Here is a 51,645-nt window from a genome sequence, read left to right on the forward strand (position 1 = left end):
CCGGCTTGCTGGCGATCACGGTGCATCAGTCGACATCAATGCCAGCTGACAAACCGCGATCGCCAGCAAGCCGGCTCCTACAAGGGATCGCATACGAAAAGCCCGGCGCTCATCACTGAGCGCCGGGCTTTTTTATTGCAGGATCAATCAGGCATCCAGCTCGGCCCAACGCTCGACCATCACGTCGAGCTCAGCCTGCAACTGCTCCAACTGAGCGATCACTGCGGCCGTCTCGGCAGCAGGACGCTGATAGAAGCCAGCATCGGCCATCTGGGCCTCAACGACGGCGATCTGCTGCTCCATGGCTTCGATCTGGCTCGGCAACATTTCCAGCTCACGCTGCAACTTGTAGCTGAGTTTCTTCTTCGCCACCGGCGCTTCGACCGCTGCCACAACCGGTGCAGGCTCAGCCGTCACAACCGCCGACGTCAGGTCAGCCTTGCCGGACTTGCTCTCGGTCACGCCCAGCAGGCGCGGCGAACCACCCTGACGCAGCCAGTCCTGATAACCACCGACGTATTCGCGAACCTTGCCTTCACCTTCGAAGACCAGCGTGCTGGTGACCACGTTGTCGAGGAATGCCCGGTCGTGGCTGACCATCAGCACGGTGCCGTTGAAGGTCAGCAGGACCTCTTCCAGCAGTTCGAGTGTTTCCACGTCGAGGTCGTTGGTCGGTTCGTCGAGGACCAGCAGGTTGGCCGGCTTGCTGAACAGTTTCGCCAGCAACAGGCGCGCACGCTCACCACCTGACAGCGCCTTGACCGGCGTGCGGGCACGCTGCGGGCTGAACAGGAAGTCGCCGAGGTAACTCAGCACGTGACGGCTCTGACCATCGATGTCGATGAAGTCGCGACCTTCGGCCACGTTGTCGATCACGGTCTTTTCCAGGTCCAGTTGGTGGCGCAACTGGTCGAAGTACGCCACGTCGATGCGCGTACCCTCTTCCACTTTGCCGCTGGTCGGTTGCAGACCGCTGAGCATCAGCTTCAGCAGCGTGGTCTTGCCGGTACCGTTGGCGCCGAGCAGGCCGATACGGTCGCCGCGCGTCAGGACCATCGAGAAATCCTTGATCAGGAACGGACCGCCCGGGTGAGCGAAACTCACGTTCTCGAGGACCATCACCTGCTTACCGGACTTGTCAGCGGTGTCCAGCTGAATGTTGGCCTTGCCGGTGCGTTCACGACGCTCGCTACGTTCAACGCGCAATGCTTTCAGGGCGCGGACGCGGCCTTCATTACGGGTGCGACGGGCCTTGATGCCCTGGCGGATCCAGACTTCTTCCTGGGCCAGTTTCTTGTCGAACAACGCGTTGGCGGTGGCCTCGGCGGCCAGCTCGGCTTCTTTGTGCACGAGGAAACTGGCGTAGTCGCCATTCCAGTCGATCAGGCCACCGCGATCCAGTTCAAGAATGCGGGTCGCGAGGTTTTGCAGGAAGGAACGGTCGTGCGTGATAAACAGCACGGCGCCCTGGAAATCCTTCAGCGCTTCTTCGAGCCAGGCAATCGCACCGATGTCCAGGTGGTTGGTTGGTTCGTCGAGCAGCAGCAGATCCGGCTCGGACACCAGTGCCTGCGCCAGCAGGACGCGACGACGCCAGCCGCCGGACAATTCGGCGAGGGTCTTGTCGGCCGGCAGTTGCAGGCGGCTGAGGGTGCTGTCGACCAGGGTTTGCAAACGCCAGCCGTCGCGGGCTTCGAGGTCGTGCTGGACGTGCATCAGCTTGTCCAGGTCGGCGTCGGTGACGATGTTCTGGCTCAGGTGGTGATACTCGGCAAGCAGCGCACCGACACCGTCCAGGCCTTCAGCCACTACGTCGAACACGGTCCGCTCGTCGGCTACCGGCAATTCTTGCGGCAATTCGCCAATCTTGAGGCCGGGTGCGCGCCACACGGAGCCGTCGTCAGGCTTCTGGTCGCCCTTGACGAGCTTCATCATGCTGGACTTGCCAGTGCCGTTGCGGCCGATGATGCACACCCGCTCACCACGGGCGATCTGCCAGGACACCTTGTCCAACAACGGCATAGCGCCGAAAGCAAGGGACACATCGCTGAATTTGAGCAGGGTCATGAGCTTCTCCAAAAACCGGGCGCGCATTCTACCTGACTTGAGGCTTCAGAAGGCCGGCAATTTCACCTTCGGGGCACTCTGCATGACAAATGTTGCGAACTGATGCTGACAGGCCCGCAAAGCTTTCGCCGGTTGCTGGCAAAAGGCTAAGCTACAGATTATTCAGTGCGGGCATGCCTCGCACTTGTCATGATTTCTCTGCCCGGACGTCTCATGCGCAGTCGCCTTTTCAGTCTTTTATCCTGCTTTCTTCTCTCTGCCGCTGCCGTTCAAACTGCCCAGGCGGTGGACCTGTCCACTCAACGCCAGTATTACGATGAAGCCAAGCGCGCCCTGGCCAAGGGTGATACCGGCCCGTACTTCCGTTATAGCAAGGCGCTCAGCGACTACCCGCTGGAGCCGTACCTGGCCTATGACGAACTGACCGCACGCCTGAAAACGGCGAGCAACGCCGAGATCGAAAAATTCCTCGCCGAACACGGTGACTTGCCGCAAGCCAACTGGATGAAATTGCGCTGGTTGCGCTGGCTGGCCGATCGCGGCGAATGGGCGACTTTCGTCAAGTACTACGATCCCAAGCTGAATTTCACCGAGCTGGACTGCCTGAACGCGCAGTACCAGATCGGGCACAACCTGAAATCCGAAGGCTACGCCAACGCGAACAAGCTCTGGCTGACTGGCAAATCCCTGCCTGCGGCGTGCGACGGTTTGTTCGGAGTCTGGGCTGCCGAAGGCCAACTGACCGAACAGAAACGTTGGGAACGCACCAAGCTTGCCGCCCAGGCGCGCAACTATCCGCTGGCCAACAGCCTGGTCAACGGCCTGACCACCCTCGCCCCTCGCGGCCGTTTGCTGGTTGACGTGGCGCAGAAACCCGAATTGCTCAACCAGCCGTCGCGTTTCACACCGGCCGACGAACCGATGTCCGACATTGTCAGCCTCGGCCTGCGCCGCCTGGCCAAGCAAGACCCGGACAAGGCCATGGCGTTGCTCGACGGTTACGCCAGCAGCATGCATTTCTCCCGTGACGAAAAAGTCGCGATCGCCCGGGAAATCGGCCTGACCCTCGCTCGCCGTTTCGACAGTCGCGCGTTGGACGTGATGACCAAGTACGACCCGGAATTGCGTGACAACACCGTGTCCGAGTGGCGCTTGCGCCTGCTGCTGCGCCTGGCCCGCTGGGACGATGCCTATCAGTTGACCCGCCGTTTGCCCCAGGACCTGGCGACCACCAACCGCTGGCGTTACTGGCAGGCCCGCAGCCTGGAACTGGCGCAACCGCAAAATCCGGAGGCGCAGACGCTGTACAAAGGCCTCGCTCGTGAACGTGACTTCTACGGTTTCCTCGCTGCCGACCGTTCGCAGTTGCCTTACTCGCTGAACAACAAGCCGCTGGTATTGAGCCAGGCGCTGATCAACAAGGTTCGCAACACGCCGGGCGTGCGTCGCGCCCTGGAATTCCATGCGCGCGGGCAGATCGTCGATGGGCGTCGCGAGTGGTATCACGTCAGCCGCCACTTCAACCGTGACGAAATGGTCGCCCAGGCCAAACTGGCCTACGACCTGAAATGGTATTTCCCGGCGATCCGCACCATCAGCCAGGCGCAGTATTGGGACGATCTGGACATCCGCTTCCCGATGGCCCACCGCGAAACCCTCGTGCGCGAAGCCAAGGTTCGCGGCCTGCATTCGAGCTGGGTATTCGCCATTACTCGCCAGGAAAGCGCGTTCATGGCCGACGCCCGCTCAGGCGTAGGCGCCAGCGGCCTGATGCAACTGATGCCGGGCACCGCCAAGGAAACCGCACGCAAGTTCAGCATCCCATTGGCCTCGCCACAGCAGGTGTTCGATCCGGACAAGAACATCCAGCTCGGCGCCGCGTACCTCAGCCAGGTGCACAGCCAGTTCAACGGCAACCGCGTCCTCGCCTCCGCCGCCTACAACGCCGGCCCGGGGCGCGTGCGTCAGTGGCTGCGCGGTGCGGATCACCTGAGCTTCGACGTCTGGGTGGAGAGCATCCCGTTCGACGAAACCCGCCAGTACGTGCAAAACGTGCTGTCGTACTCGGTGATCTACGGCCAGAAGCTCAACTCGCCACAGCCGTTGGTGGATTGGCATGAGCGCTATTTTGATGATCAATAAGCCTGTCTGAGGCGAAAACGAAAATGCCCGCATTGAGAAATGCGGGCATTTTTTTTGGGTCACTTCATTTCCAGTCGTCACGCTACCCACTGTAGGAGCCAGCTTGCTGGCGATGGACTCCAGTGCGCTGCGGTGAACCAGTCTGTACAGGTAATCGTTAACGACCATCGCCAGCAAGCTGGCTCCTACAGGTTAGGTGTTACCTCTCCGAACGGGGACGAGACATCATGCCCGTCGTTGAACTGCAACGCCGCCAACCGCGCATACAGCGCATTGCTCGCAATCAGCTCTTGGTGCGTGCCCACCGCCACCAGTTTCCCCTGGTCCATCACTGCAATCCGGTCGGCGTTTTTAACCGTGGCCAGACGATGAGCGATGACCAGGGTGGTGCGGTTTTTCATCAGGCTGGGCAGGGCTTGCTGGATCAGGTGTTCGCTCTGGGCGTCGAGGGCGCTGGTGGCTTCGTCGAGCAGCAGGATGGGCGCGTCCACCAGCAGCGCTCGGGCGATGGCCAGGCGTTGGCGCTGGCCGCCGGACAAACCGAGGCCTGCGTCCCCCAAATGAGTCTGATAACCGTGGGGCATCGCCTCGATAAAGTCATGGGCGTAGGCGATTTTCGCCGCTTCCTGAACCTGTTCCAGCGTCGCTGTCGGGTTTCCGTAGCGGATGTTCTCTTCGATGCTGCCGAAGAACAGCGCCGGGGATTGGGAAACCAGCGCGAAACAACGGCGCAAGTCCAATGGATCGAGTTGAGTCAGCGGCACGCCGTCGAGCAGGATGCGCCCTTCGGCAGGATCGTAAAAACGCAACAGCAGGTCGTACACCGTCGATTTTCCAGCACCGGACGGCCCGACCAGCGCGAGGGTTTCGCCCGCCTTGATGGTCAGATTCAAGCCATCGACGGCGTAGCTTTCCGGGCGCGACGGGTAGGAAAAACGCACGTCCTGCAGAACGAGATTGCCCGTCACCCGCTCGGGCAACGTCACCAGGCCAGTCGCCGGTGGCTGGATGATGTTTTCCGAGCGCAGCAGTTCGGCAATCCGCTCGGCAGCGCCGGCGGCGCGCTGCAACTCACCAATGACTTCACTCAACGTGCCGAATGCGCTGCCGACAATCAGGCTGTAAAAGACGAACGCCGCCAGCTCCCCCGCCGAAATTCGCCCAGCCATCACGTCCATGCCGCCCACCCAGAGCATCACGCCGACTGCCCCCAGCACCAGCACGATCACCAGGGTGATCAGCCAGGCCCGCTGGAAAATCCGTTTGCATGCCGTGTTGAACGCCTCTTCCACGGTCACGGCAAAACGCTGTTCGTCCTGGGTCTGGTGGTTGTAGGCCTGCACGGTTTTGATCTGGCCCAGGGTTTCGGAAACATAACTGCCGATATCGGCAATCCGGTCCTGACTCAGGCGCGACAGGCTGCGCACCCGGCGACCGAAAATCAGGATCGGAGCAATCACCAGCGGCAAAGCCACAACGACGATGCTGGTGAGTTTCGGATTGGTGATAAACAGCAACACAATCCCGCCGATCACCATCAACAGATTGCGCAGGAACAGGGACAGCGATGAACCGATCACTGATTGCAGCAGCGTGGTATCGGCAGTCAGCCGCGACTGGATTTCGGAGCTGCGGTTGTCTTCGTAAAACCCGGGATGCAGATAAACCAGATGATTGAACACCTGACGGCGGATGTCGGCGACCACACGCTCACCGATCCACGACACCAGGTAGAAACGCGCGAAGGTGCCAATCGCCAGGCCTATCACCAGCAACATGAACAAACCAATCGTCTGGTTGAGCAGGTGCGGGGACTGGGTCATGAACCCCTGATCCACCAGCAAGCGAATCCCCTGCCCCATGGACAAGGTAATGCCGGCCGTGACGACCAGCGCGAGCAAGGCGCCGAAGGCCTGCCAACGATAGGGCGCGAGAAAAAGGCTGGTCAGGCGAATCGCGCGGCGGTGACGGGCAGAGAGCATCGGGTTCATCCAGTTACACAATTGATAGGGCCAGCCTGACGGTTCAATGGGGTTGAACGCTGTAAATCACAATGAGTCAGGTTAATTATGACCGCGATGACTAGCTCCTAGACGCTATTGGTCTAAAGTCCGGGTGGCAACGTCTGGGTATTTCTGGTGGACTGGTGTTGCCGCTCTGGAAAGATCGCAGGGAGTTGTCATAGCCCGGTCACCTGACGGTTCTACAGTAAGCACACACCTGAAGAGGAGACAGGCCATGTCCTTGCAAAATAGCAGCGATGACAAGATTCAAGTGATCCGCACACAGCCAGATCAGTCTCTGGGTTGCTCAATCATTGACGAAAAAGGCCGCGAAGTACCGATCACTGAGGGCATGATCCAGGACGCTTGCCGCGAACTGGAAAAGCGATTGGTCAAGCCTGCCAAACAAGATTGATATAGCCCCGTCTTCTTGACCCGGCCCTGATGGCCGGGTTTTTTGTGGGTGTTGATCCAGAATTGTGGTGTGACCATTCGCGGGCAAGTCGGGATGCCGCACCACTCGCTCCTACAGCGATCGGCGCCATTTTCAACATTACGCCTAACCTGTAGGAGCGAGGCTTGCCCGCGAATGGGCCAACTCGGTTTTCAGACCGCCGATGCCCCCAACGCCGCCACAATCTTCAGCAACTCAGGCGAATCCCCCTCAATCCGCACCTGCAACCCGTCAATCTCGCGCCGCGATGGATAATTCTTGCGCAGCGCATCAAACGCCGCGCGCTGCTCGCTCACACTGCCCACAAGACTACGGCGGAAATCCGCGTCGTCGCGGCGCGGGTCGTACACGCCACGGCACAACATCGCCAGCGCCCAGGCAGGATCGCTCTCAGCGTTCAAGGTCACCTGCGACAACCACGGTGCCGGCAGCAAATCGCTCAAGCGGACCTGCGCCGGTTGCCCGAGAAAATCGCAGTACGCCTGGTAGATCTGCGCCGTCCCGCGTTGCTTGCCGTCGAGGCTGTAACCGGCAATGTGCGGCGTGGCCAGCACGCAGAGCTCGGCCAGTGCCACATCGACCTCAGGCTCGCCCTCCCAGACATCCAGCACCGCTTGCAGGTCTTCGCGTTGCAGCAGCACCTCGCACAGGGCGGCGTTGTCCACCACCGGGCCACGGCTGGCATTGATCAGCCAGGCACCGGGCTTGAGCTGGTTCAAACGGTTTTGGTCGAACAAATGCCAGGTCGATCCGGCACCGTGTTTTTTCAGCGGTGTGTGCAGGCTGATGACATCGCACTGCTCGATGATCTGCTCAAGGCTGACGAAATCGCCTCCTTCAGCGGCTTGCCGTGGCGGATCGCAGACCAGCACGTTCCAGCCCAGCCCTTGCAGAACCTTGACCAACCGCCCGCCCACTTCGCCGGCACCGACCACGCCGTACGTGCGCCGGGTGAGATCGGCGCCTTCGATTTCGGCGAGGGTCAGCAAACTGCCCAGCACGTAGTCGACCACGCCACGGGCATTGCAGCCGGGAGCGCTGGACCAGGTGATGCCGGCCTGCTGAAAGTAATCGAGGTCGAGGTGATCGGTGCCGATGGTGCAGGTGCCGACGAAGCGCACCTTGCTGCCTTCGAGCAACCCGCGATTGACGTTGGTCACCGAGCGCACCAGTAGCACATCGGCCTGCTCGACGGTGGCGCGGTCGATTGAACGTCCCGGCACCCGGCGGATTTCGCCGAAACCTTCGAAGAAGGCATCGAGCAGCGGAATATTTTCGTCGGCAACAATCAGCATGGCAGGCTCCTTTGGCGGATCGGCAGTGTAGGCGCAGATGACACTTCACGCCTAGCACACACAATTTGTAGGAGCGAGCCTGCTCGCGAAAAACGCACGAGCACTGCGGTGATTCAGACAGCCCTCCTCACCGTTGACGTCCATCGCGAGCAGGCTCGCTCCTACAGGTTTTTGTGTGATTACAAATGGGTAACACAGGACTTTTCCTGACCGTTACGTCAACGCGTAGAATGCGCCGCCTCGCGCATCAAAACCTTTTGGACGTTTTGCCTTTGAATTCCGTGACTGACCGCCCCGCCGCCATTTCCCTCAACCGCCCCGCCCGGGTTCGCCTCGAGCTGAAGAACCTGCTCGGCCTGGCATTGCCGATCATGATCGCGCAACTGGCCACCACGGCGATGGGCTTCGTCGATGCGGTGATGGCCGGTCGCGTCGGGCCACGGGATCTGGCGGCGGTGGCGTTGGGCAACTCGATCTGGGTCCCGGTGTTTCTGTTGATGACCGGCACGCTGCTGGCCACCACGCCGAAAGTCGCCCAGCGCTTTGGTGCTGGCACCCACAGCGAGATCGGCCCGATCGTGCGCCAGGCGTTGTGGCTGGCGCTGGTGGTGGGCGTGATGGCAACCGGCATGCTGTTCAGCGCCGAACCGATTTTGCACCTGATGAAGGTCGATCCCGAGCTGATCGGCCCGTGCATGCAATACCTGCACGGCATCGCCAGCGGGCTGCCCGCCGTCGCGCTCTACCATGTGTTGCGCTGTTTCAGTGACGGCCTGGGACGCACGCGCCCGGCGATGGTCCTGGGTTTGTGCGGGCTCGCGCTGAACATTCCGCTGAACTATGTCTTCATTTATGGCCACTTCGGTGTGCCGGCCATGGGCGGCGTCGGTTGTGGCTGGGCCACGGCGATTGTGATGTGGGTGATGGCGCTGGGCATGGCCGGCTGGGAACGCTGGGCGCCGGCGTATCAGTCGAGCCAGTTGTTCAGCCGTTTCGACTGGCCACAATGGGCGGTGATCAAACGCCTGCTGAGTATCGGCTTGCCGATCGGCATCGCGGTGTTTGCCGAATCGAGCATCTTCGCGGTGATTGCCCTGCTGATCGGCAGCCTCGGCGCCACGGTGGTGGCCGGGCATCAGATTGCCCTGAATGTCAGCTCGCTGGTGTTCATGATCCCTTACTCCCTGGGCATGGCTGTGACCGTACGCGTCGGTCAGGCACTGGGACGTGAAGAGCCGCGCGAGGCGCGTTTTGCCGCGGGTGTCGGCATGGGCACCGCGCTGGCCTACGCCTGCCTGTCGGCGAGCATGATGTTGCTGATGCGCGAGCACATCGCAGCGATCTACACCGCAGACCCGACGGTGATCCATATCGCGGCGATGCTGATTGTGTACTCGGCGCTGTTCCAGTTTTCCGACGCCATCCAGGTGACTGCGGCCGGCGCCCTGCGCGGTTTTCAGGACACTCGGGTGACGATGATCCTCACCCTGTTCGCCTATTGGGGCATCGGCTTGCCGGTGGGTTACGCCCTCGGCCTGACCGACTGGTTCGGCGAACCCCGTGGCCCGAGCGGGCTGTGGCAGGGTTTGATCGTCGGCCTGAGCTGCGCGGCGCTGATGCTGTCGATTCGCCTGACGCGCAGTGCACGCAAGCGGATCCGCATGAGCCATTCGATGGGTTGACCGCACAAAAAAGGCCTGCAAATGCAGGCCTTTTTTTCGAATCGATTAATCCGATTTCTTGCGAATCCAGTACAGGTAAGTGCCGGCCTCTTCGTGCTGCGCGATCAGCTCATGGTCGAGGAACACGCAGAACTTGGGAATGTCGCGACGGGTCGACGGGTCGGTGGCGATCACCTTGAGCAGGCCGCCGGGCGCCAGGTCACGGATGTGCTGGTGCAGCATCATCACCGGTTCCGGGCAGTTGAGGCCGGTGGCGTCGAGGGTGCCGTCTACCGGCGTATCAAGCATTTCACTCATGATTCACTCCTGAAACTGGCCGGCATTGTCGCGCATTACCGGGTGTTCGGTCATCTGTGGCATGACGCCATCCCTGTAGGAGCCGGCTTGCTGGCGATCCAGACACCGCGGTGATTCAGATACACCGCGTAACGCGCTATCGCCAGCAAGCCGGCTCCTACACGGGTTGTGTACATCAGCGGGACTTGGGTTTCTTCACGTCCAGGCGGCGCAGGTGGCACGTCACTTCTTCGCGGTCGTGATACAGCTGCTTGCAGCCGATCTCGACGCGAATCCCGCGCTCCTTGAAACCGTCGGCAATGCGCTCCAGCAAGCGTTTCACCTCGGCGTAACGCTGCTTCATCGGCAGCTTGAGGTTGACCACCGCTTCGCGGCAATGCCCTTCGCCAATCCACTCTTCCAGCATCGCCGCGTTGCGTGCCGGTTTCTCGACGATGTCGCAGACCATCCAGTCCACCGGCTGCCGTGGCTTGAAGGTGAAGCCGTCGGCCATCAAATGCTGCACCAGACCAGTATCCATCAGGCTTTCAGCCATCGGGCCATTGTCGATGGCGGTCACCAGCATGCCACGATTGACCAGTTGCCAGGTCCAGCCGCCCGGCGCCGCGCCGAGGTCGACGCCGGTCATGTCGCTGTGCAGACGCTCGTCCCACTGATCGCGCGGGATGAAATGGTGCCACGCCTCTTCCAGCTTCAACGTCGAACGGCTCGGCGCCTCGCGCGGAAACTTCAGGCGTGGAATGCCCATCGGCCACATGGCCGAGTTGTTCGACTCGGCCAGGCCCATGAACACTTCGCGACCACTCTTGAACGTCAGCAGCAAACGCGGCTTGTTCGCGTCTTCCACCAGTTTGCCGGCCGCCATCAGCGCCTTGCGCAGGTGCACTTCGAATTTCTTGCAGAAGTTCGACAGCTCTTTGCCGTCGTTGGTGTCGACCATTTCCAGCCACAGGCTGCCGCACAGCGGGAAATCCGCCATGTGCGCGAGGATCACGCTGATACGGTCGGTTTCCGGCAGGTCGATGAAAATCCCCCGCGCCCATTGGCGCGGGAAGATCAGCTCGGCGAAACGCTGACCGCGCATCAGGCGCTCGGCGCCGTCTTCTTCGGTGCAGATGAATTCGGCGCAGGCGCTGGCGGTTTTTGCCTTGGCATAACCGGCCACGTTCAGCCGTGCGGCGTGTTCGGAAATCTCGGAACAGACTTCGCCTTCGAAGCCCGGCCGGCAATGCATAAAGAGGGTGTTCATTCTTACTCCTGGGCAGTTGGCGAAGAATTCAGCCACTGCGCGATGCCCAGACTTGCGTTGAAGCAAAGCCTGTCACGAAAACCGGCGCATGATAGCCGAGTTCGGAACCTCGGACTTGCCCATAGAGTCCGGTTATTAGCTTTAACGTTCAAACGGGGCTAGGTTGAAAGCTCTGTCCGTCCCCTCAGTCCGTAGCCGTGCGGACTTTAAGGAGTGATCGTAATGCCGTCCCTCGATAGCCTGAAAACCCTTAAAACCCTGCAAGTCGACGACAAGACCTACCATTATTTCAGTCTGCCCGATGCCGCCAAAAGCCTCGGTGATCTCGACAAGCTACCGATGTCGTTGAAAGTGCTGCTGGAAAACCTGCTGCGCTGGGAAGACGAAAAAACCGTGACCGGCGCCGACCTGCGAGCGATTGCCGCGTGGCTCAAGGAACGCCGCTCCGACCGCGAGATCCAGTACCGCCCCGCCCGCGTCTTGATGCAAGACTTTACCGGCGTTCCCGCCGTGGTCGACCTGGCCGCCATGCGCGCCGCCATGGCCAAGGCCGGAGGCGACCCGCAGCGGATCAATCCACTGTCGCCGGTGGACCTGGTGATCGACCACTCGGTGATGGTCGACAAGTTCGGCAGCGCCAGCGCCTTCGAACAGAACGTCGACATTGAGATGCAGCGCAACGGCGAGCGTTACGCCTTTCTGCGCTGGGGCCAGAGCGCTTTCGACAACTTCAGCGTGGTGCCGCCGGGCACCGGGATTTGCCATCAGGTGAACCTCGAATACCTCGGCCGCACGGTCTGGACCAAGGATGAAGACGGCCGCACCTATGCGTTCCCCGACACGCTGGTCGGCACCGATTCCCACACCACCATGATCAATGGCCTCGGCGTGCTCGGCTGGGGTGTCGGCGGGATCGAAGCGGAAGCGGCGATGCTCGGCCAACCGGTGTCGATGCTCATTCCAGAAGTGATCGGCTTCAAACTCACCGGCAAATTGAAGGAAGGCATCACCGCCACCGACCTGGTGCTGACCGTGACCCAGATGCTGCGCAAGAAAGGTGTGGTCGGCAAATTCGTCGAGTTCTACGGCGACGGTCTCGCCGACCTGCCGCTGGCCGACCGCGCGACCATCGCCAACATGGCCCCGGAATATGGCGCCACCTGCGGCTTTTTCCCGGTGGATGACATCACTCTGGATTATCTGCGCCTGTCCGGTCGTCCACTTGAAACCGTGAAACTGGTCGAGGCCTACAGCAAGGCGCAAGGCCTGTGGCGCCAGCCGGGCAAGGAGCCGGTGTTCACCGACAGCCTGGCGCTGGACATGCGCAGCGTCGAAGCCAGCCTCGCCGGGCCGAAACGCCCACAGGACAGGGTGTCGTTGCCGAATGTCGCGCAAGCATTCAGCGACTTCACCGACCTGCAATTCAAACCTGCCAGCAAGGAAGAAGGTCGCCTCGAAAGTGAAGGCGGCGGTGGCGTTGCGGTGGGCAATGCCGACTTGGCCGGTGAAGCCGACTACGATTTTGAAGGTCAAACCTATCGCTTGAAAAACGGCGCAGTGGTCATCGCCGCAATCACCTCCTGCACCAACACCTCCAACCCGAGCGTAATGATGGCCGCCGGCCTGGTGGCGAAGAAAGCCGTGGAAAAAGGCCTCAAACGCAAACCGTGGGTGAAAAGCTCGCTCGCTCCCGGTTCCAAAGTGGTGACCGACTACTACAAGGCTGCCGGGCTGACGCAATACCTGGATCAACTCGGTTTCGACCTGGTCGGTTATGGCTGCACCACCTGCATCGGCAACTCCGGACCGCTGCCGGAGCCAATCGAAAAAGCCATCCAGAAAGCCGACCTGACCGTCGCCTCGGTGCTGTCGGGCAACCGCAACTTCGAAGGCCGCGTGCATCCGCTGGTGAAAACCAACTGGCTGGCCTCACCGCCGCTGGTCGTCGCGTTTGCGCTGGCCGGCACGGTGCGCATTGATATCAGCAGCGAGCCATTGGGTGACGACAAGGACGGCAACCCGGTTTACTTGCGGGACATCTGGCCAAGCACCCAAGAAATCGCCGACGCGGTGAATCAGGTCAACACCGCGATGTTCCACAAGGAATACGCCGAAGTGTTTGCCGGCGACGAGCAATGGCAGGCAATTGAAGTGCCTCAAGCGGCGACTTATGTCTGGCAGGACGATTCGACTTACATCCAGCACCCACCGTTTTTCGACGACATCGGCGGACCGCCGCCCGTGGTCAAGGACGTCGCGGGCGCACGGGTCCTTGCGCTGCTCGGCGACTCGGTGACCACCGACCACATCTCCCCCGCCGGCAACATCAAGACCGAGAGCCCCGCCGGCCATTACCTGCGCGGTAAAGGTGTGGAGCCGCGGGACTTCAACTCTTACGGCTCCCGTCGCGGCAACCATGAAGTGATGATGCGCGGCACCTTTGCCAACATCCGCATTCGCAACGAGATGCTCGGCGGCGAGGAAGGCGGCAATACGATTTACATTCCTACCGGGGAAAAACTGGCGATCTACGACGCGGCCATGCGTTACCAAGCCTCGGGCACGCCGCTGGTGGTGATTGCCGGGCAAGAATACGGCACAGGTTCCAGCCGCGACTGGGCGGCCAAGGGCACCAATCTGTTGGGCGTGAAAGCGGTCATCGCTGAAAGCTTCGAGCGGATTCACCGCTCCAATCTGGTCGGCATGGGCGTGTTGCCCTTGCAGTTCAAGCTGGATCAGAACCGCAAGAGCCTCAATCTGACCGGCAAGGAGACCCTGGACATTCAGGGCCTGAGCGGCGTCGAGCTGACGCCGCGAATGAACCTGACGCTGATCATCACCCGTGAAAACGGCAGCCGCGAGAAGATCGAGGTATTGTGCCGGATCGATACGCTGAATGAAGTCGAGTACTTCAAGTCTGGGGGGATTTTGCATTACGTGTTGCGGCAGTTGATTGCGTCGTAAGTGTTTGCAGAAAAAGACACCGCCTTCGGGCGGTGTTTTTGTTTGCGGACACACCTCTATAATCGCCGCGCTTTTATAGCCCCACACAAGACCACTGTGGGAGCGAGCCTGCTCGCGATGGGGCCGTAACATCCAATATCAGTGCCGCCTGATACTCCGCCATCGCGAGCAAGCTTGCTCCTACAGTGGACCGAGGCGACCCGCAGAATTTCGAACACAAGGACTTCAGATGTTTGCTTTGCCATGGACCTTCCTGGCCCTGCTCTCCCTCGGTTATGCCATGGCGCTGTCCTACGGCCATCTCGGCTGGCTGGCGCTTATCTCGGTCGCATTGCTACTGATCGCCGGTTTCGCCGTGCGTCAGCAACAGGTCCGGATCGGCCACTACCTCGGTCACGGCCTGTTCATTTTCATGGCGCTGGCACTGGCGATGCACTGGCTCCCCGGCTTCTACAACGGTCGCGGTATCAATCCGCATCGTATTACCGACGATGCCGTACCGTTTGCGCTGTACCTTAATCTGGACAAACCGCTGATTGGTTTCTGGCTGTTGCTGGTCTGCCCGTGGATTGTCGGCCGGCATTCGCTACGGCTTTCCATTCCCGCCGCGCTGCTGGGGCTGACACTGAGCAGCGTGCTGGCATTGGGTGGCGCGCTGTTGTTGGGTGTGATCAGTTGGGCCCCCAAATGGCCTGATCAGGCCTGGCTGTGGCTGTTCAATAACCTGTTGCTGGTGACGCTGGTGGAAGAAGCGCTGTTTCGCGGCTACCTTCAGGGCGGCCTCAGCCGGTACTTTAAACACCTGCCTTATGGTGAAAACCTGGCGCTGCTGCTCGCCTCGCTGTTGTTTGGCCTGGTGCATGCGGGCGCTGGCTGGCAATGGGTGTTGCTGGCGAGTCTGGCAGGTGTCGGCTATGGTCTGGCCTACCGTTTCGGCGGGTTAGGTGCGGCCATTGCCACGCATTTCGGTTTGAACCTGCTGCATTTCAGCCTGTTCACCTATCCGATGCTGGCGGGCTGACGCAACGGTCGTTTTGCGACGCGCCGCTGATTATTGAAAAATATTCTTCAATAAATCCCTGACGGTGCCGACAACCTCTCAAAGCCTTGCGGATTGAAAAAAGCCATGCGTAACAACCAGCCCATTACACAACGCGAACGGACCTTCCCGGCTCAGCAACGGTTGATCTCCACCACCGATGCCAAGGGCGTGATCACCTACTGCAACGACGCTTTCGTCGAAATCAGTGGGTATTCCCGCGAGGAACTGATCCGTGCACCGCATAACCTGGTTCGTCACCCCGACGTACCGGCCGCGGTGTTCGCGCACATGTGGGGCACATTGAAACAAGGCTTGCCATGGATGGGCATTGTCAAGAATCGCTGCAAGACCGGTGACCACTACTGGGTTAACGCCTACGTCACACCGGTGTTCGATGGCAACCAGGTGATCGGTTACGAGTCGGTGCGGGTCAAACCCACCGCCGAGCAGATCCAGCGTGCCGAAGCGCTCTACCAACGCATCAACCAGGGCAAGTCAGCGATTCCTTCCACCGATAAATGGCTGCCGGTCCTGCAGGACTGGTTGCCGTTCATTCTGGTCAGCCAGCTGAGCTTCATGATCGGTGCCACGCTCAACTCCCAATGGGGTTTTGCCTTGGCCGCCGGTCTTTCGGTGCCATTGGGCCTGCTGGGGTTGAGCTGGCAACAGCGCGGCCTCAAGCGCTTGCTGCGCCTGGCCGAGCAGACCACCTCCGACCCGCTGATCGCACAGATGTACACCGACAGCCGTGGTGCCCAGGCGCGTCTGGAGATGTCGATCCTCAGCCAGGAAGCCCGCCTGAAAACCTGCCTGACCCGTCTGCAGGACACCGCCGAGCACCTGAGCGACCAGGCGAAACAGTCCGACACACTGGCTCACAGCAGCTCCACCGGCCTGGAACGTCAGCGCGTCGAAACCGAGCAGGTGGCCACCGCCGTCAATCAGATGGCCGCCACCACACAGGAAGTCGCCAGCCACGTGCAACGCACGGCGGACGCGACTCAAGAAGCCAATCGCCTGACCGGGCGCGGCCGTGACATCGCCGGGGAAACCCGCGAAGCCATTCAGCGCCTGTCCGAGGTGGTCGGCGAAACCGGTCTGACCGTGACGCAACTGGCCAAGGACAGCGATGAAATCGGCGGCGTGGTCGACGTGATCAAAGGCATCGCCGACCAGACCAACCTGCTGGCGCTGAACGCCGCCATCGAAGCGGCGCGTGCCGGCGAGATGGGTCGCGGCTTTGCGGTGGTTGCCGACGAAGTTCGCCAATTGGCGCAACGCACCAGCGAATCCACCGGGCAGATTCACGCCCTGATCGCCAAGCTCCAGCAAACCGCCAGCACCGCCGTGCAAACCATGGAATCCGGGCATCGCCAGGCGGAAGAAGGTGTGGCACGGGTGCTCGAAGCGGATCAGGCACTGGTCGGGATCAGCGAAGCGGTGGCACACATCACCGACATGACCACCCAGATTGCGGCCGCGACCGAAGAGCAAAGCTCGGTGGCCGAAGAAATCAGCCGCAACATCAGCAACATCTCGCAACTGGCCGACCAGACGTCGGAACAGGCGCAACACTCGGCGTTGTTGAGTGAAGAGCTGACGAAAACGGCGAATACCCAGTATTCGTTGGTGGAGCGGTTTAACCGCTGATTGATGCTGGAAAAAAAAACCCGGACGGTGAAAGCCTCCGGGTTTTTTATTGCCTGATGAAAGTCAAAAATCGACAGCGCGCATTTGGCCGCCACTGCGCGAAACTCAGCTGAAAGTACGCACCCAACTGTCAGTTATGACAGTAGACACGCCAGTACGGTGGGGTAGCATTTAAATGCCGTTACACCCGGCATTTACTTCCTTCGACTTTAAACAGAAAAGGATTTTTTCGATGAGTGCTTTTCCTATTATTTTCCCGGACGACCATAAAAGTCAGGCAGCTGGTAACGATTTTCACTGGAGATTCACAGGGGAACCGATCTACGCTGAATCTACTTTATTTACGGCGTTTCGTGGCGGACCTGGTATCGACAATTGGGTTTTCCAAGGTTCTACCGGCAAGACTGAAGACGGTACGTTCTTCGCGCTTCAATTCTCAGTGCCTTATGAGGGTGAAGACCTGCTAGAGAAAACCTACAAGATTGGGGATGGGCAGTGGTTTTACGTATTCCATATCCATTCAGTTCCCCCCGCACCTAACTTCACATCCACCCTGGCAGACAAGGCGGAACTTACTATCAGGCTCGATCCAGCCAAGGGGACAGTGCATGGCGATTTCAATGCAATTTTTTATAGCGGGGGCTATCGAATGAATCCGATAGGCACATTCGATTTGAAAAGAGCCGACCAATAACACATGAAGCAGGAAGGCAAAAGTGCCGATCCAAGAACGATGGCTCTCATGACCTCTTCGTGATCAGGCTCCTCGCACGTTTTTGTTGAGCGCACATGTGTGTGCGTGGCAAAACTTCGGAGCACCTGCTAGCGATGAGGTCATTTCTGTAAGGAATGACCTCGCTGAAGAAACTCATCCACCCTCCCCACCGCAGCCGCCAAATGCTGCTCATGCGTAAACCCCGAAGCCTTCAACGGCTTCAAATCATGATCCCCCGCCGGCAGCCACATCACCTCGATAGCCGGCGATAACACATATCCCTCGACCGCTTCCCGATTACCCAGCGTATCTCGCTCGCCCTGCACGATCAGCGACGACGATAGTTGCGGCGGCACCCGACTCCAGCTTGATGGCTGGCGCTGCGATACTGCCTACATTAAGCCGATTGTCTGTGGATACTCAAAGCCGCAGCATCCTGCGCCTGTAACGAACCGCCGGCGAGTGCCAGGCTCCGACCACTAAGTTGCGCACCCACCGCACTGGCGCCGCAGGTTTGAACATGAGAGTTATTGAATTCGACCTGACCACCGCGCTCGACCAAGACACTATGCGAACCTTCGCGGAAGGTTTCAACCAAGCACTAATGTCGGTTTATTTGAAGAATAGTCGAACTCAAAATGCACTGGACGCGGAGTACAGCGCGGAGGTAGACGTTGGTGTGGAAGCAATGGCTTAACAAGCTTATGAATACGGAATACCTGTCCTGATCGAATGTGCCAAACGGCTAAAAACCACTAGCACAAACAAAAGTCACCGTATAGCTGACAACTATGACAGTAGCTAAAAAAATACTATTCACTAAACTCTGGATCGCGTTATCACGATTGGCACCATGAACAAAAATCTTAATCACTGAAGAGGCTACTCATGAACAATCCTGACATACTCATGCCGAGTAACGATCATACTTCCATGCCAGATGACGAATTCAAATGGAAAGATCGGAATATAGAAACAAAAGCCCAAGCAACAAAATTTTATCAAACCGAGCTCAATAGTGGCCTTGTCTGGGTTTTCAAGGGGGCTACAGGAAGTCCCGACAACGAGGACTACTTTGATTACGACATGTGGATTCCTCATTTCGACAAGGAACCACTGAAGCGCACTTATAATTTGAACGATGGGTTAATTATCAGACACACACATTCATTACCTGGGACCCCAGACCACATTAAATACAAATCTGTACACGCAAACGAAGGCACTTTGGAAATCGAAATCGATGTGGAAAAAGGACACGTCGTAGGATGTTTTAGCGCTAAATTCAAGACCAACTATGACCTGGAACCAAAAGGTAGTTTCGAAATGACTGAATGGCGTCCTGTGAAAGAATGATCTGTTTCACGAGTAACGGATTTAGCCCTCTATCAAGATCAGTACGGCACAGAGCCCAGTTGAATACATCATGGGCTTTGTGCAATACGTCCTGACCTACTGAAACCAAAACTTCAACGGATAAGCTCGGATGCCTTTTGCGCCGCAGCCGCCAAATGCTGCTCATGCGTAAACCCCGAGGCCCTCAACGGCTTCAAATCATGATCCCCCGCCACCAGCCAGAACACCTCGATACTCGGCGCCAACGCATAAGCCTCTACCGCCTCACGATTCCCCAGCGCATCGCGCTCACCCTGGACAATCAGCGTCCGGGTCTTCAGCGCAGCCAGATGCTCGACCCGGGGTTTCTCCGGCTTACCTACGGCATAGAACGGATAGCCGAGGCACACCAACGCATCGGCTTCGAGCTCATCGGCCAAAAGACTCGCCATCCGCCCGCCCATGGACTTGCCGCCAATGGCCAGGCGGCCAGTGACATGGCGTCGCACCACGGCGTACACCTCACGCCAGCACTCCAGCAGTTTCGGTGCCGGGTTCGGGGGACGCTTGCCGCCATCGACACGTCGTTGCGCCATGTAGGGGAACTCGAAGCGCAGCACGTTGACGCCCTGCGCAGCAAGGCGCGCGGCCATGTCGTTCATCCAGGCGCTGTCCATCGGTGCCCCGGCGCCATGCGCAAGAATCAGCGTCACAGGCTCACCCGAAACCGTTGAAGCGGCTTCATTCCACAGCCATCCATGCTCCCGCACACACTGCGCCCATTGATCCCCGTCAATACTGGCCTTGTGCTCTTTGTCCATGCTTGCCTCGCTTTTAGTCTGCCTATAACTCCAGGCGAAGGGAGCGTCTGCCTTGCGCGAACGCCCTTTCGGCTGAACCGTGGATGGGGAACCATGAACACTTCTATCAGTACCGCCTACAACTACAAGGTGGTCCGCCAATTCGCCATTATGACGGTGGTGTGGGGCATCGTCGGCATGGGGCTCGGGGTTTTTCTCGCGGCTCAATTGGTCTGGCCCGAACTCAACTTCAATTTGCCGTGGACCAGTTTCGGCCGCTTGCGCCCGCTGCACACCAACGCGGTGATCTTCGCGTTCGGCGGTTGCGCCCTGTTCGCCAGTTCGTTCTATTCGGTGCAACGCACCTGCCAGACGCAACTGTTTGCGCCGAAAATCGCCGCGTTCTGCTTCTGGGGCTGGCAACTGGTGATTCTGCTGGCGGCGATCAGCCTGCCGCTGGGTTACACCAGTTCCAAGGAATACGCCGAGCTGGAATGGCCGATCGACATCCTGATCACCATCGTCTGGGTCGCCTACGCCATCGTGTTTTTCGGCACGCTGGCCAAGCGCAAGACCAAGCACATCTATGTGGGCAACTGGTTCTTCGGTGGTTTCATCATCACCGTGGCGATTTTGCACATCGTCAACAACCTTGAGCTGCCGGTGAGTTTCACCAAGTCCTACTCGCTGTACGCCGGTGCGACCGATGCCATGGTGCAGTGGTGGTACGGCCACAACGCCGTAGGCTTTTTCCTAACCGCCGGCTTCCTCGGGATGATGTACTACTTCGTGCCGAAACAGGCCGAGCGTCCGGTGTATTCCTATCGCCTGTCGATCGTGCACTTCTGGGCGCTGATCACCCTGTATATCTGGGCCGGTCCGCACCACCTGCACTACACCGCGCTGCCGGACTGGGCGCAGTCGCTGGGCATGGTGATGTCGCTGATTCTGCTGGCGCCAAGCTGGGGCGGCATGATCAACGGGATGATGACGCTCTCCGGTGCCTGGCATAAGTTGCGCAGTGACCCGATCCTGCGCTTCCTCGTGGTCTCGCTCGCGTTCTACGGCATGTCGACCTTCGAAGGGCCGATGATGGCGATCAAGACCGTGAACGCCCTCTCCCACTACACCGACTGGACCATCGGCCACGTGCACGCCGGCGCACTCGGCTGGGTGGCGATGATTTCCATCGGCGCGCTGTACCACATGATCCCGAAAATCTTCGGTCGCCCGCAGATGCATAGCATCGGCCTGATCAACGCGCACTTCTGGCTCGCCACCATCGGCACCGTGCTGTACATCGCCTCGATGTGGGTCAACGGCATCGCCCAGGGCCTGATGTGGCGCGCAGTCAACGAAGACGGCACGCTGACCTACTCCTTCGTCGAAACCCTGGTGGCCAGCCACCCAGGCTTCATCGTGCGACTGGTGGGCGGTGCGATCTTCCTCAGCGGCATGTTCCTGATGGCTTACAACACCTGGCGCACCGTGCGGGCCTCGCAGCCTGCCGAAGTCGCCGCTGCCGCGCAGATGGCCTGAGGAGTCCGAGATGAAACACGAAACAATCGAAAAAAACGTCGGCCTGCTGATGCTGCTGATGGTCCTGGCCGTGAGCATCGGCGGCCTGACGCAGATCGTCCCGCTGTTCTTCCAGGACGTGACCAATAAACCGGTGGAAGGCATGAAGCCCTACACCGCGCTGCAACTGGAAGGTCGCGACATTTACATCCGCGAAGGCTGCGTCGGTTGCCACTCGCAGATGATCCGGCCGTTCCGCGCCGAGACCGAGCGCTACGGTCACTACTCGGTGGCCGGGGAAAGCGTCTGGGATCACCCGTTCCTGTGGGGTTCCAAGCGTACCGGTCCGGACCTGGCCCGTGTCGGCGGTCGCTACTCCGAAGACTGGCACCGCGCGCACTTGTACAACCCGCGCAACGTGGTGCCGGAATCGAAGATGCCTGCCTATCCATGGCTGGTGGCCAATCAGCTCGACAGCAGCCACACCGAAACCAAGATCAAGGCGATGCGCACCCTCGGCGTGCCATACACCGATGCCGACATCGCAGGCTCGGTCGAATCGCTCAAGGGCAAGACCGAAATGGACGCACTGGTCGCCTACCTGCAAGTGCTCGGCACTGCCATCAAGAGCAAGAGGTGAGCCATGCCCTTTGAAATAATGAGCGTAATGAGCAGTGGATTGATTCGCGGCCTGGGCACGGTCGTGGTGTTCGTGGCCTTTGTTGGCCTGACGTTGTGGGTGTTCAACAGCAAGCGCAATCCGGAGTTCGCCGAAGCACGTTTGCTGCCGTTCGCCGATGAGCCACAAGCCGATAGCACCCAAGAACCTGAAGCAAGGAGTACCCGGTCATGACCACTTTCTGGAGTACGTGGATCTGCGTACTGACCATCGGCAGCCTGATCGGCCTGACCTGGCTGCTGATCGGCACCCGCAAGGGCGAAACCAAGGGCAGCGTCGACCAGACCATGGGCCACAGCTTCGACGGCATCGAGGAGTACGACAATCCGCTGCCGCAGTGGTGGTTCATGCTGTTCGCCGGCACGCTGGTGTTCGCCGTGGGCTACCTGATTCTTTACCCGGGCCTGGGCAACTGGAAAGGCATCCTGCCGGGTTACGAGAACGGCTGGACCGGCGTTCACGAATGGGAAAAGGAGATGAACAAGGCCGACGCGAAGTTCGGACCGATCTTCGCCAAATTCGCCGCCATGCCGGTGGAAGAAGTGGCCAAGGACCCGCAAGCGTTGAAAATGGGCGGTCGCCTGTTCGCCTCGAACTGCTCGGTGTGCCACGGCTCGGATGCCAAGGGCGCTTTCGGCTTCCCGAACCTGGCCGACAGCAACTGGCGCTGGGGCGGTGACGCCGAGATGATCAAGACCACGATCATGGGTGGACGCATGGCGGCGATGCCGGCCTGGGGTGAAATCCTCGGTGAAGCCGGCGTGAAAAACGTTGCCGCGTATGTGCGTCATGAACTGGCCGGCCTGCCATTGCCGGCTGGCGACACCGCCGACCTGCAAGCCGGACAGCAAGCATTCAGCACCACCTGCGTAGCCTGTCATGGGGCAAACGGCCAGGGCACTGAAGCCATGGGTGCGCCGAACCTGACGCAACCGGCCGGTTTTATCTACGGTACAAGCCTGGCGCAACTGCAACAAACGATCCGCCATGGCCGCCAGGGCCATATGCCGGCGCAGAACGAACTGCTCGGCAACGACAAAGTGCAACTGCTGGCCGCTTATGTGTACAGCCTGTCCCACGGTCTGAATACAGAGCGTTTGCAGGCGGAAGGCAAAAGCGAATAATTCTTGACCGCTCTGCTGCCGCATTCTTCTCGGATGCGGCAGTTCCCTGCCCCTTTGCGACCCATTGTCGCACCCCTCCGTTAGTCCGCCTTTCGGTTCACCAGATTCGGGTCTAAGCTTGCCCCGATGCGGACTGGCTTGAGCCGGTTCCAGGTCGACCCGACCCGATGTGTTCGACGAATCAGCTCGATGACAAGCCGCAAAGGCTGGTAGATACCGGCTGTCGTGCCAATTGCCATCGGTCACCCGATCGTTGCGTTTGAACACACCCCGTTACAACTGACCTGACCCTCTCATCATTTTCGTTCGCTGCGACATTTTGTCCGAGGGCGATTTTGTCCTTACGCGGCGCATGGAAAGGCCGCAGAATCAGCTTTTGAAAGCATTGACCCAGGTCATGGCGCGTTGCAATGACCCCCTGCTTTCTCCATACTTGCGGCCGATTTTTACTCCTAATAAAACACCCAAACCGTGGAACCTTAGAATGAGCACAGCAATCAGTCCGACTGCTTATAACTATAAGGTAGTCCGCCAGTTCGCCATCATGACGGTGGTCTGGGGGATCCTTGGCATGGGGCTCGGTGTCTTCATCGCCTCGCAACTGGTCTGGCCGGAGTTGAACTTCGGTCTGCCGTGGACGAGCTTTGGACGCCTGCGCCCGTTGCACACTAACCTGGTGATTTTCGCCTTTGGTGGTTGTGCACTGTTTGCCACTTCTTATTACGTCGTGCAGCGAACCTGCCAAACGCGACTGATTTCCGACAGCCTCGCGGCCTTCACCTTCTGGGGTTGGCAAGCGGTGATCGTCGGCGCCATCGTTACCTTGCCGTTGGGTTACACCACCACCAAGGAATACGCTGAGCTGGAATGGCCCCTGGCTATTCTGCTGGCCATCGTCTGGGTCACCTACGGTCTGGTGTTCTTCGGCACCATCACCAAGCGCAAGACCAAGCACATCTATGTGGGCAACTGGTTCTACGGTGCCTTCATCGTCGTGACGGCGATGCTGCACATCGTCAACCACGCCTCGCTGCCGGTCAGCTTCTTCAAGTCCTACTCGGCCTACGCCGGTGCGACGGATGCGATGATCCAGTGGTGGTACGGCCACAACGCCGTAGGTTTCTTCCTGACCACCGGCTTCCTCGGGATGATGTACTACTTCGTTCCGAAGCAGGCCGAGCGTCCGATCTACTCCTATCGCCTGTCCATCGTGCACTTCTGGGCGCTGATCACCCTGTACATCTGGGCCGGTCCGCACCACCTGCACTACACCGCGCTGCCGGACTGGGCGCAGTCGCTGGGCATGGCCATGTCGATCATTCTGCTGGCACCAAGCTGGGGCGGCATGATCAACGGCATGATGACCCTGTCGGGCGCCTGGCATAAGCTGCGCACCGACCCGATCCTGCGTTTCCTCGTGGTATCGCTGGCGTTCTACGGCATGTCGACCTTCGAAGGTCCGATGATGGCGATCAAGACCGTCAACTCGCTGTCGCACTACACCGACTGGACCATCGGCCACGTACACGCCGGCGCTCTTGGCTGGGTAGCGATGATCTCGATCGGCGCGATCTACCACATGATCCCGAAACTGTTCGGTCGCGCGCAGATGCACAGCATCGGCCTGATCAACGCACACTTCTGGCTCGCGACCATCGGTACCGTGCTGTACATCGCTTCGATGTGGGTCAACGGCATCACCCAGGGTCTGATGTGGCGTGCAATCAACGACGACGGCACCCTCACCTACTCGTTCGTCGAAGCGCTGCAAGCCAGCCACCCGGGCTTCATCGTTCGCGCATTGGGCGGCGCATTCTTCGCCACCGGCATGCTGCTCATGGCCTACAACGTATGGCGTACCGTACGTGCCTCGAACCCGGCCGAAGCTGAAGCCGCCGAACAGATTGCTGTAGTTGGAGCTCACTGATGAAGCATGAAGCAGTCGAGAAGAATATTGGCCTGCTGGCCTTCTTCATGGTCATCGCCGTCAGCATCGGCGGCCTGACCCAGATCGTTCCGCTGTTTTTCCAGGACGTCACCAACAAGCCGGTCGAAGGCATGAAGCCTCGTACCGCCCTTGAACTGGAAGGCCGCGACATCTACATCGCCAACGGTTGTGTCAGCTGCCACTCGCAGATGATCCGCCCGTTCCGTGCTGAAACCGAACGCTACGGCCACTACTCGGTTGCCGGTGAAAGCGTCTGGGACCACCCGTTCCTGTGGGGTTCCAAGCGTACCGGTCCGGACCTGGCCCGTGTCGGCGGTCGTTACTCCGATGACTGGCAGCGTGCGCATTTGTACAACCCGCGCAACGTAGTGCCCGAGTCGAAAATGCCGGCCTACCCGTTCCTCGTGGAAAACAAGCTCGACGGCAAAGACACCGCCAAGAAAATGGAAGTCTTGCGCACGCTCGGCGTCCCTTACACCGACGAAGACATCGCCGGTGCCAAGGATGCTGTGAAGGGCAAAACCGAAATGGACGCGCTGGTGGCCTATCTGCAAGGCCTGGGCACCATCATCAAAAGCAAACGGTGATTTAGATGGATATCGGGATGATTCGTGGCCTGGGCACCGTTGTTGTGATGGTGGCCTTCATCGGTCTGGCGTTGTGGGTGTTCAGCCCCAAGCGCAAGTCGGAGTTTGAAGACGCGACCTTGCTGCCTTTCGCGGATGATCCCGAAGCCATCAAGCACGTCGAGCAAGCTTCTAGGAGTAACAAAGAATGACTACGTTCTGGAGTCTGTACGTCACAGTCCTCAGTCTCGGCACCATCTTCGCCCTGACCTGGCTGTTGCTGTCCACCCGCAAGGGCCAGCGCAGCGAAGCCACCGAAGAAACGGTTGGCCACTCCTTCGACGGGATCGAGGAGTACGACAACCCGCTGCCGAAATGGTGGTTCATGCTGTTCGTGGGCACCATCATTTTCGCCCTGGGTTACCTGGTGCTGTACCCGGGCCTGGGCAACTGGAAAGGCCTGCTGCCGGGTTACAACTACCTGGATAACGAGAAGCAGACCGCGTTCGCCAACGGCCAGAGCGGCTGGACCGGCGTTCACGAGTGGGAAAAGGAAATGGCCAAGTCGGACGCCAAGTTCGGCCCGATCTTCGCCAAATTCGCTTCCATGCCGATCGAAGAAGTCGCCAAGGACCCGCAAGCCCTGAAGATGGGTGGCCGTTTGTTCGCCTCCAACTGCTCGGTTTGCCACGGCTCCGACGCCAAAGGCGCTTATGGCTTCCCGAACCTGACCGACGCCGACTGGCGCTGGGGCGGTGAAGCGCAAACCATCAAGGCCACCATCATGGGCGGCCGCCACGCGGTCATGCCGGCGTGGGCTGAAGTGATCGGCGAGCAAGGCGTTGCGGACGTTGCTGCGTTCGTCCTGACCAGCCTCGATGGCCGCAAGCTGCCGGAAGGCACCAAGGCTGACCCGGCTGCCGGGCAGAAACTGTTCGCCGCCAACTGCGTGGCGTGCCACGGTCCGGCCGGCAAAGGGACGCCAGCGATGGGCGCACCTGACCTGACCCACCCGGGTGCGTTCATCTACGGTTCGAGCTTCGCTCAACTGCAGCAGACCATCCGTTACGGCCGTCAGGGCCAGATGCCTGCGCAAGAACAGCTGCAAGGTAACGACAAGGTTCACCTGCTGGCCGCTTACGTCTACAGCTTGTCTCACGGTGAGAAAGCTCCGGCGGCGGATGCCCAGTAAGGCAAACGCTTGATGCAAAAAACGGCCCCGCCAGTGATCTGGCGGGGCCTTTTTTATGGGCGACGGGCCTGAATTCATGTCACCGGCACTGTCGCTATCAGCTCACGTTTTTGCCACTGGTTGTTGTCGACCGCATAGACGTGCAGGTTTTTGCGATCCTCGGAAAAACTGGCGATCAGATAGGTCTGCTGGGATGCACTGCCGCTGATGAAACCGGGCACACCGTTCGTGTACCAGATGGTGCCGCCATGCCCATGAAGATGACCGGCGAATATTGCAGTCACTTCATACTTTTCGATCATATCCCTGAACCGTTTTTCCTGACTCCAGTCACCCATAAAATCATTGGGTTTATGCATGTTCAGCAGAATGATTTTCCCCTGCGCGCGTGCCTGCTGAAGGTCACGTTCAAGCCAATCGAGAGCCGGGGTAATTTCAAAAACCGTCGGGCTGAAAAAAGTCCCCGAAGAGAAGGTCACCGAGTAAGTTGGCTCGTTATGTAACTGCACCAAGTGCACATCGCCATAATCCCTGGAGTACGCGAGACTGCCGTAATAAGTGGTGCTCGGCCATGAAGCCCGCGCCGCCAGATCCATACTGCCGACTTTCCCCCAATAGCGCTCCTTCAAATTTTCAATGCTTCCAGCGGCGCAATTATTCAGAAAACAATCATCCACGTTATTTTGATAGTCATGATTACCCAACCCGTAGTCATAATCCCCTTGAAGTTTCGCATCCAGCGTCTGCTGGACATAGGAACGCTCATCCGCATGACCGAAGGCGGTCATATCGCCATTGATCATCACGGGAACCGCCGCGCTCCCACCCTGTTGCCGCCTGAAGTCGGCAATACTGTCGTACTGCGTTTCGATCAGCCACCGGGAGCGCTCCCGCTTCTGCGAATCGGACTCCGGCAACCGGGCGTCAGTGTTATCGGTCCAGGGAAACTGCGGGTCCGAAGCGAACACAATATGCCGTGGCGTTTGCGCCGACGACACAACAGGAACTACCCACACACCTACCAGCAACACCAACAACACCAACAACTGCCATCCTTTGCTTAATTCCATCTTGTCCCTTTCCCTAATATTTAATAGTGAGCGCACTCACACAAAATCCATTTAAAACACATCTGCGAAGAGCAAACTACAACAACACTCACCAGAACAACAATAAACAACATATATATAATTGTGAACACCAACTATAAAACCAACTCGACCAACTTACCCACATACTCCGCCAAACTTTCAATGCAATCGCCACATCAATAAAAACTGATATCTATCAATATCTACGCATTACCAGCCACATTGAGAACAAAGTGAGTGACCTCGGCACTGGCAGCCAACCTTCGTCACTGAAACGACGAACGGTACGACCTTCTCCATGGATTCAGGTTGCCGAAGCAGAGGATCAAGTAGTAACGTTTCTACATTACCGCTTTCAGGAGGCCAACCATGATGGCCATCACCACTATCTCGAGCCGCGAATTCAATCAGGACACAAGTAGTGCCAAAAAAGCCACGCGCCAGGGACCGGTTATCATCACCGACCGTGGCAAGCCGGCCCATGTACTGCTAAGCATTGAGGACTACCAAAATCTCACCGGCAGCAACGCCAGCATTGTCGATCTATTGGTGATGCCGGAAGCGGCAGACATCGAGTTCGAAACCGAGCGCGCCGTGATCATTCATCGACCCGTGGACCTGTCCTGATGTTTCTGCTCGACACCAATGTAATTTCTGAATTGCGCAAACCCCGGGCGGATGCAAACGTCGTCGCCTGGGCCAAAAGCGTCATCGCCCCACGAATGTTTATTTCGGCCATTACCCTAAAGGAGCTGGAGACCGGGGTTCTGCGAATGGAGCGTCGTGACCCCGCGCAGGGGAAGGTATTGCGTACCTGGCTTAAGCGACATGTCATGCCAGCCTTTGATGCCAGAATCTTGCCCGTCGACGCCGCCGTGGCCCTACGCTGTGCCGGCTTGCATGTTCCAGACAGCACTAACGAAAGCGACGCGCTGATTGCAGCGACTGCCCTGGTGCATGGTCTGACGGTGGTCACTCGCAATATCGGCGACTTTCAATCCAGCGGCGTTGCACTGATCAATCCATGGGCCGATTGAACGTCGGCACCCGCAAAACCGTCCATAATTTCACCAGTCAATTGATTCAAGTCATTACACCGTCAGTTGGTTTCCACCAACGTGACCAAAGGTCGCACCCTTGATCTAGAGCTACAGGCGTATCATTGCGCCACTGCAACACCCCTTTTTGACCGCGGTCGGCATGTACTGACCGAGGCATTTTTCCACTGCCGTGGGATGCAACTGATGAGCAACCAGATTCCGGTACACGACGTTACCCCGCCTGCCAAGAACGCGAACAACAGCGTCGACCTCTACGCCTCTCGAGAAAAGATCTACACCCGCGCCTTCACTGGCCTGTTCCGTAACCTGCGGATGATGGGCGGCGCGTTTTTGTTTCTGTTGTATTTCGGCACGGTCTGGCTGAACTGGGGCGGTCATCAAGCCGTCTGGTGGAACCTGCCGGAGCGTAAGTTCTTTATTTTTGGCGCAACGTTCTGGCCGCAGGATTTCATCCTGCTCTCGGGCATTCTGATTGTCAGCGCGTTCGGCCTGTTCTTCATTACCGTGTACGCCGGTCGTGTCTGGTGCGGTTATACCTGCCCGCAGAGCGTCTGGACGTGGATTTTCATGTGGTGCGAGAAGGTCACCGAAGGCGATCGCAATCAGCGCATCAAGCTCGACAAGGCGCCGATGAGCGCCAACAAGTTCCTGCGTAAATTCAGCAAGCACTCGATGTGGCTGCTGATCGGCTTCGCAACCGGCATGACCTTCGTCGGTTACTTCTCGCCGATCCGCGAACTGACCATCGAATTCTTCACTGGCGAAGCGGATGGCTGGTCGTATTTCTGGGTCGGGTTCTTCACCCTCGCCACTTACGGCAACGCCGGCTGGTTGCGCGAGCAGGTGTGCATTTACATGTGTCCGTATGCGCGCTTCCAGAGCGTGATGTTCGACAAGGACACGCTGATCGTTTCCTACGATCCGCGTCGCGGTGAAAGCCGCGGGCCGCGCAAGAAAGGCATCGACTACAAGGCTCAGGGCCTGGGCGATTGCATCGACTGCACCATGTGCGTCCAGGTCTGCCCGACCGGCATCGACATCCGCGACGGCCTGCAAATCGAATGCATCGGTTGTGCTGCGTGCATCGATGCCTGCGACAGCATCATGGACAAGATGGATTACCCGCGCGGCCTGATCAGCTACACCACCGAGCACAACCTGTCCGGGCAAAAAACCCATAAACTGCGCCCGCGCCTGATCGGCTACGCCGCTGTATTGCTGGCGATGATGGCGTTGCTGGCGACGGCGTTCTTCATGCGTTCGCTGGTCGGTTTCGACGTCAGCAAAGACCGCGTGCTGTACCGCGAGAACGCCGAAGGCCGGATTGAAAACGTCTACAGCCTGAAGATCATGAACAAGGATCAGCGCGACCACACCTACGTGCTGGAAGCCGCCGGCCTGCCGGATCTCAAGCTGCAAGGCAAACGCGAGATCAAGGTCGCCGCCGGCGAAATTTTCAGCCAGCCGGTGGAACTGTCCATCGCGCCGGAAAAACTGCCATCGAGCACTAACGAGGTGAAATTCATCCTCAAGGATGCCGATGACGAGAGCATCCACGTTGAAGCCAAGAGCCGGTTCATCGGCCCACAAATTCGTTAAGAGAAGTGATCATGCCCGCAGCAAACGCCGCAAGTCCCTGGTACAAGCATCTTTGGCCGTGGATCATCATTGCCATCCTCGCCTGTTCGGTGACCTTGACCTTGTCCATGGTGACCATCGCGGTGAACAACCCGGATAACCTGGTCAACGACAACTACTACGAGGCCGGCAAAGGCATCAACCGCTCCCTCGACCGTGAGTTGCTGGCGCAAACCCTGCTCCTGCGCGCCAGCGTGCACCTGGATGACGTGACCGGCGAAGTCGACCTGCGCCTGAGCGGCAACAGCCAACCGAAAACCCTCGAACTGAACCTGATCTCGCCGACCCAGCCGGAGAAGGATCGCAAGATCACCCTCGCCCAAAGCGAAACCGAACAGGGCCGCTACATCGGCCAGTTGAGCGACAAGGTTGAAGGTCGTCGTTTTGTCGAATTGCTGGGTACTCAGGACGACCACATCTGGCGTATGTTCGAAGAAGAGCTGGTCAGCCATGACAAGGATCTGCTGCTGGGTGACGAACCGCTGCAGGGCGCCGAAGACCTGAAAAAGTAACAACCAGCGCTTCGCGCATCGCGAGCAGGCTCGCTCCCACATTAGATTTGTGGCGTTCACAAAACCCTGTGGGAGCGAGCCTGCTCGCGATGAGGCCCTTCCAGACGACATAGATCCAACATCATGACCACCCCAACCCCCTGCTACCACTGCGCCCTGCCCGTCCCGGCCGGCAGCCGCTTCACCGCGGCCGTCCTCGGTGAAACCCGCGAGTTCTGCTGCCCGGGTTGTCAGGCGGTGGCCGAAGCGATTGTCGCCGGTGGGCTGGAAAGCTATTACCAGCACCGCAGCGAAGCCTCGGCCAACCCCGAAGCGTTGCCGGTGCAGTTGGTGGATGAACTGGCGCTGTACGATCGCGCCGACGTGCAAAAACCCTTCGTGCGCCACGATGGCGAACTCGCCGAAACCACGCTGCTGATGGAAGGCATCAGTTGCGCGGCATGTGGCTGGCTGATCGAGAAACACCTGCGCGGTTTGCCGGCGGTGGCCGAAGCGCGCCTCAACCTGTCCAACCATCGCCTGCACGTACGCTGGGCCGATGCGCAATTGCCGCTGAGCCAGGTGCTCAGCGAGTTACGCCACATCGGTTACGCCGCCCATCCCTATCAGGCCGACCGCGCCAGCGAACAACTGGCCAGCGAAAACCGCCTGGCCCTGCGCCAACTCGGGGTTGCCGGGCTGCTGTGGTTCCAGGCGATGATGGCGACCATGGCCACCTGGCCGGAATTCAACATCGACCTCAGCCCGGAGCTGCACACCATCTTGCGCTGGGTCGCGCTGTTCCTCACCACGCCGATCGTGTTCTACAGCTGTGCGCCATTCTTCAAAGGGGCGATGCGTGATTTGCGTACCCGCCACCTGACCATGGACGTTTCGGTGTCGCTGGCGATTGGCAGTGCCTACATCGCCGGGATCTGGACTTCGATCACCGGGGTCGGCGAATTGTATTTCGATGCCGTCGGCATGTTTGCGCTGTTCCTGCTGGCCGGGCGTTATCTGGAGCGTCGCGCCCGCGAACGCACCGCCGCCGCCACCGCACAGCTGGTCAATCTGCTGCCCGCCTCGTGTTTGCGCCTGAGCGCCGACGGCCAGAGCGAGCGGATCCTGCTCAGCGAACTGCGCGTCGGCGATCAGGTTCTGGTGCATCCCGGTGCGATCCTGCCGGCCGACGGCAAGATCCTCGACGGCCAGTCGAGCATCGACGAATCCCTGCTGACTGGCGAATACCTGCCACAGCCGCGCACGCTTGGTGACGCCGTCACCGCCGGCACCCTGAACGTCGAAGGCGCGCTGACCGTGGAAGTCCTCGCCCTCGGCCAGGACACCCGGCTGTCTGCCATCGTCCGCCTGCTGGACCGCGCCCAGGCCGAGAAGCCACGACTGGCGGAGATCGCCGACCACGCCGCGCAATGGTTCCTGCTGCTGACGCTGATCGCATCCGCTTGCATTGGTCTGCTGTGGTGGGAGCTGGACTCATCGCGCGCCTTCTGGATTGTCCTGGCGATGCTCGTCGCGACCTGCCCCTGCGCCTTGTCCCTCGCCACACCGACCGCGCTCACTGCCGCCACCGGTACGCTGCACAAGTTGGGTTTGTTGTTGACCCGCGGCCATGTGCTGGAAGGCCTGAACCAGATCGACACGGTTATTTTCGACAAGACCGGCACCCTCACCGAAGGGCGCCTGGCGCTGCGCTCGATCCGCCCGCTCGGCGCGCTCGACAGCGATCAATGCCTGGGCCTCGCCGCCGCCCTCGAAAACCGTTCCGAACACCCGATCGCCCGTGCGTTTGGTCGCGCGCCACTGGCCGCCGAAGAAGTCCACAGCACGCCGGGGCTGGGCCTGGAAGGCGTGGTCGGTAAGCAACGCCTGCGCATCGGCCAACCGGGTTTTGTCTGCGAACTCAGTGGCGCTGCCATCCCGTTGATGCCGGATGAAGCCGGCCAATGGCTGCTGCTCGGCGACAATGCCGGACCGCTGGCATGGTTCGTCCTCGACGACCGTTTGCGCGCCGATGCACCCGCGTTGCTGGAAGCCTGCCGGGCGCGCGGCTGGCGCACGTTGCTGCTGTCGGGTGACAGCTCGCCGATGGTCGCAAGCGTCGCCGCCGAACTGGGCATCGACGAGGCCCGTGGCGGTTTGCGTCCGGACGACAAATTGCAGGTCCTGCAACAGTTGCACAAAGAAGGACGCAAGGTGTTGATGCTCGGTGACGGCGTGAATGACGTGCCGGTGCTGGCCGCCGCCGACATCAGCGTCGCCATGGGTTCGGCCACCGATCTGGCGAAAACCAGTGCGGATGCGGTGCTGTTGTCCAACCGCCTGGACGCGCTGGTGCAAGCCTTCAGCCTCGCTCGGCGCACCCGTCGGGTCATCATCGAGAACCTGTTGTGGGCCGGGCTGTACAATGGCCTCATGTTGCCGTTCGCCGCCCTCGGCTGGATCACGCCGGTGTGGGCGGCGGTCGGCATGTCCATCAGTTCGTTGACCGTGGTGCTGAACGCCCTGCGCCTGACTCGCCTGCCGAGCACGCCGGCCGCCAGCGCCACGCCAGAAACCCGCCCGCTGCCGGCCTGAGCCGCGCGGGCATGGAGCCTCACCATGCCAGCTCTCTACGTGATGATCCCGGCCGCACTGCTGATCGTCGCCATCGCGGTCTACATCTTCTTCTGGGCGGTCGACAGCGGTCAGTACGACGACCTCGACGGCCCGGCCCACAGCATCCTGTTCGACGACCAGGACCCGAACCACACCGCAGCGGTCGACGAGGCCAGCGGCCATCCGGCCAAACCGGACGACAAGGCGCCCCCGCATGTTTGAGCTGGCGCCCCTGCTGGTGTCGGCGGTCATTCTGGGCCTGCTCGGCGGCGGGCATTGCCTGGGCATGTGCGGCGGCTTGATGGGCGCGTTGACCCTGGCGATTCCCAAGGAACAGCGCAGCCGCCGGTTTCGATTGCTGCTGGCCTACAACCTCGGGCGAATTCTCAGTTACGCAGCGGCCGGCTTGCTGATCGGCCTGGCGGGTTGGGCGGTGGCGAACAGTCCGGCGGCGATGTTCATGCGTATCCTCGCCGGATTGCTGCTGATCGCCATGGGGCTTTATCTCGCCGGCTGGTGGAGCGGCCTGACCCGCATCGAAAGCCTCGGTCGCGGTCTGTGGCGGCATATTCAGCCCGTCGCGAACAAGCTGTTGCCAGTGTCGAGCCTGCCGCGAGCCTTGTTGCTCGGCGCGCTCTGGGGCTGGCTGCCGTGCGGGCTGGTTTACAGCACGTTGCTGTGGTCGGCGAGCCAGGGCAATGCGCTGGACAGTGCATTGCTGATGCTCGCATTCGGGCTGGGCACCTGGCCGGTGCTGCTCGCCACGGGGCTGGCGGCCGAGCGGGTCACGGCGCTGTTGCGCAAACGGTACGTACGGATGACGGGCGGCTTGCTGGTGATGCTGTTTGGCATCTGGACCTTGCCGGGGCCGCATCAGCATTGGCTTATGGGGCACTGAATCGGCGGCGCGGCCTTCGCGGGCAAGTCGAATCGTCGCACCGCTCGCTCCTACAGGGGAATGTAATTCAACGTAGGAGCGAGGCTTGCCCGCGAAGAGGCCTGCACCAACAACACAAATCCTGACCGTTGATGCAAATCAAGATGCCCCAACGCCGCACCCCATAGACTTGCCGACACTGCCAGCCTATCCGGGGGAATGCCCGCATGATGCTCGACGCCATTCGTTGGGATACCGATCTGATCCGCCGTTATGACCTGGCGGGACCGCGTTACACCTCCTACCCGACCGCCGTGCAGTTCGATGGTCATGTCGGCACCTTCGACCTGTTCCATGCGCTGCGCGAAAGTCGCAAGGCCCTGCGTCCTTTGTCGCTGTATGTGCACGTGCCGTTCTGCGCGAACATCTGCTACTACTGCGCCTGCAACAAAGTCATCACCAAGGATCGCGGCCGCGCCCTGCCCTACTTGCAGCGCCTGGAGCAGGAAATCCAGCTGATCGCCTGCCATCTCGACCCGGCGCAGAAGGTCGAGCAATTGCATTTCGGTGGCGGCACACCGACCTTTCTCAGCCATGACGAACTGCGTCAACTGATGGCCCAGTTGCGTAAAAGCTTCAATTTGCTGGAGGACGATTCCGGCGACTACGGCATCGAGATCGACCCGCGCGAAGCCGATTGGTCGACCATGGGCCTGCTGCGCGAACTGGGTTTCAACCGGGTCAGCATCGGCCTGCAAGACCTCGACCCGGCCGTGCAACGCGCGGTGAATCGCCTGCAAAGCCTGGAAGAAACCCGGGCGGTGATCGACGCCGCACGGACGCTGCAATTTCGCTCGATCAACATCGACCTGATCTACGGTTTGCCAAGGCAGACACCGGAGAACTTCGCCCGCACGGTCGACGAAGTGATCAACCTGCAACCGGACCGCCTGTCGGTGTTCAACTACGCGCACTTGCCGGAGCGCTTCCTGCCACAACGGCGAATCAACAGCGACGAATTGCCGACGCCGGCACAGAAGCTGGAAATGCTCCAGCGCACCATCGAACAACTGACCGCCGCCGGCTACCGTTACATCGGCATGGATCACTTCGCCCTGCCCGACGATGAGCTGGCAATTGCTCAGGAAGAATCAACCCTGCAACGCAACTTCCAGGGCTACACCACTCACGGCCATTGCGACCTGATCGGCCTCGGCGTCTCGGCCATCAGCCAGATTGGCGACTTGTACTGCCAGAACAGCAGCGACCTGAATCAGTACCAGAACGCCTTGGCCTCAGCACAACTGGCCACCAATCGCGGCCTGCTGTGCAATGCCGATGACCGTCTGCGGCGAGCGGTGATTCAACAATTGATTTGCAGTTTCAACCTGGAGTTCGCTGATATCGAGAAGGCTTTCAACATCGATTTTCGCGGTTACTTCGGCGAATTGTGGCCGCAACTGCAACGCATGGCCGAAGACGGACTGATCGAACTGAACAATGAACGGATCACCGTATTGCCGGCCGGACGGTTGCTGGTGCGTTCGGTGTGCATGGTGTTCGACGCGTACCTGGAGCAACAGAATCGCCAGCGGTTTTCGCGGGTCATCTAACGTTCCAACAGCAGGGAAGTCGTCTTCAGCACTTGCTCAGGGCTCAGGCTCGCCTGCGAGATGGCTTTGGACAGCACCATATTGGCCGTGATCAGCCCGCCATTGAGGGTGGTGATGGTCGCTTGCAGCGCGCCGAGCTTGGCCCTTCGTTCTTCAGCAGAAAGTCGCTTGTCTGCCATTACCGCTTGCATGAGCGCGACTTTCTCGGCGATCTGCTTCTGTATTCGGCGAATCATTTTCAGGATCTGTTGAATGTTTTCCGGCAACCCGCTTTCTTCAATGTCCTTGTTGTCACCGTGGGAACTGGCAGCCTTGGTCAAACCAGCGCCAGACAATGAGACTTTGATGCCTTCAGCCACGGGCGAAGTGCCCGGGCCAATGGCGATTGCCGAGTCTTCGCCGGCCAGGCCGTTTGCGGGCTCATGCAGTGTTTGCACACCACTGTTGCCGGGGTTGAGCACGCCGATGGTGGCCATGAAACGAGTACCTGCGCATGGGTTGATGCCAGTTTATCGGCCACCGATAGCGACGCTTTACCATGGCGTGACAAATCGGCACAGCGCTGGCCTGAACGTCTTCCGGTGAGGTACCCTTACGTCTTATGTGTGCTTTCCCACAAGGATTTAAGAAATGTCCGAGCCAGTAAAACTGCGCGCTCATAACCAGGCCCATTGCAAGGACTGCAGCCTGGCTCCCCTCTGCTTGCCACTTTCTCTGAATCTGGAAGACATGGATGCGCTGGACGAAATCGTTAAACGTGGCCGCCCACTGAAGAAGGGCGAGTTCCTGTTCCGTCAGGGCGACGTTTTCGACTCCGTTTATGCAGTACGTTCTGGCGCCCTGAAAACCTTCAGTCTCAGCGATGGCGGTGAAGAACAACTCACCGGTTTCCATCTGCCGAGCGAGCTGGTTGGCCTGTCGGGCATGGACACCGAAAAGCATCCGGTCTCGGCGCAGGCGCTGGAAACCACCTCGGTTTGCGAAATTCCGTTCGAACGCCTCGACGAACTGGCGCTGCAACTGCCACAACTGCGCCGTCAGTTGATGCGCGTGATGAGCCGTGAAATCCGCGACGATCAACAGATGATGTTGCTGCTGTCGAAAAAAACCGCTGACGAGCGCATCGCCACCTTCCTGGTCAACCTGTCGGCACGCTTCCGCGCTCGCGGCTTCTCGGCCAATCAGTTTCGCCTGAGCATGTCGCGCAATGAAATCGGCAACTACCTGGGCCTGGCGGTGGAAACCGTGTCGCGGGTGTTTACGCGCTTCCAGCAGAACGAGCTGATCGCCGCCGAAGGCAAGGAAATCCACATCCTCGACCCGATCCAGCTCTGCGCCCTCGCCGGCGGTTCGATCGAAGGCTGATTACGACCACGGCGGCTGAGCGAAACGGTTCAGCCGCCGTTATACTGCGACGTTTGCAGCCTGCCAGGACACCTAGACAATGGTCTTCGACTCCTTCGACATCAAATCCCTGATCCGCCCGGTGATCGACTTCCCGAAACCGGGCGTCATTTTTCGCGACATCACCCCGCTGTTCCAGTCGCCCACGGCTCTGCGCCTGGTGATGGACAGCTTTGCCCACCGTTATGTCGAGGCTGATTTCACCCACATCGGCGCCATGGATGCCCGTGGTTTCCTGATCGGTTCGGTGCTGGCCTATCAGTTGAACAAGCCGCTGGTGCTGTTCCGCAAGCAAGGCAAACTGCCGGCGGATGTGCTGGCCGAAGGTTATGCGACCGAGTACGGCGAAGCCTTCCTCGAAGTCCACGCCGACAGCTTGTGTGAAGGCGACTCGGTGGTGATGTTCGATGATTTGATCGCCACCGGCGGCACGCTGATTGCGGCGGCGAACCTGATTCGACGCATGGGCGCGCGGGTGCATGAAGCGGCGGCGATTATTGATCTGCCGGAGTTGGGTGGGTCACAACGCCTGGAAGACATGGGGATTCCGACGTTTTGCCTGACGCAGTTTGCCCTGAGCGATAAATAAGCGGCGTCTACAAAGGCCTCTTCGCGGGCAAGCCTCGCTCCTACAGGATAATGCGACCCCTTGTAGGAGCGAGGCTTGCCCGCGAAGGCGTCAGCCGCAACACCACAACACTCAAAGCCCCATCTGCTTACTGATAATCTCGTTCATCACTTCCCGCGTCCCGCCGCCAATCGACAGGATCCGGTTGTCGCGGTACAGCCGCTCCACCAGACTTTCGCGCATGTAGCCGAGACCGCCAAGAATCTGCACCGCATCCGTGGTAATCCGATCCGCCGTGTCCGTCGCGAAATTCTTCGCCATGGAAATCTCCTTGATCACACTCTGCCCCGCCGCCATTTTCGCCGCCTGGCGGTAAGTGAACTCCCGTGACACTTCCAGCGCCGTGGCCATTTCGGCGAGGCGATGCTTGAGCACCTGAAACTTGCCGATGGGCTTGCCGAACGCTTCACGCTGTCGGGCCCATTTCAGGCTTTCCTCCAGCGCCAGTTGCGCGGTCATGTTGGCCATCAGCGCCAACGCCAGGCGTTCGCTCTGGAAGTTGCCCATGATGCAAGCGAAGCCCATGTTCTCCGCGCCGATCAGATGGCCTACAGGTACGCGGCAATCGTCGAAGAACAATTCAGCGGTGTCCGACGCCCACCAGCCCATTTTCTTCAACTGACGGCCTACGGTGAACCCTGGCGTGCCCTTCTCGATCAGCAGCAGGCTGATGCCACCGAAACCGGGCGCACCGGTGCGCACCGCGACGGTGTAGTAATCCGCACGCACGCCACTGGTGATAAAGGTTTTGCTGCCGCTGACCCGGTAGACGTCGCCGTCACGCACGGCGCGGGTTTGCAGGTTGGCCACGTCGGAACCACCGCTGGGCTCGGTGACCGCCAGGGCACTGATCTTCTCGCCAGCCAGCACGGCCGGCACGATGCGATCGCGAACTTCCGGCCTGGCCCATTTGAGAATGGGCGGCAGGCCGATGTCCAGCGAACCCAACCCGGCGACCAGACCGCCAGAGCCGCAGCGCATCAACTCTTCGCTGGCGGCGATCTTGGCGAACAGATCACCTTCATGGCTGCCACCCAGGGCTTCGGGATAACCAATGCCCAGGATCCCCGCTGCACCGGCCTTGAGGTAGAGTTCGCGGGGAAAGCTTTCGGCTTCTTCCCACTGGTCGATGTCCGGAAGAATCTCGCGCTCGACGAAACGTCTGACGCTGTCGCGGACCAATTGGTGGCTGGGGTCGAAGTATTCCTGGAAGGCAGGCATCGGCGAACTCCATGGAAGGGTTCAGCGACGTTAACCGAGCGCTTGCTTGGTTTTCAACAGGATTGTGTGAATCAGATGGACCGAGGCGCTCCCTTCGCGGGCAAGCCTCGCTCCTACAGGTTTTGCATAGCCCCTGTAGGAGCGAGGCTTGCCCGCGAAGGCATCAGCCCAAACACCGAAAATTACAAAGCGATCGGCTTACGCCCCGCAAACGAATGCGCCAACGTCCCGCCATCCACCAGTTCCAGCTCGCCACCCAACGGCACGCCGTGGGCAATGCGCGAGGCGATCAGGCCTTTGTGGCTGAGCAACTGGGCGATGTAGTGCGCCGTGGCTTCACCCTCGACCGTCGGGTTGGTCGCAAGAATGACTTCGGTAAAAGTGCCTGCCTCTTCGATCCGCGCCAGCAATTGCGGAATCCCGATGGCTTCCGGCCCCAGCCCGTCGAGCGGCGACAGGTGGCCCTTGAGCACAAAGTAACGACCGCGGAAACCGGTCTGCTCCACCGCGTAGACGTCCATCGGCCCTTCCACCACGCACAGCAAGGTGTCGTCGCGGCGGTTATCGGCGCATTGCGGGCACAGGTCGTCTTCGGTCAGCGTGCGGCACAACCGGCAATGCCCCACCCCTTCCATCGCCTGGCTGAGTGCCAGGGCCAGTCGCGAGCCACCGCTGCGATCACGCTCGAGCAGCTGCAACGCCATGCGTTGGGCAGTTTTCTGACCCACACCTGGCAAAATTCGCAGGGCATCGATCAGTTGGCGAATCAAAGGGCTGAAGCTCATGGGGAAACGTCCGACAAAACAACGAGACGCGGTTTATACCCGCGCCTCTCTTTAGCGTCAAATACTCAGTCCTGCGCGACGCGCACCACCAGTTTGCCGAAGTTGCGTCCCTCCAGCAGGCCGATGAACGCCTCGGGTGCATTCTCAAGACCCTCGACCACATCTTCGCGGAATTTCACCTTGCCGTCGCGCACCCACGGCGCCATGGCGCTGACGAATTCCGGCTGACGATCACCGTAGTCGTCGAACACGATGAAGCCCTGAATCCGCACACGCTTGGTCAGCAAGGTGCGCTGCAACTGCGGCAGGCGATCCGGGCCGGTCGGCGCCTCGCTGGCGTTGTAGGAAGCGATCAGGCCGCACAGTGGAATCCGCGCCTTGGGGTTGAGCAACGGCACCACCGCGTCGAATACCTTGCCGCCGACGTTCTCGTAATAAATGTCGATGCCCTGGGGACACGCCTGAGCCAGCTCACCGGCGAAGTCGGGACTCTTGTGGTCGATGCAGGCGTCGAAACCCAACTCATCCACCACATAGCGGCACTTGTCCGCGCCACCGGCCACCCCGACCACACGCAGGCCTTTGATCTTCGCCACTTGCCCGACCACTGAGCCCACCGCACCGGACGCCGCCGCGACCACAAGGGTTTCTCGGGAGGCTGGCTGGCCGATGTCCATCAAGCCCATGTAGGCAGTCATGCCCGGCATGCCGAGCACACCCAGCGCCATCGACGGGCTCGGCAGCCCGGACGGCACCGGAATGATATTGCGACCGTCGCTGATGCTGTGGCTCTGCCAGCCGGTAGCGCCGACGACCAGGTCACCTTGCTGAAATTTCGGATTCAGCGAGCGCTCGACACGGCTGACGGCGCCACCGGTCATCACTTCGTCGATGGCCACCGGCGCCGCATAGGACGGCGCGTCACTCATTCGGCCGCGCATGTAGGGGTCCAGCGACAGGTACAGGGTTTTGAGCAATATCTGGCCATCCGCCAGGTCCGGCAGCGCTTCCCGTTCCAGGCGAAAATTCTCCGGCGTCGGTGCGCCCACCGGGCGGGACGCCAGGACGATACGTTGGTTGAGGGTCAATGCTTGTGGCATGTGAGCGTCTCCTTTGATCGATGAATTTGGCGGTATAGGGAAGCAGACCTTTGTGGCGGTCGGGTGTTCGATGTTTCTACCTTGAGACCGAGTCGACCTCTTCGCGGGCAAGCCTCGCTCCTACAGGTATTGCATAGCACTTGTAGGAGCGAGGCTTGCCCGCGAAGGCAGCGTATCAGGCGCCGCATGACCAACAGACAGAAACAAAAATGCCAGGCGCAATGCCTGGCATTTTTTTGTAGCTCATCCGACGCGCTTTGGCGAATCAGAACGGCAGCTTCATCCCCGGTGGCAGTTGCATGCCAGCGGTCATGCCGGACATTTTGTCCTGGCTGTTGGCTTCGATCTTGCGCACGGCGTCGTTGACGGCGGCGGCGAATACGGCCTCCAGCATCTCTTTGTCGTCTTCACTCAGGCCTTCGACCAGGCTCGGATCGATGGTCACGCGCTTGACGTCGTGACGACCGGTCATCACCACGGTGACCATATCGCCACCCGCCTTGCCGGTGACTTCGGCGTTGGCCAGCTCTTCCTGCATCTTGGCCATTTTTTCCTGCATCTGCTGCGCCTGCTTCATCAGGCCGGCCATGCCACCTTTCATCATGGGAATCACCTCAAAGTACTTGGATAAAAACAGCGCCCGGCCCTTTCGGCCGAACGCCTTCAGTTATTAGCCCTGACTGACCAGGGCTTCGACAGGTTCAATAGTATCGTTACGGACCACCGCACCGAACTGCTGCATCATTTGCTGGATGAACGGATCACCGTGGATCGACTCTTCCGCCTCGCGCTGACGGTTGGCACGGCGCCGGGATGCAGCCTGGGCCGGGGTCTCCTGCTCGGGCTTGATCAGCTCCATGCTCAGGGTCAGCGTGCGCCCGTGAAACTGGTTCAGCGCATCGTTGAGACGACGTTGCTGGGTCGCGTTGAACAAGGCGCTATGGGCCGGGTCCAGGTGCATCAGCCAATGGTCACCTTCCACGGAGATCAGCGTGCAGTTGGCGGCGATGCTGCCGGTCATGCCGGAAATCGGCAGTTTCGGGAACAGTTCCAGCCATTGCAGGGCCAGACCGGTGGCGGGCATCGCGGCCGGCTCAGGTTCGGGTTCCGGCGCGGGCTCGGCGGCATGTTCACTCGCCAGTTCGTCGAGGTAGCTGTACGCCGAATCCATGTCCGGTTCGATGTAGTCCTCGTCCAGCGGCGGCTCGTCGTCGGAGTCGATGCCCCGTGTCGCGGCGTCGACGTCGGCCACGGAAGGTTCCGGGATCGGCGCAGCGGCCCATTCCGGCGCGTCTGGCACAACGCTGTCAGGCGTCGGCAACGGCATCGGGGGCAATTCGGGTTGTTCAGCGGCGGTTTCCAGCACCGGCTCGACGGCTGGCTGCTGGACGACTTCGGGTTCGACCGGATCATTCCACGGCAGGTCGACGACGGCTTCGACCGCTACCGGCGCAACAACGGGCTCCGGCACGATGACCGGTTCCGGCACGACAACGGCTGCAACCGGCTCAGGCTCGGGAGCAACCACCGGCGCGATCGGCGCGGCAACAACCGGTGCAACTGCCGCAGCGACTACCGGCGCAACAACCGGCGCGGCAGCCACTGAGTTTGCGGAATCAACTGTGGCCTGGCTGATCCCCACTGGCTTTAGCGGTTGCCTCGGCGCATCCGCGGTGTCTGCCGGGCGGAACGCGAGCATCCGCAACAAGACCATTTCGAAGCCGCCGCGCGGGTCCGGCGCCAGCGGTAAATCGCGGCGGCCGATCAGGCCCATCTGGTAATAAAACTGCACGTCTTCGGCCGGCAAGGCCTGGGCCAGCGCCAGCACCCGATCACGGTCGCCGTGACCGTTGTCGACGCCTTCAGGCAAGGCCTGGGCGATGGCGACACGGTGCAGTACGTTGAGAATTTCCGAGAGCACGCCGTTCCAGTCCGGGCCTTGTTCCGCCAGATGGCGGACGGCCTCGAGCAACGCCTTGGCGTCGCCTTCGATCAGCGAGTGCAGAACGTCATAGACCTGACCGTGATCGAGCGTGCCGAGCATGGCCCGCACATCGGCGGCCATGACCCGACCTTCACCGAAAGCAATCGCCTGGTCGGTCAGGCTCATGGCATCGCGCATCGAACCGTCGGCGGCACGGCCCAGCAGCCACAGCGCGTCGTCTTCGAACGGTACGTTTTCGACGCCCAGTACGTGGGTCAAATGCTCGACCACCCGTTCAGGGGTCATGTTCTTCAGCGAGAACTGCAGGCACCGCGAAAGAATCGTTGCAGGAAGTTTCTGCGGGTCGGTGGTCGCCAGGATGAACTTGACATAGGGCGGCGGCTCTTCGAGGGTTTTCAACAGCGCATTAAAGGAATGGCTGGAGAGCATGTGCACTTCGTCGATCAGGTAGACCTTGAAGCGACCGCGGCTCGGGGCGTACTGCACGTTGTCGAGCAGCTCGCGGGTGTCCTCGACCTTGGTCCGGCTCGCGGCGTCGATCTCGATCAGGTCGACGAAACGGCCTTCATCGATCTCGCGGCACACCGAACACTCGCCACACGGCGTCGAAGTGATACCCGTTTCACAGTTCAGGCATTTGGCGATGATCCGCGCGATGGTGGTCTTGCCGACCCCGCGCGTGCCCGTAAAGAGGTAAGCGTGGTGCAGCCGCTGGCTGTCCAAGGCATTGATCAGAGCCTTGAGCACATGGGTCTGGCCGACCATTTCGCGGAACGAGCGCGGACGCCATTTACGTGCAAGAACCTGATAACTCATCGAAAACCATCGCCACTGGGAAGCAGAAGCGGCTAATGCTAGCGGAGCAAGGCCAAAATTGCATCCGGCGCGCTCGTCTAATCTGGCTAAGCTGCACTTGCGGTGATTTTTATCGGCTCGATTTTCATCGATAGCGGAGCGTTTATGCGGCTGGCCTTGGGGGCACTGCTGTTGATGAGTCTGAACGTCATGGCTGCCAGCGCGCCGCTGCGCTTCGTGGTGCCCGACAGTTGGGCGATGCCGATGGTGCAGCTTTATCAAGGCCAGCCGACCCAGGGCATCCTGCATGACGTGATGGTCAGCCTCGCGACCCAGGTTGGCGTTCCGGCCGAGTTTCACGTACTGCCGCGGGCCCGAGTGCAAAATGCCATGGAGCACGGCGAGATCGATGTCCGCTGCTACGCCGCGCAAACGTGGTCGCCAAACCAGTCCGGGGACTACATCTGGAGCATTCCGCTCTGGACCCAGCCGGACGTGCTGATCAGCCGGCACGAGTTGCAGACCTCAATCGATCCAGCGAATTTGCCGCAACAATCCATCGGCACAGTGCTCGGCTACAGTTACCCCACCCTGCAACCGCTGTTCGACGCCGGGCGCCTGCTTCGCGAGGACGCGCGCAATCAGGAACAGGTCCTGGAAAAACTCATGGCCGGACGCTATCGCTACGCCGTGAGCAATCAATGGACACTGGACTGGTTCAATCAGCGTCTGCTACCTGAGCAGCAACTGCAAGGCGTTGCGGTGCTGCAAGTGCAGAGTGTCGGTTGTTACGTGCGCAATGACCCGAAAGTGCCCGTGCAACGCATCCTGCGCACGTTGCTGAGGATGAAAATGTCCGGGGAAATCGATGACATTATCCGCCTCTATGTCGGCAAACCCTGAACCTGTGGGAGTGAGCCTGCTCGCGATTGCGTACTTTCAGCCAGCACTTGCGTGATAGACACACCGTCATCGCGAGCAGGCTCGCTCCCACATTTGATCTTCATAGGTCTGATAGCCTCAGGCTGTTTGATCGAGCGCTCGCCATTGCGCCGGCGCGACAAAACCTTCGACCCAACCCGGCACATCAACCGCCGGCATCGGCCGGGCGATGAAGTAACCCTGGGCAACGTCGCACCCCAACTGCATCAACAGCTCGCCGTGCTCGATACTTTCCAGCCCTTCGGCGATCACTTGTCGGCCAAACGCGCGGGCCAGGCCAATCACTGCGGTGGTGAGGGCCAGGTCGTCGCGGTCATGCAGAATGTCGCGGATAAACGACCTGTCGATCTTGATGGTCTGGGTGCGCAAGCGCTTGAGGTAGTTCAAGGACGAATAACCGGTGCCGAAGTCGCCCAGTGAAAACTGCACGCCGAGCGCCTGACAGGCCTGCAGACAGGCGCTGACATGCTGGATGTTTTCTATCGCCACCGACTCGACGATTTCCAGATCGAGCATCTGCGGCGCGACCCGGGCATGCCGGGCGAGCACCTGCCTGAGCCGGTCGACGAAATCCGCTCGCTGGAAATGCCGGGCGGCGATGTTGACGCTGATCGGCCAGCCCTGCCCCGCTTGCTGCCAACGGTCCAACTGCATCAACACCTGATCCATCACCCATTCACCGATATCGATGATCAGGTCCGTCTCCTCCACCATCGGCAAAAACTCTCGGGCCGGCACCATGCCATTTTGCGGATGCTCCCAACGCAAGAGCGCCTCGAAGCCGACGACGATACCGCGACGCATGTTCACTTTTGGCTGGAAATGCACACGCAGCTCGCCGGCGGCCAACGCCTGCCGAACCCGTTCGACGGTCTGGTGAGTGGCCTTGACCTCTCGATCCCGGAACACGTCGAATAAATGAAAGCGATTGCGCCCGCTCTGCTTGGCCACGTACATCGCCTGATCGGCGTGACGCAGCAAAGTTTCGGCATCTTGATTGTCATCGGGGAACAGGGTGACGCCGATGCTGGCAAATACATTCAGGGTCTTGCCCCGCAGCTGGTACGGCGCCGAAATCGCACCCAGCACACGGTTCAGTGCCGCGCGCAGCTCCGGCACATCACGCACGTAGCGCAACACCAGCACGAACTCGTCACCGGCCAGCCGCGCCACCACATCCTCGCCGCGAACAATGTCGCGCAAACGCTTGGCCACCTCCACCAGCAACAGATCGCCACTGGCATGCCCGTAGCCGTCGTTGACTGCCTTGAAGCCGTCGAGGTCGAGCATGCATACCGCCAGCGGGATGTTTTCCTCACGCGAGAACGCCAGCGCCTGATCCAGCAGGTCCGAGAGAAACGCGCGATTGGGCAGCCCGGTCAGCACGTCATGGCCGACCCGCCATTGCAGGGAATGCAGCAGTTGGCGCTTTTCGCTGATGTCGAAACGGATCGCCAGGTAACGATGAATCCGCCCGGTGGCGTCATCCAGCAGCGGCACCAACGTACTTTCGACCCAATACAGGCTGCCATTCTTGGCGCGATTGCAGATCTCGCCCTTCCAGACATTGCCCAGCGCAATGGTGCGCCACATGCCGGCGAAGAAATCAGCGGAGTGCAGGCCGGAATTGAGCAGGCGATGGTTCTGCCCGAGCAGTTCTTCGCGGCTGTAACCGGAGACGGCGCAGAACTGATCGTTGACGTAGGTAATCCGGCCGGTCAGATCGGTCTCGGAAAAGATCGCGGCGGCGTCCACGGCCCTGCGGTATTTCTCATCCATGAGTCAGGCTCACTGTCGCTAGCGGTGGTACCGCTCGACCAGCGCAAAATGCCCGGAAGAGATGTTTTGATTCGTACTGCGCAGAGCCACGTGATCACTCCAGGAACAGCGATTGATGGCCCTTTGGCCGCCGAAGATCAACTAGGCTCAAAGACCCCGGACAAAGGGCAGCAACAACGATTTCGATAACATTTTGCAAGGCTTCAGGGAGGCTTCGGCACTCCACATATTGTTCAAGGGAGCACCGTACTGGCTCTTTCGCATCAGCCAAACTTACGCAAACAGGTCACAAAATACCCTTTGGAGAAGGCAATTCTACGAAATGCATCACATTTTGCAAAGCAAGGTGATGGATCATGCAGTTGTCTAATGCAAAAATCTATCGTTAAGTTCTTGATTCTAAATGGGAATTGAGCGATGCAAATTTCAAGTTTGGGTTCAGCCATTCGGCGTTACCGCAAGGTCGCGGGGCTTACTCAGGCTGAACTCGGCGAAAAAACCGGTTTTGACCCGAAAACCATCAGCCGTTTTGAAACCGGCACCTACACCCCCAGCGTGGAAGCCCTGTTCCTGCTTGCCGGCGTGCTGGGGGTGAAACTGAAAGCCTTCTTCGCAGATTTGGGCGATGAGGATGAACAGCGGGCGTACCTGTTCGGAGTCATCCACAAAGCCACCCCGAAGGATCTGGGAAAGCTGATTGCAGCGGTTGACCAGGCCATGTCCAAGCCTTAGTGGCAGAAATGAAAAAGGAGGCCGACTTGTCGTGATTCGACAGGTCGGCCTCCTTATTTGCGCCTGTTTTCAAAACGGAAACGACGAAAAATCCGCCCTGGACGAAATCCATGGCAGAGCAACAAGACGGTATTTTTTGATGAAAAACGCGAGAGAAGGCTCGCGGTGCGTTATGGAGGCAACCCCACCAGCCACACCCCGGCACACAATGTTCCCGCTGTGGCTGCTTCCTTCCGGATCTGACCAGGTTCACGGGTAATCGTTGCGGGGGGACCGATGGGGTCACCATAACGACGCTCACCTGACGGCGAGCCGCGCCATTGTACCTATCTGAGGCGAAGTTACAACCGTTCGGGCGGATTAAAAAATATGAGCGGCTTCAAGGACATGCGCAGTCCTGAAAAGAGCGCAGGCGCCTACAGGTCCTGCACCACTTCATCCGCCCTGCCGCCCTCCTGCTGGATCACCAGATGAATGAAGTGCAACTTGGCAATCACCGCCGGCGGCAATACGAACGGGTAGAAATCCGGCTGGCCCATGCTGCGCGACAGTTCGTTGAGCATGCCGGCGAGTTCGATCCACGCATTGACGAATGACAGGAACGCCGCGCCGCCGGGATGCTGCGGATCATAGAGGGTGCTGGACGGAAATGGCTGGTAGTCGAAATCCATTTCCCGCGCACTCATGCCGAAGCCGAGGGCGGTGTCCACCGCGTCCATCATGTGCAGGTAATGCGCCCAGGTTTCGGCCCAGTCTTCCCAGGGATGCATGCTGGCGTAGGCGCTGACGAAATGTTGCTGCCAGTCGAGCGGCGCGCCTTGCTGGTAATGCCGGTCGAGCGCCTCGGCGTAACTTGCGCGCTCGTCGCCGAACACGTCGCGAAACGGTTCCAGCCACTGGCTGCTGGCGATCAGCCGGCCCCAATAATAATGCCCGACCTCATGACGGAAGTGCCCGAGCAACGTGCGATACGGTTCGTGCATCTGCACCCGCACCTGCTCGCGGTGCGCGTCGTCGGCTTCTTTGATATCGAGGGTGATCAGGCCGTTGGCATGGCCCGTGGTCGGCGGCTTGCCTTCGAGGTCGACACCAATGAAATCGAAGGCCAGCCCGCTCTCTTCGTCCACGGTTTTGGGGATGACCTGCAAACCCAGGCTGACCAGTTGCGCGACCAGACGACGCTTGGCGATTTCGACCTTGCGCCAGCGGTCGTGATTCTCGGGAAGCGATAAATCAGGAATGGTGTGATTCAGGTTACAGGCGATGCACAAGGTTTCGTGATCATTGGCCGGCAACAGCCAGTTGCAGGCGGCCGGGGTGTCGAGATTGGCGCAGCGCCGGAAGATACCCGCGCCGGGGTCGGCATCGAGAGTCCAGGTGTCGGCTTGCGAAGCGGGCTGTAACGACGATAAGCGACTCTGTTCAGGCTGATAACCCAAGGCCGCCGAACAGGCCAGGCACTGACTGTTGCGAAAGAACAGCGACTGCCCGCAGCGACAATGCCAGACCTTGCTGTTGCGCGAACTTTCGCCAATGAAAGGCGCGGCGATGCGTGAGCTGAGCTGTTCGAAGAAGCGGTGCATGGCGATCTCTCCCTGGGCTTGCCAAGACTAGATCATGATTGGTTGTCGATCGTTCCCGGATTTTGCGTGATGGCGAATATCGCCTTCGCGAGCAGGCTCGCTCCTACAGGTAACCGCGTTCTTCCAGTAGGAATGCGGTCAAATGTGGGAGCGAGCCTGCTCGCGATTGGCATCACACAGAAATACCGTGTGCACTCAAAAACGCGACAAACGCCTCTTCATCCAGCACCTTCAACCCCAGCTCATTGGCCTTGGCCAACTTCGAACCAGCCCCCGGCCCGGCCACCACGCAATGGGTCTTGGCCGACACCGAACCGGCCACTTTGGCGCCGAGGCTTTCCAGTTTGTCCTTGGCAACATCGCGGCTCATCAATTCCAGCGAGCCGGTCAGCACCCAGGTCTGCCCTGCCAGCGGCAAGCCTTCGACGACCTTCTTCTCGCTCTGCCAATGCATGCCGAAATCGCGCAGCTGCTTTTCAGCGGCTTCAGCGATCTGACGATTTTCGGCGACGGCAAAGAACTCGCGAACCGAATTGGCCTGTTTCTCTGGCAAGGCCTGGCGCATGTCCAGCCAGTCAGCAGCAAACACACCTTCCAGCGAACCGAATCTTTCCGCCAGCTTCTGCGCCCCGCCCGGCCCGACCGAAGGAATGTGCAGCTTGTCGAGGAAACCGCCCAGCGTGGTGCTCGCCGCAAACTCGGCGCCCAACTCGCCCTGATCCTGAATCTGCAGGCCATGCTTGAGCAGATCGGCGATCACCTGCTGGTTATGCGCATCTTCGAAGAAGCTGTGAATCTCGTGAGCCACTTCCAGGCCGACATCCGGCAAGTACGTGAGCACTTGCGGCAACGCCTGCTGAACCCGCTCCAGCGAGCCGAGGGAGCGTGCCAGCACCTTGGCGGTCTCTTCGCCGACATCGGGAATGCCGAGGGCGTAGATGAAGCGCGCCAGGCCCGGCTTTTTGCTGTCTTCGATGGCGCTGAGCAGGTTCTTGCTCGACAGCTCGGCAAAGCCTTCGAGATCGACGATTTGCTCGAACGTCAGGGCGTACAGATCGGCCGGCGAACTCACCAGGCCTTCGTCCACCAACTGCTCGACGCTCTTCTCGCCCAAACCTTCGATGTCCATCGCTCGACGGGAAACGAAGTGAATGATCGCCTGCTTGAGTTGCGCACCGCAGGCCAGGCGACCGACACAGCGATACACCGCGCCCTCGCTGATGGTCTCGCGACCCTTGCTGCGCTTGACCAATTGCGTGCGTTCGACATGCGAACCGCAGACCGGGCACTGTTCAGGAATCTGCACTGGCCGTGCGTTTTCCGGGCGGCGCTCCATGACCACTTGCACCACCTGCGGAATCACGTCACCCGCGCGGCGGATGATCACGGTGTCGCCGATCATCAGCCCCAGACGCGCCACTTCGTCCATGTTGTGCAGCGTCGCGTTGGCCACGGTGACGCCCGCCACCTTGACCGGTTTCAAGCGCGCCACCGGCGTTACGGCACCGGTTCGCCCGACCTGGAATTCCACGTCGAGCAATTCGGTGAGTTCTTCCATCGCCGGGAATTTATGGGCAATCGCCCAGCGCGGTTCGCGGGCGCGAAAGCCCAATTCACGCTGGGAGGCGATGCTGTTGACCTTGAACACCACGCCGTCGATTTCATAGGCCAGGCTGTTGCGGCGCTCACCGATGTCGCGGTAGTAATCCAGGCATTCATTGATGCCGTGTGCGAGTTTCAGCTCGCGACTGATCGGCATGCCCCATGCCTGAAGCTGCTTCAGATTGCCGATGTGAGTGTCGGCAATCTCCGCCGAAACCTGGCCGATGCCGTAGCAGCAGAATTCCAGCGGACGGTTGGCAGTGATCTTCGAATCCAGCTGCCGCAAGCTGCCCGCCGCCGCATTGCGCGGGTTGGCGAAGGTCTTGCCGCCGACTTCCAGTTGCGTGGCGTTGAGACGTTCGAAACCGGCCTTGGACATGAACACTTCGCCGCGTACTTCCAGGGTCGCCGGCCAGCCGGTGCCTTGCAGTTTGAGCGGAATATTACGCACGGTGCGTACGTTGACACTGATGTCTTCACCGGTGGTGCCGTCACCGCGCGTTGCGCCGCGCACCAGCACACCGTCCAGATAAAGCAGGCTGACCGCCAGGCCATCGAGCTTCGGTTCGCAGCTGTACTCCACCGCCGCCCCGCCGCCAAACAAGTCGCCGGCTGGCAGGTCGAGGCCTTCAGTCACCCGACGATCGAACTCGCGCATGTCGGTTTCTTCGAAGGCGTTGCCGAGGCTGAGCATCGGCACTTCGTGACGCACCTGGGTGAACGCCGACAGCGCCGCGCTGCCGACGCGCTGGGTTGGCGAGTCGCTGGTGATGAGGTCAGGGTTGGCTGCTTCGAGGGCCTTGAGCTCATGGAACAACCGGTCGTACTCGGCGTCCGGAATGCTCGGCTCGTCCATCACGTGGTAGCGATAGTTGTGCTGATCCAGCTCAGCGCGCAGCTCTAGAATGCGGGTTTTGGCGGCGGTCATGGGTGTTCTCTCATAAAGCAAAAGAGCAGCCGAGGCTGCTCAATCTGTAAATACGGCGGTGATTTAGTTGTAGGAGCCAGGCTTGCCGGCGA

General features: G+C 60.0%; 45 protein-coding genes, 1 other RNA gene and 1 pseudogene. 29 read left to right on the forward strand and 18 right to left on the reverse strand.

Annotation, left to right across the window (positions count from 1 at the left end):
* Positions 1-147: 147 nt before the first annotated feature.
* A complete protein-coding gene (locus KGB27_RS17080; protein WP_223481152.1) occupies positions 148-2,067 on the reverse strand; it encodes an ATP-binding cassette domain-containing protein in 1,920 nt (639 codons plus the stop codon).
* 213 nt (positions 2,068-2,280) lie between these two features.
* On the opposite strand from KGB27_RS17080, the gene KGB27_RS17085 reads away from it, so the two are divergent.
* On the forward strand, positions 2,281-4,209 hold the full coding sequence (locus KGB27_RS17085) for a transglycosylase SLT domain-containing protein (protein WP_008037718.1): 1,929 nt from the start codon (positions 2,281-2,283) through the stop codon (positions 4,207-4,209).
* A 185-nt stretch (positions 4,210-4,394) separates the two neighbouring features.
* Here the strand turns inward: KGB27_RS17085 and KGB27_RS17090 are convergent, their stop codons facing one another.
* Positions 4,395-6,191 carry an ABC transporter transmembrane domain-containing protein gene (locus KGB27_RS17090; RefSeq protein ID WP_223555432.1) on the reverse strand — a complete coding sequence of 599 codons (1,797 nt, stop codon included), beginning with the start codon at positions 6,189-6,191 and terminating at the stop codon, positions 4,395-4,397.
* A gap of 256 nt (positions 6,192-6,447) precedes the next feature.
* Here KGB27_RS17090 and KGB27_RS17095 point away from each other — a divergent pair, with 256 nt between their 5' ends.
* Positions 6,448-6,627, forward strand: coding sequence for a PA1571 family protein (locus KGB27_RS17095; RefSeq protein WP_008037721.1), 180 nt, complete (start codon positions 6,448-6,450; stop codon positions 6,625-6,627).
* Positions 6,628-6,818: 191 nt separating this feature from the next.
* Here the strand turns inward: KGB27_RS17095 and pdxB are convergent, their stop codons facing one another.
* Positions 6,819-7,961, reverse strand: coding sequence for a 4-phosphoerythronate dehydrogenase PdxB (pdxB, locus tag KGB27_RS17100; RefSeq protein ID WP_207285077.1), 1,143 nt, complete (start codon positions 7,959-7,961; stop codon positions 6,819-6,821).
* A gap of 272 nt (positions 7,962-8,233) precedes the next feature.
* Here pdxB and KGB27_RS17105 point away from each other — a divergent pair, with 272 nt between their 5' ends.
* On the forward strand, positions 8,234-9,643 hold the full coding sequence (locus tag KGB27_RS17105) for an MATE family efflux transporter (RefSeq protein WP_008037723.1): 1,410 nt from the start codon (positions 8,234-8,236) through the stop codon (positions 9,641-9,643).
* Positions 9,644-9,688: 45 nt separating this feature from the next.
* On the opposite strand, the gene tusA is transcribed toward KGB27_RS17105, so the two are convergent.
* Together tusA and rlmM are read right to left on the reverse strand one after the other, a co-directional pair.
* On the reverse strand, positions 9,689-9,940 hold the full coding sequence (gene tusA / locus KGB27_RS17110; RefSeq protein WP_008037724.1) for a sulfurtransferase TusA: 252 nt from the start codon (positions 9,938-9,940) through the stop codon (positions 9,689-9,691).
* Positions 9,941-10,115: 175 nt separating this feature from the next.
* Entirely contained in the window at positions 10,116-11,189 is a 1,074-nt protein-coding gene (gene rlmM, locus KGB27_RS17115; RefSeq protein ID WP_192226279.1) for a 23S rRNA (cytidine(2498)-2'-O)-methyltransferase RlmM, read from the reverse strand.
* Positions 11,190-11,411: 222 nt separating this feature from the next.
* On the opposite strand from rlmM, the gene acnA reads away from it, so the two are divergent.
* From acnA to KGB27_RS17135, 4 genes are all read left to right on the forward strand, one after another.
* Positions 11,412-14,153, forward strand: coding sequence for an aconitate hydratase AcnA (gene acnA, locus KGB27_RS17120; RefSeq protein ID WP_223555434.1), 2,742 nt, complete (start codon positions 11,412-11,414; stop codon positions 14,151-14,153).
* A gap of 229 nt (positions 14,154-14,382) precedes the next feature.
* Complete coding sequence (locus KGB27_RS17125) at positions 14,383-15,174, forward strand: CPBP family intramembrane glutamic endopeptidase (protein ID WP_223555436.1); 792 nt, start codon at positions 14,383-14,385, stop codon at positions 15,172-15,174.
* A 105-nt stretch (positions 15,175-15,279) separates the two neighbouring features.
* Positions 15,280-16,845 (forward strand): methyl-accepting chemotaxis protein, encoded by a 1,566-nt coding sequence (locus tag KGB27_RS17130; RefSeq protein WP_008028517.1) that lies wholly within the window; start codon positions 15,280-15,282, stop codon positions 16,843-16,845.
* A gap of 232 nt (positions 16,846-17,077) precedes the next feature.
* A complete protein-coding gene (locus KGB27_RS17135) occupies positions 17,078-17,539 on the forward strand; it encodes a hypothetical protein (RefSeq protein ID WP_223555438.1) in 462 nt (153 codons plus the stop codon).
* A gap of 140 nt (positions 17,540-17,679) precedes the next feature.
* Here KGB27_RS17135 and KGB27_RS17140 read toward each other — a convergent pair.
* Positions 17,680-17,895, reverse strand: a pseudogene (locus KGB27_RS17140) (alpha/beta family hydrolase); the annotation flags it as partial.
* A gap of 185 nt (positions 17,896-18,080) precedes the next feature.
* Here KGB27_RS17140 and KGB27_RS17145 point away from each other — a divergent pair.
* The gene (locus tag KGB27_RS17145) at positions 18,081-18,257 is read left to right on the forward strand and encodes a hypothetical protein (RefSeq protein ID WP_223555440.1); all 177 of its coding nucleotides are present in this window, start codon (positions 18,081-18,083) and stop codon (positions 18,255-18,257) included.
* Positions 18,258-18,448: 191 nt separating this feature from the next.
* Positions 18,449-18,916: a hypothetical protein gene (locus tag KGB27_RS17150; protein WP_223555442.1), complete on the forward strand. Its 468-nt coding sequence runs from the start codon at positions 18,449-18,451 to the stop codon at positions 18,914-18,916.
* 113 nt (positions 18,917-19,029) lie between these two features.
* Here KGB27_RS17150 and KGB27_RS17155 read toward each other — a convergent pair whose 3' ends face one another.
* Complete coding sequence (locus KGB27_RS17155) at positions 19,030-19,716, reverse strand: alpha/beta family hydrolase (RefSeq protein WP_223555444.1); 687 nt, start codon at positions 19,714-19,716, stop codon at positions 19,030-19,032.
* Between the two features lie 93 nt (positions 19,717-19,809).
* Between KGB27_RS17155 and ccoN (KGB27_RS17160) the strand changes: the two genes are divergently transcribed.
* The 8 genes from ccoN (KGB27_RS17160) to ccoP (KGB27_RS17195) all read left to right on the forward strand — a co-directional run bounded on the left by ccoN (KGB27_RS17160) (position 19,810) and on the right by ccoP (KGB27_RS17195) (position 26,722).
* On the forward strand, positions 19,810-21,234 hold the full coding sequence (gene ccoN, locus KGB27_RS17160) for a cytochrome-c oxidase, cbb3-type subunit I (protein ID WP_008028521.1): 1,425 nt from the start codon (positions 19,810-19,812) through the stop codon (positions 21,232-21,234).
* 10 nt (positions 21,235-21,244) lie between these two features.
* On the forward strand, positions 21,245-21,853 hold the full coding sequence (ccoO, locus tag KGB27_RS17165; RefSeq protein ID WP_008028522.1) for a cytochrome-c oxidase, cbb3-type subunit II: 609 nt from the start codon (positions 21,245-21,247) through the stop codon (positions 21,851-21,853).
* Between the two features lie 3 nt (positions 21,854-21,856).
* Positions 21,857-22,066, forward strand: coding sequence for a cbb3-type cytochrome oxidase subunit 3 (locus KGB27_RS17170; protein ID WP_008028524.1), 210 nt, complete (start codon positions 21,857-21,859; stop codon positions 22,064-22,066).
* Entirely contained in the window at positions 22,063-23,016 is a 954-nt protein-coding gene (ccoP, locus tag KGB27_RS17175; protein WP_008037736.1) for a cytochrome-c oxidase, cbb3-type subunit III, read from the forward strand. Before KGB27_RS17170 ends, ccoP (KGB27_RS17175) begins: the two co-directional genes overlap by 4 nt.
* Before the next feature lie 484 nt (positions 23,017-23,500).
* Positions 23,501-24,943, forward strand: coding sequence for a cytochrome-c oxidase, cbb3-type subunit I (ccoN, locus tag KGB27_RS17180; protein ID WP_008028528.1), 1,443 nt, complete (start codon positions 23,501-23,503; stop codon positions 24,941-24,943).
* Positions 24,943-25,551, forward strand: a complete 609-nt coding sequence (ccoO, locus tag KGB27_RS17185; protein ID WP_008028530.1) for a cytochrome-c oxidase, cbb3-type subunit II — start codon at positions 24,943-24,945, stop codon at positions 25,549-25,551. Before ccoN (KGB27_RS17180) ends, ccoO (KGB27_RS17185) begins: the two co-directional genes overlap by 1 nt.
* Before the next feature lie 5 nt (positions 25,552-25,556).
* On the forward strand, positions 25,557-25,742 hold the full coding sequence (locus KGB27_RS17190) for a CcoQ/FixQ family Cbb3-type cytochrome c oxidase assembly chaperone (protein WP_003175465.1): 186 nt from the start codon (positions 25,557-25,559) through the stop codon (positions 25,740-25,742).
* Positions 25,739-26,722 carry a cytochrome-c oxidase, cbb3-type subunit III gene (ccoP, locus tag KGB27_RS17195; protein WP_008037742.1) on the forward strand — a complete coding sequence of 328 codons (984 nt, stop codon included), beginning with the start codon at positions 25,739-25,741 and terminating at the stop codon, positions 26,720-26,722. Before KGB27_RS17190 ends, ccoP (KGB27_RS17195) begins: the two co-directional genes overlap by 4 nt.
* Before the next feature lie 74 nt (positions 26,723-26,796).
* Here ccoP (KGB27_RS17195) and KGB27_RS17200 read toward each other — a convergent pair whose 3' ends face one another.
* The gene (locus KGB27_RS17200; RefSeq protein WP_223555446.1) at positions 26,797-27,792 is read right to left on the reverse strand and encodes a metallophosphoesterase family protein; all 996 of its coding nucleotides are present in this window, start codon (positions 27,790-27,792) and stop codon (positions 26,797-26,799) included.
* 393 nt (positions 27,793-28,185) lie between these two features.
* Here KGB27_RS17200 and KGB27_RS17205 point away from each other — a divergent pair, with 393 nt between their 5' ends.
* The 8 genes from KGB27_RS17205 (at position 28,186) to hemN (ending at position 36,109) form a co-directional block, all read left to right on the forward strand.
* Positions 28,186-28,440: a type II toxin-antitoxin system Phd/YefM family antitoxin gene (locus KGB27_RS17205; protein WP_192226576.1), complete on the forward strand. Its 255-nt coding sequence runs from the start codon at positions 28,186-28,188 to the stop codon at positions 28,438-28,440.
* Entirely contained in the window at positions 28,440-28,850 is a 411-nt protein-coding gene (locus KGB27_RS17210) for a type II toxin-antitoxin system VapC family toxin (RefSeq protein ID WP_192226265.1), read from the forward strand. Before KGB27_RS17205 ends, KGB27_RS17210 begins: the two co-directional genes overlap by 1 nt.
* A 207-nt stretch (positions 28,851-29,057) precedes the next feature.
* On the forward strand, positions 29,058-30,473 hold the full coding sequence (gene ccoG, locus KGB27_RS17215; RefSeq protein WP_207285061.1) for a cytochrome c oxidase accessory protein CcoG: 1,416 nt from the start codon (positions 29,058-29,060) through the stop codon (positions 30,471-30,473).
* Between the two features lie 11 nt (positions 30,474-30,484).
* A complete protein-coding gene (locus KGB27_RS17220) occupies positions 30,485-31,024 on the forward strand; it encodes a FixH family protein (protein WP_008028539.1) in 540 nt (179 codons plus the stop codon).
* A gap of 123 nt (positions 31,025-31,147) precedes the next feature.
* A complete protein-coding gene (locus KGB27_RS17225) occupies positions 31,148-33,598 on the forward strand; it encodes a heavy metal translocating P-type ATPase (RefSeq protein WP_223555449.1) in 2,451 nt (816 codons plus the stop codon).
* A 24-nt stretch (positions 33,599-33,622) separates the two neighbouring features.
* On the forward strand, positions 33,623-33,841 hold the full coding sequence (gene ccoS, locus KGB27_RS17230; protein WP_008028543.1) for a cbb3-type cytochrome oxidase assembly protein CcoS: 219 nt from the start codon (positions 33,623-33,625) through the stop codon (positions 33,839-33,841).
* Positions 33,834-34,517 (forward strand): sulfite exporter TauE/SafE family protein, encoded by a 684-nt coding sequence (locus KGB27_RS17235; protein ID WP_008028545.1) that lies wholly within the window; start codon positions 33,834-33,836, stop codon positions 34,515-34,517. Before ccoS ends, KGB27_RS17235 begins: the two co-directional genes overlap by 8 nt.
* 209 nt (positions 34,518-34,726) lie before the next feature.
* A complete protein-coding gene (gene hemN, locus KGB27_RS17240) occupies positions 34,727-36,109 on the forward strand; it encodes an oxygen-independent coproporphyrinogen III oxidase (protein ID WP_223555467.1) in 1,383 nt (460 codons plus the stop codon).
* Here hemN and KGB27_RS17245 read toward each other — a convergent pair.
* Complete coding sequence (locus KGB27_RS17245) at positions 36,106-36,585, reverse strand: hypothetical protein (protein ID WP_223555451.1); 480 nt, start codon at positions 36,583-36,585, stop codon at positions 36,106-36,108. The genes hemN and KGB27_RS17245 overlap by 4 nt on opposite strands.
* A 154-nt stretch (positions 36,586-36,739) precedes the next feature.
* On the opposite strand from KGB27_RS17245, the gene fnr reads away from it, so the two are divergent.
* Together fnr and KGB27_RS17255 are read left to right on the forward strand one after the other, a co-directional pair.
* Positions 36,740-37,474, forward strand: a complete 735-nt coding sequence (fnr, locus tag KGB27_RS17250) for a fumarate/nitrate reduction transcriptional regulator Fnr (RefSeq protein ID WP_008028550.1) — start codon at positions 36,740-36,742, stop codon at positions 37,472-37,474.
* A gap of 79 nt (positions 37,475-37,553) precedes the next feature.
* Positions 37,554-38,102, forward strand: coding sequence for an adenine phosphoribosyltransferase (locus KGB27_RS17255; RefSeq protein WP_008057870.1), 549 nt, complete (start codon positions 37,554-37,556; stop codon positions 38,100-38,102).
* Positions 38,103-38,213: 111 nt separating this feature from the next.
* Here KGB27_RS17255 and KGB27_RS17260 read toward each other — a convergent pair whose 3' ends face one another.
* From KGB27_RS17260 to dnaX, 5 genes are all read right to left on the reverse strand, one after another.
* Entirely contained in the window at positions 38,214-39,362 is a 1,149-nt protein-coding gene (locus KGB27_RS17260) for an acyl-CoA dehydrogenase family protein (RefSeq protein ID WP_223555453.1), read from the reverse strand.
* Between the two features lie 182 nt (positions 39,363-39,544).
* On the reverse strand, positions 39,545-40,147 hold the full coding sequence (gene recR / locus KGB27_RS17265; protein WP_223555455.1) for a recombination mediator RecR: 603 nt from the start codon (positions 40,145-40,147) through the stop codon (positions 39,545-39,547).
* A gap of 65 nt (positions 40,148-40,212) precedes the next feature.
* Complete coding sequence (locus KGB27_RS17270) at positions 40,213-41,247, reverse strand: NADP-dependent oxidoreductase (RefSeq protein ID WP_223555457.1); 1,035 nt, start codon at positions 41,245-41,247, stop codon at positions 40,213-40,215.
* 265 nt (positions 41,248-41,512) lie between these two features.
* Complete coding sequence (locus tag KGB27_RS17275) at positions 41,513-41,851, reverse strand: YbaB/EbfC family nucleoid-associated protein (RefSeq protein WP_008028561.1); 339 nt, start codon at positions 41,849-41,851, stop codon at positions 41,513-41,515.
* 66 nt (positions 41,852-41,917) lie between these two features.
* A complete protein-coding gene (gene dnaX, locus KGB27_RS17280) occupies positions 41,918-44,008 on the reverse strand; it encodes a DNA polymerase III subunit gamma/tau (protein ID WP_207285056.1) in 2,091 nt (696 codons plus the stop codon).
* A 144-nt stretch (positions 44,009-44,152) separates the two neighbouring features.
* Here dnaX and KGB27_RS17285 point away from each other — a divergent pair, with 144 nt between their 5' ends.
* Positions 44,153-44,890 (forward strand): substrate-binding periplasmic protein, encoded by a 738-nt coding sequence (locus tag KGB27_RS17285; RefSeq protein WP_192226253.1) that lies wholly within the window; start codon positions 44,153-44,155, stop codon positions 44,888-44,890.
* 117 nt (positions 44,891-45,007) lie between these two features.
* Here KGB27_RS17285 and KGB27_RS17290 read toward each other — a convergent pair whose 3' ends face one another.
* Positions 45,008-46,708: a putative bifunctional diguanylate cyclase/phosphodiesterase gene (locus KGB27_RS17290; RefSeq protein WP_223555459.1), complete on the reverse strand. Its 1,701-nt coding sequence runs from the start codon at positions 46,706-46,708 to the stop codon at positions 45,008-45,010.
* 417 nt (positions 46,709-47,125) lie between these two features.
* On the opposite strand from KGB27_RS17290, the gene KGB27_RS17295 reads away from it, so the two are divergent.
* Complete coding sequence (locus KGB27_RS17295) at positions 47,126-47,440, forward strand: helix-turn-helix domain-containing protein (protein WP_008028568.1); 315 nt, start codon at positions 47,126-47,128, stop codon at positions 47,438-47,440.
* Between the two features lie 182 nt (positions 47,441-47,622).
* Here KGB27_RS17295 and ffs read toward each other — a convergent pair.
* From ffs to ligA, 3 genes are all read right to left on the reverse strand, one after another.
* An RNA gene (gene ffs / locus KGB27_RS17300) (signal recognition particle sRNA small type) lies at positions 47,623-47,719 on the reverse strand.
* Positions 47,720-47,856: 137 nt separating this feature from the next.
* Positions 47,857-49,023 carry a putative zinc-binding metallopeptidase gene (locus KGB27_RS17305; protein ID WP_223555462.1) on the reverse strand — a complete coding sequence of 389 codons (1,167 nt, stop codon included), beginning with the start codon at positions 49,021-49,023 and terminating at the stop codon, positions 47,857-47,859.
* Positions 49,024-49,195: 172 nt separating this feature from the next.
* Positions 49,196-51,553 carry an NAD-dependent DNA ligase LigA gene (gene ligA, locus KGB27_RS17310; protein WP_223555465.1) on the reverse strand — a complete coding sequence of 786 codons (2,358 nt, stop codon included), beginning with the start codon at positions 51,551-51,553 and terminating at the stop codon, positions 49,196-49,198.
* Between the last annotated feature and the right edge of the window lie 92 nt (positions 51,554-51,645).

The sequence above is a fragment of the Pseudomonas sp. BF-R-01 genome, from assembly GCF_019946615.1.
GTDB classification, from domain to species: Bacteria; Pseudomonadota; Gammaproteobacteria; order Pseudomonadales; family Pseudomonadaceae; genus Aquipseudomonas; species Aquipseudomonas migulae.

Coding starts and splice junctions, on each gene's coding strand:
- KGB27_RS17080 (WP_223481152.1), bottom strand. CDS start 2,067: ATGACCCTGCTCAAATTCAGCGATGTGTCCCTTGCTTTCGGCGCTATG.
- KGB27_RS17085 (WP_008037718.1), top strand. CDS start 2,281: ATGCGCAGTCGCCTTTTCAGTCTTTTATCCTGCTTTCTTCTCTCTGCC.
- KGB27_RS17090 (WP_223555432.1), bottom strand. CDS start 6,191: ATGCTCTCTGCCCGTCACCGCCGCGCGATTCGCCTGACCAGCCTTTTT.
- KGB27_RS17095 (WP_008037721.1), top strand. CDS start 6,448: ATGTCCTTGCAAAATAGCAGCGATGACAAGATTCAAGTGATCCGCACA.
- pdxB (WP_207285077.1), bottom strand. CDS start 7,961: ATGCTGATTGTTGCCGACGAAAATATTCCGCTGCTCGATGCCTTCTTC.
- tusA (WP_008037724.1), bottom strand. CDS start 9,940: ATGAGTGAAATGCTTGATACGCCGGTAGACGGCACCCTCGACGCCACC.
- rlmM (WP_192226279.1), bottom strand. CDS start 11,189: ATGAACACCCTCTTTATGCATTGCCGGCCGGGCTTCGAAGGCGAAGTC.
- acnA (WP_223555434.1), top strand. CDS start 11,412: ATGCCGTCCCTCGATAGCCTGAAAACCCTTAAAACCCTGCAAGTCGAC.
- KGB27_RS17125 (WP_223555436.1), top strand. CDS start 14,383: ATGTTTGCTTTGCCATGGACCTTCCTGGCCCTGCTCTCCCTCGGTTAT.
- KGB27_RS17130 (WP_008028517.1), top strand. CDS start 15,280: ATGCGTAACAACCAGCCCATTACACAACGCGAACGGACCTTCCCGGCT.
- KGB27_RS17135 (WP_223555438.1), top strand. CDS start 17,078: ATGAGTGCTTTTCCTATTATTTTCCCGGACGACCATAAAAGTCAGGCA.
- KGB27_RS17145 (WP_223555440.1), top strand. CDS start 18,081: ATGAGAGTTATTGAATTCGACCTGACCACCGCGCTCGACCAAGACACT.
- KGB27_RS17150 (WP_223555442.1), top strand. CDS start 18,449: ATGAACAATCCTGACATACTCATGCCGAGTAACGATCATACTTCCATG.
- KGB27_RS17155 (WP_223555444.1), bottom strand. CDS start 19,716: ATGGACAAAGAGCACAAGGCCAGTATTGACGGGGATCAATGGGCGCAG.
- ccoN (WP_008028521.1), top strand. CDS start 19,810: ATGAACACTTCTATCAGTACCGCCTACAACTACAAGGTGGTCCGCCAA.
- ccoO (WP_008028522.1), top strand. CDS start 21,245: ATGAAACACGAAACAATCGAAAAAAACGTCGGCCTGCTGATGCTGCTG.
- KGB27_RS17170 (WP_008028524.1), top strand. CDS start 21,857: ATGCCCTTTGAAATAATGAGCGTAATGAGCAGTGGATTGATTCGCGGC.
- ccoP (WP_008037736.1), top strand. CDS start 22,063: ATGACCACTTTCTGGAGTACGTGGATCTGCGTACTGACCATCGGCAGC.
- ccoN (WP_008028528.1), top strand. CDS start 23,501: ATGAGCACAGCAATCAGTCCGACTGCTTATAACTATAAGGTAGTCCGC.
- ccoO (WP_008028530.1), top strand. CDS start 24,943: ATGAAGCATGAAGCAGTCGAGAAGAATATTGGCCTGCTGGCCTTCTTC.
- KGB27_RS17190 (WP_003175465.1), top strand. CDS start 25,557: ATGGATATCGGGATGATTCGTGGCCTGGGCACCGTTGTTGTGATGGTG.
- ccoP (WP_008037742.1), top strand. CDS start 25,739: ATGACTACGTTCTGGAGTCTGTACGTCACAGTCCTCAGTCTCGGCACC.
- KGB27_RS17200 (WP_223555446.1), bottom strand. CDS start 27,792: ATGGAATTAAGCAAAGGATGGCAGTTGTTGGTGTTGTTGGTGTTGCTG.
- KGB27_RS17205 (WP_192226576.1), top strand. CDS start 28,186: ATGGCCATCACCACTATCTCGAGCCGCGAATTCAATCAGGACACAAGT.
- KGB27_RS17210 (WP_192226265.1), top strand. CDS start 28,440: ATGTTTCTGCTCGACACCAATGTAATTTCTGAATTGCGCAAACCCCGG.
- ccoG (WP_207285061.1), top strand. CDS start 29,058: ATGAGCAACCAGATTCCGGTACACGACGTTACCCCGCCTGCCAAGAAC.
- KGB27_RS17220 (WP_008028539.1), top strand. CDS start 30,485: ATGCCCGCAGCAAACGCCGCAAGTCCCTGGTACAAGCATCTTTGGCCG.
- KGB27_RS17225 (WP_223555449.1), top strand. CDS start 31,148: ATGACCACCCCAACCCCCTGCTACCACTGCGCCCTGCCCGTCCCGGCC.
- ccoS (WP_008028543.1), top strand. CDS start 33,623: ATGCCAGCTCTCTACGTGATGATCCCGGCCGCACTGCTGATCGTCGCC.
- KGB27_RS17235 (WP_008028545.1), top strand. CDS start 33,834: ATGTTTGAGCTGGCGCCCCTGCTGGTGTCGGCGGTCATTCTGGGCCTG.
- hemN (WP_223555467.1), top strand. CDS start 34,727: ATGCTCGACGCCATTCGTTGGGATACCGATCTGATCCGCCGTTATGAC.
- KGB27_RS17245 (WP_223555451.1), bottom strand. CDS start 36,585: ATGGCCACCATCGGCGTGCTCAACCCCGGCAACAGTGGTGTGCAAACA.
- fnr (WP_008028550.1), top strand. CDS start 36,740: ATGTCCGAGCCAGTAAAACTGCGCGCTCATAACCAGGCCCATTGCAAG.
- KGB27_RS17255 (WP_008057870.1), top strand. CDS start 37,554: ATGGTCTTCGACTCCTTCGACATCAAATCCCTGATCCGCCCGGTGATC.
- KGB27_RS17260 (WP_223555453.1), bottom strand. CDS start 39,362: ATGCCTGCCTTCCAGGAATACTTCGACCCCAGCCACCAATTGGTCCGC.
- recR (WP_223555455.1), bottom strand. CDS start 40,147: ATGAGCTTCAGCCCTTTGATTCGCCAACTGATCGATGCCCTGCGAATT.
- KGB27_RS17270 (WP_223555457.1), bottom strand. CDS start 41,247: ATGCCACAAGCATTGACCCTCAACCAACGTATCGTCCTGGCGTCCCGC.
- KGB27_RS17275 (WP_008028561.1), bottom strand. CDS start 41,851: ATGATGAAAGGTGGCATGGCCGGCCTGATGAAGCAGGCGCAGCAGATG.
- dnaX (WP_207285056.1), bottom strand. CDS start 44,008: ATGAGTTATCAGGTTCTTGCACGTAAATGGCGTCCGCGCTCGTTCCGC.
- KGB27_RS17285 (WP_192226253.1), top strand. CDS start 44,153: ATGCGGCTGGCCTTGGGGGCACTGCTGTTGATGAGTCTGAACGTCATG.
- KGB27_RS17290 (WP_223555459.1), bottom strand. CDS start 46,708: ATGGATGAGAAATACCGCAGGGCCGTGGACGCCGCCGCGATCTTTTCC.
- KGB27_RS17295 (WP_008028568.1), top strand. CDS start 47,126: ATGCAAATTTCAAGTTTGGGTTCAGCCATTCGGCGTTACCGCAAGGTC.
- KGB27_RS17305 (WP_223555462.1), bottom strand. CDS start 49,023: ATGCACCGCTTCTTCGAACAGCTCAGCTCACGCATCGCCGCGCCTTTC.
- ligA (WP_223555465.1), bottom strand. CDS start 51,553: ATGACCGCCGCCAAAACCCGCATTCTAGAGCTGCGCGCTGAGCTGGAT.